This is a genomic window from Bacillus sp. Bvel1, from assembly GCF_014872755.1.
GTDB lineage: Bacteria > Bacillota > Bacilli > Bacillales > Bacillaceae > Bacillus > Bacillus velezensis.
This window is the reverse complement of record NZ_JAAOBZ010000006.1, coordinates 228519-284424: the sequence shown is the minus strand read 5'-3', so window position 1 is coordinate 284424 and position 55906 is coordinate 228519. Positions and strand designations below refer to the sequence as shown.

Genomic DNA, 55906 nt, shown 5'->3' with positions numbered 1-55906 from the left:
TGCGTACGGATGGCGCCATTTAGCTCGTCCACTGAACGGAACGACGCCATTTTAGAGGCTTCTTTCGTGTACATACGGCTTTCTCCTCGTTAAGAGACACCGTTCCGTCGGAAAATCAGGCGCGCTTAAATAAACGTAGACAAGTACGCTTTTTTTCGATAAGATAGACGTAGGTTAGGGCGTCCTATCTATCGGAATTTATTTCCGTTGGATGGCGTTCTTTTTTTTGTGTGTTTTTAGGATCTTTTTATTTTTCGGGGCATAGCTTGAGCTTTGATAATATAGTTCATCACTGTATGTTTGGCATGCGCCTTCGCTACGGATTTATCAGCCACGTGTGTATATCTCTGAATCATTCGTAAATCTAAATGACCGAGTAGCTTCTGAAGCATTCGGCTATCTCCTCCATTCTCCAAAAACATAGTAGCGGCTGTATGCCTAAATAAATGAGGGTGCACCTTCTTTTTCACGTTAGCTTTTGCCGCGAAATCAACTAATCTCTTTCTAAAATGATTTCTGTCAAGACGAGCTCCGTAGTTTGTCAGAAAAACATAATCACTTTTAAAATCCAATTCATTTTCTGCGATTAACTCTTGAACTAACCGACATGTAGTAGGTAGTAAAGGTATATATCTTGTCTTTCGATTTTTCGCAATAGATGATCGAATCGTTAGAATATAGGATTTAAAATCAAAATCTCGCTTTTCAACATGTGTTATTTCACCGATCCGCATCATTCCGTCTAACAATACGTTCATCAATACATAATCACGAAAATCTGCAAAGTTTTTCTTATCAGGCGTTTTTAAAAGGCGTTGTAGCTCATCTGGTTGCAAAATAATAATAGGCTCTTCTATTTCTTGTACGTTCTTAACTCTGTGCATTATATTATTATCAATAAGTCCTTCGCTTTCTAAGGTGTTATACATTACTCGCAGTGTTTTTAAGCGCGTATTTATCGTGCTATCTGATAGACCTCGCTTCTTTTCCTCATCCGATATATAAACGTTCCCCTTAAATTGCACCCAATCATTGCGCATATAGTTTATGTAGTCCCGTATTGTATCTCGATCAATAGCCGTAGGAGAACGAGGTATATCGAATTCCTCAAGAAACGTAGTAAAAGATTTATAATTATCGCGATACTGTTGTAACGTTCCTTTCGCTTTCCCTTCGGCCGTCTTTATCGTGATGAACGTCTGAAATAATCCGTCTAAGTCACCGAGATCACGGAGTTTACGCCTGCGTGTTCGCTTAATCGGTTTCCCTTTTCGAATATCATCCATAAAAAAAGAACGCCTCCTATTCCGGTTTAATAGAATAAGAAACGTTCAAACACGGTAACGGCCCGCCGCTACCCTGCGCCTTAATACGCCTAAGTCATCGACTAAGTCAACGCAATAAAAAACGGCTAGAAACGTTGATATAACGCCTCTAACCGCCGTGGATGATTCCGACTGGGCTCGAACCAGCGACCTCTACCCTGTCAAGGTAGCGCTCTCCCAGCTGAGCTACGGAATCATGATATGTATGTGTTGCTGGGTATGTTGTTGTCTCTCTGACATTTATAATTATATATCCTGATTTCTCATTCGTCAACACTTTTTTTATCTAAAATAAAAAAGGGCGCGTCGCAAAATTGACGGCGCCCTTTTCGTTTATGATCTCACTTGGGCGGGGGTTATTTTTTTCAATGCCTGTTCGAAGTCGCGTTCTAAATCTTCGGCGTTTTCGACTCCGACGCTCAGGCGCAGAAGGCCGTCTGTGATGCCGCGTTTTTCCCTCTCTGATTTCGGCATGGCGGCATGCGACATGGCTGCAGGGTATGAGAGAATGGACTCGACAGCGCCGAGGCTGACGGCAAATACCGGAAGCGATACGTTTTCGACCAGCTTTTTGACGGCTTCTTTGCTTTCCAATTCAAAGGACAGGACGGCGCCCGCTCCGCTCGCTTGACGTTTATGGGTATCGGCTCCCGGGTGTCCGGCAAGTCCGGGATAGTAAACGTTTTTGACGGCGGGATGCCCGTCAAAATAGGCAGCCAGCCGCTCAGCCGTCCGGCTCGCTTTTTCCAGTCTGACCTGCAATGTTTTTAAGCCTCTCAATACGAGCCAGCAGTCCTGAACACCGAGCACCGCTCCAAACGAGTTTTGCAGCTTATACAGCTGATTGCCGAGCTCTTCATCTTTTACGGCGGCAAGGCCTGACAGCACGTCACTGTGGCCGCTTAAAAATTTCGTCGCGCTGTGAAGCACGATATCTACACCGAGATCAAGCGGACGCTGCAGAGCAGGCGTCATGAATGTATTGTCAAGGTATGTCAGACAGCCGTGTTCCTTTGCCAGTTTGACGACGCCCTTAATATCCGTGATGCCGAGCGTCGGGTTTGACGGTGTTTCCATATAAATGGCTTTCGTGTTCGGCCGGATGGCGCGGGCGACCGCTTCTGTGTCCGTCATATCGACAAAGGTATGTTCGATTCCGAAACGGGACAGAACCTCAGTCACCATGCGGAATGTTCCGCCGTACACATCCTCCGTGACGAGAACATGGTCGCCTTGGGATAAGAGCAGAAACGCCGTCGAAATCGCCGCCATACCGGAGCTGAAAGCAAAACCTCTCGTTCCGCCTTCAAGACCTGCAATCGTTTCTTCAAGCGCTGTTCTTGTCGGTGTGCCTGAGCGGCTGTAGTCATATGTCCCGAATTCTTCAAATGAAGACTGATGGAATGTGGAAGCATGCTGGATCGGGACGCTGACGGCTCCGGTGGCTCCGTCTGTTTTAAATGGATTGTGCACGAGCTGGGTTTCCAGCGTCCAATTGTGATTACTCATATGACACGGCCCCCTCTTTTACTTGCTGTAATGCCTGCTTTACATCCCGCTTCAAATCTTCTGCATGTTCAATGCCCACTGAAAAACGCAGCAGGCGGTTGCAGACGCCGTTTGCGATACGGATATCTTCCGGAATGTCCATGTGCGTCTGTGTCGCAGGGTATGTAATAAAGCTTTCCACCCCGCCGAGACTTTCTGCGAAACAGATCGTTTTCAGCGCCTTTAAAAACGGATTGACCCATTCCTCTTTTTGCAGCCGGAAAGACAGCATCCCGCCTTTTCCGGGATATAACACGTCGGCGATTTCCTCTTCCTGTTCTAAAAATTCTGCAAGTTCACGGGCGTTTTCTTCATGACGGCGCATTCTGAGTCCGAGTGTTTTCATCCCTCTCATTAAAAGCCACGAATCAAACGGCGGGAGAACGGCGCCGATCGCATTTTGGTGATTAAACATGATGTCGCCGAGCTCTTCATCCTTAACGACAGCCAGACCGGCAAGGAGGTCATTGTGCCCCGCTAAATATTTTGTGGCGCTGTGAATGACGATGTCCGCTCCCAGTTCAAGCGGACGCTGGATGACCGGGGTATAAAACGTATTATCCACAATCAAAAGCAGGCCGGCTTCTTTCGTAATCCGGGCGATTTTTTCAATGTCCGCCTCCTGCATTAACGGGTTTGTCGGTGTTTCAACAAATAGCGCTTTCGTGTTTTCCGTTATTTTGGAGCGTAAACAGTCTTCATCGCTGAAATCATCGTAAATAAAGCTCAAGCCGTATTTTCTCCATTCGTTTTCAAACAAACGGTACGTGCCTCCGTATAAATCGGAGGATACAATCAATTCATCCCCGCTTTTAAATAAAGCCATAATGGTTTGAATGGCTGCCATTCCCGAGCTGAAAGCAAATCCTCTCGCACCGTTTTCCAACACGGCGATGGCGTCTTCGACGAGCTGGCGTGTCGGGTTTTTCGTGCGCACGTAATCAAAACCTGTAGATTCTCCTATTCCTCTATGGCGGTAAGCGGTGGACAGATAAATCGGCGGACTGACCGTTCCCGTTGCTTCTTCGCTTCTATTTCCGATTTGGGCTAATTTTGTTTCAACATGCTGCGTCATCAGTAAGCACCATCCTTTTTCAAAAATAAAAAAGCCCCCTCTTCATAAGAAGAAGGAGCTTTTCTCTTCCTCTTATCTTCCAAGCGTGAATCGCTTGCTGGATTTAGCACCTTGGCACTTTGCCTTCCCGCGGCAAAGCAAACCGGTTGCTGAGGTTTCAAAGGGCCAGTCCCTCCACCTCTCGTGATAAGAATATTGTTTTGTATTTTCTGATTGTTCTATATTAACGCACTATAAAATAGATTTCAACAACTTTTTATTTATCTGAACTCTCGCAAGAAGTGCATCTGAAGAAAGAAATTTCTAATAATTCATGGTACAATAGGAAAAAACCATCAAGACAAGAAGCGGCCTGGAGGAATGCGAAGTGGCATCAAAAAACGGAATCATTCATGAGAAAACACTTTTCTCCCATGAGCTTGAAGAGGAAATGACCGTTTTGGTCTACCTGCCCGCCACCTTCTCCCCTCTGTATAAATATCATACGGTCATCGCTCAGGACGGCCATGATTATTTCAGATTAGGGAGAATCGGGCGTCAGGCGGAAGAGCTTATGTCAAAAGGGGAAATTGACCGCTGCATCATTATCGGCGTCCCTTATAAAAATGTGCGGGAGCGAAGAAACACATACCATCCAGAAGGCTCTAAGTTCGCCTCATATAAGCGGTTTATCGCCAATGAGCTCGTTCCTTTTATCGACAAAGAATACCCGACTTATCAAGTCGGATACGGCCGCACCATGATCGGGGATTCCCTCGGCGGAACCGTTTCGCTCATGACGGCGATTGACTATCCGAATATGTTTGGAAACGTCATCATGCAGTCTCCGTATGTTGACGGGCACGTGCTGGATGCCGTCCGGCAGTCGGAGGATCTCAAACAGATTTCCGTTTATCATCAAATCGGAGAAAAGGAAACCGGCGTTCACACGACGGACGGCCAGGTTCTTGATTTCACCGCGCCGAACGAAGAGCTCAAACAGCTGCTGGAAAGCAAACAGTCTGAATACACGTATGAAACCTTCGACGGGGATCATAAATGGACCTACTGGCAGCCGCTCATCACGCCGGCGCTGAAAAAAATGCTGTAACCATTCATTTAAGGAGGGAACTTTCATGAAATACGGTATTGTTTTATTTCCATCAAAAAAATTACAGGATCTCGCAAATTCGTACCGGAAACGCTACGACCCGAGCTACGCGCTCATTCCGCCGCATCTGACGGTAAGAGATCCGTTTGAAGCGACAGAACAGGAAATCGAGCAGGTCGTATCACAGCTGAGACAGACGGCGAAAGAGTCGCATCCGCTCGTTCTGAAAATCACAAAATACAGCTCGTTTTCTCCTGTGAATAATGTGATATATATGAAAGCAGAGCCGACGGAGGAATTAAAATCTCTGAGTGAGAAATGCTACTCAGGAGCATTATCCGGCGAGCCGGAATACAGCTTTGTTCCGCATGTCACGGTCGGCCAGAAGCTGTCATCAGATGAACATTCCGACGTACTCGGACAGCTGAAAATGCAAGACATTTCCCACGAAGAAGTCATCGACCGTTTTCACCTGCTCTATCAGCTGGATAACGGCTCATGGACTGTGTACGAAACATTTTTATTAGGCGGAGGAGAATAACTGCTTGGAATCCATCATCGTAAAAACTGAAAAACAGCTGAACGACGCTTTTTTCGTCAGAAAAGAGGTCTTTGTTAAAGAACAGCACGTTCCGGAAGAAGAAGAGATTGATCAATTCGAAGACACGTCAGAGCATATAGTCATATATGACGGCGGCCAGCCGGTCGGAGCCGGCAGATGGCGCTTGAAAGACGGGCATGGAAAATTAGAGCGCATCTGCGTAATGAAAAGCCATCGTTCTTTAGGCGTCGGAGCCATCATAATGCAGGCGCTTGAAAAAGCGGCGGCAGCCAAGGGCGCCGGCAGCTTTATCTTACATGCGCAGACGCAGGCGGTCCCGTTTTACGAAAAACAAGGATACCGCGTCACATCCGGCGAAGAATTTCTCGATGCGGGCATCCCCCATCTGGAAATGATAAAGGAATACAAACAATAAAATCAAAAGCACTCCTGTTGATATAGCAGGAGTGCTTTTTTTATGAAAACAATCCCGTTTCATGAATTTTATTGCATTTTTTGGAAGGTTAATGTATGTTTAGTATACGTAGTATTACAATTCATACAAAAAATACAATTCATATTTCGGAGGGATAAACATGACGGCACCAAAAGGAAAACACATATTCGGGACTGTTAAAGTGGGCACAAAAGGACAGATTGTCATTCCTAAAGAAGCAAGAGATGTTTTCGATATAAATCCGGGGGATTCACTGCTTATGCTTGGGGATGACCAGCAAGGTATCGCACTTGTTAAACAAGAACTCTTTTTCGAGTTTGCAAAAGATATTTTAAACGCTAAGCAAATCGACGCAGATAGCGAGGATGAGTAAATGCACGCGATTGAGCTGAAGCAATTAACGAAACATTATAAAGAAACCGCCGCCGTTGACCGTCTTGAGTTCTCAGTTGAGAAAGGGGAATTTTTCGCTTTACTCGGTGAGAACGGAGCCGGAAAAACGACATTAATCAATATGCTTTGCGGACTTCTTTCTCCGGATGAAGGTGATGCATCAGTGCTTGGACACAGTATTTTGACTGATTTGGATAAAATAAAACCGAAATTGAATATGTCCCCGCAGGAAACAGCCATCGCTCCTCATCTAACCGTACGGGAAAACTTAGAGTTTATAGCCGGAGTCTACGGAATTCCGAAAAAAGAAGCAAAAAAAAGAACAGATGAGATGCTCGAATTGTTTCAATTAAAAGAGAAAGAAAGAGCAAAAACCAAAACATTATCAGGAGGAATGCAGCGCCGCCTCAGCATCGCAATGGGCATGATTACGAAACCGGATATTTATTTCTTAGATGAGCCGACATTAGGGCTGGACGTCCGTTCACGCCGCGAGTTGTGGAAAAATCTTGAGACATTAAAGGGAGACATGACGATTATTTTAACGACACACTATTTAGAAGAGGCTGAAGCACTGGCAGATCGTATTTGCATTTTAGAAAATGGGACATTAAAAGCACTGGGCACGGCGGAGGATCTGAAAAAACAAACTCATTCAGCCACATTTGAAGATGCCTTTTTAGCGATTTGTGACGGAGAGGCGGGTCTTTATGCTTGATTTCGCCATTCGCAACCGCAAAGAGATTTTTCGTGATCCCTTATCTATCATCCTTGGAATCGCACTGCCTGTTATTCTATTGTTTCTGTTTACGGCGATTGAAAAAAATGCGCCGCTTGATACCTTTAAAATTCAGCATTTAGCACCCGGACTCATTGTTTTCGGTTTCGCTTTCCTTACGATGTTCTCTGCATTGCTGATCGCAAAAGACAAACAGACCGCCCTTTTGACCCGTTTGTTTGCTTCCCCTTTAAAAACAGCCGATTATGTCATCGGTTACGCACTGCCGATGCTTCCGTTAGCCATTTTACAAATCGTCATTTGTTTTATCGCAGCAGCTGCTGCCGGTTTATCCGCCGAGTGGATGAATCTTCTCGCAGGTATCGCTGTCTTGCTGCCGATTGCGATGATGTCCGTTTTCTTCGGTTTATGTTTAGGGGCTGTGTTTACGGACAAACAAATTTCAGGTATCGGAACGATTTATATTACACTCGTGCAATTTCTGGGCGGGGCTTGGATGGAGGTGAGCCTGCTCGGTGACACATTCAAACATATCGCTTATGCCTTACCGTTTATCCACTCGATCGAGCTGGCTCAGGAAGTCATATCCGGAGATTATTCTTCCTTTCATCAACATATTTGGCCGATAGCGGGATATACCGTTTTGGCGCTTGCACTTGCTTTCCTCAGTTTTATAAAAATCAGGAAGAGTTAAAAAAGCCGGCACTCCGTAATGGGAGCGCCGGTCTTCTTTTTTACGTTTCTTTCAGAAGGCTTATCGTATGCGGCAGCAGACGGTCATCCCCCGGACTGCCATGGCCCGGAACGACAATGCTGATGTCCTGATATCTTTTCATGACTTTGCGGACGGCGCGCGGCCACTGATCCGGATAAAAGCCCGGAGTTGGTATGATTTCCTTTGTTTCTAAAGCCTTGATTAAGCAACCGCCGAATAAGAGCTTATCCTCAGGCAGCCAGACGGTAATATTGTCTTCCGTATGCCCTTTTCCCGGATAAAACGTTTCAATTTTCATATCGCCAAACTGCAGCTTTGTCACGTTTTTCAAATCTCCGAGCAGCCGGTCATATCCCTGCTGCCGGGCGAAGTCGGCGGTCAGCTTTGTGCTGTGCACCTTTACACCGTATTTGTACAGTGTGTTCAGCCCGCCGATGCGATCGTCATGGGCGTGTGTCACAATGGCATCGGTCATCCTTTTGCCGGGAAACCGCTGTTTTATTTGTGTCATTAATTGCTCTGTGAGACTGTCATTCCACGGAGTATCAATCAGTACGATTCCTTTGGAAGTTTCAAGAAGCAATCCGTTCGCAGGGACGGGACTTCCGTCTGCCGTAGCGATGCTTGTATGCATCCAGACATGCGGCGCCAGCTGTGTGAGAGTGACATCTTTTGCTGCGGAGCTCTCCGCCGCGTGTGCCGGTTTCATTCCGGCAGTAAAGAGGCCGAATAGAAATAACCCCGCAATTAATAATGAAAGCTTTCTCAAATTGAATCATTCCTTTCCGCATCTTTCATATATACGGCTCAAAAAAACCCGGAGATTTCCGGGCTTTTTCACACATATTGATTTATCAACCGGCCTTTTCCCATAATTTGCGGCAGACGGGAAAGAGAGCGCTTACGTTTTTCCTCATGCATTTTCTTTTCTGCGGCTGCGGTGTTTTCCTGGCGGCGCTCCACCTCTCTGTACACCCTGTCATTGGCGAGGGCGGCCGCTTTCGTAATGCCGGCGTAATCAGGCTTATAACCCGCTGCCCGGTTTGCGTATTGAGAATACTGCTGGTTTTGAATCCGTCCTGCATAAATCATATGTACCCCTCCCCTTCGCTTTTCATTTCCCTTAATCTTACTTTTTGAAACGCGGTTCTTTTGTTATGATATTCTTTGTCTATCAAATGGATGAACACCTTTTAATGGGAGGACCCCTTTTTGAAATGCGCCCGACTGAATAACCGAACGATACATTTACATACATATTCTAGAGAACATTACCAATTCCTTTTTGAAGAAGCTCAGAAAGGAAATATTTTTTGCGCACATTGTGACCAGCCTGTCTTGATGCGGCTTTCGATTTTAGAGCAGCCGGCATTTTATCACCGGCAAAAGGGAGACTTCACCGCCTGTGAAAAAGCATGCGCCGCCGAGGAACCACAAGCGGAGAAAGAAAAAGAAGAGTATAAGGAGGCAGGCATGTTCCGCCTGCCGAAAGGAAAAGCGATTTCAGAGAATCCGAAACCGATCGTCTCAGAATGGAAAAGCCCGAAAAAAGTGCCTGCGGCCGAACCGTTTTCACCAACATCCGAGGCAGCTGATACATCTTTGTTCCCCGGCATCGGCCTGAACCGCGAACAGATGCGGGCAGTCACGGAAACGGACGGCCCCCTGCTGGTGCTTGCCGGAGCGGGAAGCGGAAAAACAAGGGTGCTGACAGCCCGCGCCGCCCATATGATTGAACACCTCGGCATTTCACCTGAGAATATGCTGCTTGTGACCTTTACGACAAAAGCCGTCGCCGAAATGAAAGAGCGGATGGCGAATGAGTACGGGCTGGCAGCCGGAAAAGTCTCCCGTCTCGTGACCGGAACATTCCACAGTTTTTTCTATAAAATACTCTATCATTATGATTCTTCAAAATGGAACGGCAGCCAGCTTTTAAAAATGGAGTGGCAAAAAGAGCAATATGTGAAAAAGGCGCTCTATGAAGAAAATTTGGATGAAAAAGAGTTTCCCGTCGACCAGGCGCTGCAGCTTATCGGCTGCTGGAAAAACACGTATCTCCCCCATGAGACCATTCCGCTTGCGGACGACTGGGAGAAAAAAGTGTACCGGCTCTACGAACATTACGAACGGCAGAAGCGGGAAAAACGGCAATTTGATTTTGATGACATGGCCCAAGGCTGTTATGAACTGTTTCAAAGCCGGCCTGATATTCTCGCGCAGTACCAAAACAGATTTTCTCATATTTTGATTGATGAGTTTCAAGATATTAATCCTGTCCAGTACAACATTATGCAAATGATCGCAAGCCCGGAGAATAACCTGTGCTGCGTGGGTGATGACGACCAATCCATTTATGCGTTCCGCGGCAGCAGCCCGTCTTTCATTCTTGATTTTCAAAAGGATTATCCGGCAGCAAAGACCATTTACTTAACGGCAAATTACCGCTCGCCGCATCCGATCGTCTCAAGCGCTCATGCCGTCGTAAAGAAAAATAAAAAACGGTATGAAAAAACACTTTCTGCCGTCAAAGACGGCGTTCACAATCCCGTGATGTTTTATCCTTACGATGAAGAAGAAGAAGCGACCATGATCGTTTCGGATATGAAAGAGAAAATTCAAAACGGGGCGAGTCCTGATGATTTTGCCGTGCTTTACCGGACAAACAGCGCCGGACGGGCCATTTATGAAAGACTGCACCAATCATCGATTCCTTATCATGCCGACCGTGGCGTGCAGACGTTCTACAGCCGCAGAATCGTACGCCAGATCCTCGCCTACTTATATGCGAGTCAGAATGAAGATGATACGGATGCGGTGAAAGATCTGCTGCCCGCCTTATTTTTAAAGCAATCCGCCCTGCAAACGTTAAAGGCGCTGTCAATCACGGAAGATTGCACGATGATTAAGGCACTGACGAAACTGCCTGACCTGAAGCCTTTTCAAATAGGAAAGATCAAGCAGATCGTTCCGTTTTTCGCAAGCATCCGGACAATGAAGCCCGTTGAAGCCATCACCTTTGCAGAAAGCAAAATGGGTTTTTCCGAGTATTTAAAAAAACGGGGCAATGAGGGAAACAAACTGGAAAAAGGCTCTGATGATCTCAGGGATGTCAAAGTGGCCGCCAAAAAATTCAAAACCATTCCCGATTTTCTTGCGCATGTCGATCATATGCGCGCCGCTGAGAATCAGAAAACCGATGAAAACGGCGTCGAACTGCTGACCATTCACCGCTCTAAAGGTCTTGAATTCAATACAGTCTATATTTTAGGCGCGGCTGACGGCTCGATCCCCCATGACTTCGCGCTTGAGACAGCGAGACAGGGCGATCCCGCTCCGCTCGAAGAAGAAAGACGGCTCCTGTATGTCGCCATGACAAGGGCCATGCAGCATTTATATGTATCTTGTCCCGCGTACAGGCGGGGAAAAACAGCGCGCAGCTCAAGATTTCTCGAGCCCCTTCTTCGGACGGACAGACGGAGCGCACTCAGGATATAAAGAACCCGGCAGATCACTGCCGGGTTCTTCTCACATAAAAAGGCCTTTTTAGCAAGGCCGGCTGACGCCTATTTATTGTTCAACATTTTAGAAATGGTGCCAAAATCAAGTTTCTCTTTACCGCTTGTAATCGATTGAACGATTTTGTCTTCCAATTCTTTCGGAACACGCTTGTTAGCCAGCTGGGACACCTTCTGAATGACGCCTCTCACCGTGTTTTCATCTTTGAAATTGGCATTTTGCAATGATCCTGCAAGGTTCATGACATCCTTCATGCTGACGCCTGTTTTCTTCTCAATATTTTTGAAAAATTGATTATCCATGGTGTGCCTCCTTTTGTGGAGTAATACGATATTGTATGAATAAAGGGCGGAACGTGTGCCCGTAAGACAAGGAAAAAATTCCGCATCTCCTTCTCTATCCTTCATACATTAGGGAAGCACGGGACTGAACGGTCCCGCGCTTATCCAAAGTCTTGCTAAGGTTTAGCCAAAAAAGGATGCACCGACAATGATCAGAAGGATGAACAATACGACAACAAGAACAAATGTTGAGCCGTATCCGCCTCCGACATAGCCGCCTCCGTATCCGCAGCCGCCGCCGCAGCCGTAACCGCCGTAGCCGCCGCCGAATCCGCCATATCCGAATCCCATATTTAAGCACCTCCTTTACTCTCTATACTCTATGTGAGCCGACTTGTTTGGCTTGGATAAATGCATAGGGCCGGTGCGGATTTCATTTCATTTTATTGAGAATGCTCATTTTTCTTCAGTTTCGCTTCTGTTTCGGCGGCAAACACATCTATCCATTCCTCAAAGCGCGATCCCGCTTCATCAAACTCAGACAGCTGTTTTTCAATAGATAAGATATAGTTGTCATGCTCCCGCTGATTTTGATTGTGCCGGCGGTATTTACCGTTTATGAATGATTCAAATATATTCATAACATCCCCTCCTCCTATGATCTATGCCGGGCAGAGGCCGGCGTTCGGCAAAAAACAAAAAAACCGGAAGCTCCGGTTTTTTTGAAAACGGCTATTTCGGTTTTTTCTTTTGGCCGCAGCCGCAGCCTTTTTTCTTAATTTTTTTTTCGTAAGGCTGATGCACAGTTGATTTGTATGGAGAGTGTTGGGAAGGTTTGCTTGATTGATTCATGGTGATCCTTCCTTTCCTTATGTCATATATGCCAGTTTATGCCGAAAGTGACGGTAAGTTGCTGGTGGAACCGCCTTATTCCTGCAGAAGACGAGAAACCGCAGCTTCAATGATCCCGGCCGCGCCGGCTATGGCTAACAGCAAAATCAGCCATTGCGCGGCCTCGGGGATCACAATCTGCACCGCAATTAAAAAGGCGGCGCACCATACGCCCGTACACCAATAGCAGCTGAGAAGTTCACCGATAAATGCCCTGATGCCTTTTCCTTTTATGACAATGTAGGTTTCTGTCGTGCCGTCGGGTGCGGTTTCTGTTTTTTCCTCGTGAAAAAGGCTCCGAAGCGGCGCCATAATGGTGTCAAATACGAAAAGCCTGGCCAGCCGGAAAACGGCAAACGATAACAGAATAAATGAAAGCCAATTGATAACCACCTGTTCACTCCTTTTCAAAACTTGACCTCTTTATACATATGCGAAAACCCTGATCTTCATGAATCGCACCTTGTCCGGTAAAAAAATAGGTGCGGTTTAGTTGTTTTTCTTATTCCGCTCGGCGTTTCATTTGCATTATATAGAGTATGAATGAGAAAGGAGTGAAGGTTATGTCGTTTGAAGAAAAAGTCGAAACACTGCAACCGCAAATATACGAACAATTATCCAACGAATTCGAGCAGACGATCGAAGTGATTGATTGCGAAAATGTCACAATAGATACAACACATATAACGGCCGCTCTTTCTATACAAGCCTCAGTTACTACGGCGATTATCCTCGCGACACAGCTCGCGATCGCAGATGAAGACACAGCCGACCAAATCGCAACCGAACTGCTGATCCTGGATGATTGCCAAATAAAAAAGAGGACCGTCATTCAAGTCCTGAACAGCCGCAATATTAAAATCACACTGACAGCAGACGATATCATGGCCTTTGTACAAATTTTGTTTCAATTATTAAATATACTTTTTGCTGAACTAGACATCCTTTAACCTTTCTTTTCAAATATTTAAATAGAGGTGAGAACAAATGGCAGATAACGAAAAATTAAAAAAAGAACTCGAAAATCTACCAGAAGTGGATCCGCTTTTAAAGGTGCTTGTCAGCAATGTCTTCAAAAAACACGGCGTGACAAAGGATAAAATGCGGGAAATCCCTGATGAAGAAAAAGAAATGCTGATCGCATTAGTCAAAGACATGCAGGCGAAAACAGAAGCTTTTCTTGAAAGCCAGAAACAGAAAAAAGAGCAGGAAAAAGCGCAAGAACAGCAGACAAATCCGCAAACCCGCAGAGAACAATTAATCGAACAGCTCCGGCAAAGACGCCAAAATCCCGGTCAATAACTAAAAAATAGTGATTTTTATCAGGATAGATGCCTGAGTCAAAATAAGGGGCCGGCTCATTTAATAATAGTAAAAGAAAAGGAGGAATAGATATGGAAAGCAGACCATACTCTTGGGTTGCACTTGATCCTGAATGCGAACATCCGCGAGAAGAAAAAGAAGAAAAAGAAGGAAGAAGATGCAGTGTTTGCTGTAACGGACATGGATTTGGCGAAGATAATGCCTTCCTTGACCAAGACCTGGCTCAGGCGAATATCAACAAACAAGTTTCTGAAGAAGCGATTATTATCAGAGACTCTTGTGATATTAACGTAACGTCAACAGACGTTCAAGCAGTCGCTTCAGTCATGACAGCGATTAATGCAGCAGTCGTAACGGCCACTCTCACTTCAATTGCTGACGGAGTCATCGCTGAATTGGTCGCACAAGACTTATTGCAGCTAACAGCTAACAAACAAATCAACCGTCAAAAATTGCTCATCGAAAACTCCCGCGGCGTAAACGTGACAACAGTAGATGCCGATATCGCAGTGTTGATCTCAACAGCGACAAATTTACTGATTGCCGTCTTAGTCATCACCCTTGTCCTCTAAAAAGAAAAAGCAGAGCTAAAAATGCTCTGCTTTTTCTTATTTTCTCCGCATATGATGAATATATAGACGTTCACCCACACCAAGTGAGGCTCGCGTACATATGTTGTTAAAGACAAAAGTCAAATACCCTAAAAGAAGGAGCTGAAATCCATGAGCTGCGGAAAACACCATGGCCGAGATGAAAGTTGTGTATGCGATGCAGTCGAGAAGATTTTAGCAGAACAAGAGGCTGTTGAAGAACAATGCCCGACTGGATGCTATACCAATCTGTTAAGCCCGACGGTTTCCGGTAAAGATACCATCCCGTTTCTCTTGTTTGATAAAAAAGGCGGTTTGTTCTCCACATTCGGGAACGTCGGAGGATTTGCGGATGACAGCCAGTGCTTCGAGTCTATTTTCTTCCGGGCAGAAAGAGTTTGTGATTGCTGCGCAACGCTTTCAGTATTGCGCCCCGTAGATGTGCACGGCGACACCCTCAGCGTCTGCCATCCTTGTGACCCGGATTTCTTCGGTTTAGAAAAAACAGATTTTTGCATTGAAGTTGATCTGAGCTGCTTCAGCGCCATTCAATGCCTTTCACCGGAGCTTGTTGACCGGCCTGAGCCGCACAAAGAGAAAAAGCATCACGGATAGTCATTGATTCGCATCTTTCCTAAAGAAGAATCCCCTTCCAACCTTCTATTACAGATGCAATCATCAGCCCGCCCGGACTTCCGGGCGGCTGACTCTCCGATATCGTTTAATCCGGTATATAAAACGTGAAGTCAGGAGGGATATTATGAGCAAGCATACAACATACTGTGTGCGTGAAGCGGTAGAAAATATTGAAGACCTGCAAAATGCGGTCGAGGAAGATTGCCCGGCCGGATGCTATTCCAACCTTTTATCGCCGGGTTTTTCATTAGGCGATACAGTGCCGTTTGTACTTTTCACTTCTAAATCATCACCGTTTACCGCATTCGGAAATGTCGGCGAGCTGGATAACGGTCCGTGTTTTAACACCGTTTTTTTCAGAGTTGAAAGGGTCTGTGACGGCTGTGCCACATTAAGCCTGCTTATTGCTTTTGACGAGCATAAGCACATTCTTGATTTTACAGATAAAGACTCTCTCTGCGATGTATTCCGTTTAGAAAAAACGAACTATTGCGTTGAAGTCGATCTCCATAGCTTCTGCGCCATCAATTGCCTGAACCCGAGACTGATCAACCGCACACATTCTTAAATCAAAAAGCATAAAAATAAGCTGCCGGATTAAAGAATTCAGGCAGCTTTTTGTATGGTTAAAATCCAAGCGGATGCAGCGAGGTAATATCGTCTATTGCGAGTTCTGCCGGCGCTCCGTTGCTTGTCGTCCGCAGGAAGATCGCATTATTTTTTCTTCCGACGATTACGCCTCTGTAGGTTTTCCCGTTGGCTTCTATCAGACAAAGGGTCCGCGGCATATTATGCGGCAGCTTCGTTAAGAAATCAATTTTTTCAAGAATGGACATTCTGCTCATCGGCTTTTTCACGCGCTTTGGCGGGACCTTTTCCTCTGGGGCGGCATTGTGAACCGCTTCAGGCTCTTTTTCAGCGGCTTCAGGCTCTTTTTTAGCGGCTTCAGGCTTGGCAGTGTCCTGCTCCGCTTGCGCCGGAACTTCTTGAACGGCTTCTTCTGAGCGGCTGTGCTGTTCAGGTACTTGCTTTTCTGGTTCGACAGCCACTGCTCCTTCAGGCTGAGTTTTACATTCTTCCTCCCGCTTTCCATGCATCGGCTCTTCTTCCGGCGGCTGCGGCGCTTTCCTTTTTTTGATTAATATGTCCTGCATTGATGATTGCGTGTCTGAATAATCCGCCTGAACAATATACATGAGCGGTTTTTTTTCCGCGTTTCTGTTTTGTTTTGACATCTTCATCCCTCCGATTCTGTCATGTTTTATTTATATGACGGAATGATTAAAATCAGAAGAAAGAAAAAAGCAATCCCTGAAAGGGACTGCTTGTTATTTAACGTGCGGTAATATGGAATCCTGAATCCACGTGAAGATTTTCGCCCGTGATGCCTCTTGACAGGTCACTGAACAAGAATGCAGCCGTGTCGCCCACTTCTTCAGGTGTTGTCGTGCGGCGCAGCGGCGCGCGCTCTTCAATTTCTTTCAGGATAGAGTTGAAATCACTGATTCCTTTTGCAGACAGCGTACGGATCGGCCCTGCTGAAATGCTGTTGACGCGGATGTTTTCTTTTCCTAAGTCAGCGGCTAAATATCTCACGCTCGCATCAAGAGACGCTTTTGCCACACCCATTACGTTATAGTTTGAAACGACGCGCTCTCCGCCGAGGTAAGTGAGTGTAACGATGCTTCCGCCTTCAGTCATAATCGGGCGCGCCGCTTTTGCGACCGCTGTCAGAGAGTAAGAACTGATGTTATGCGCAAGCAGGAATCCTTCGCGGTTCGTATTTAAATATTCGCCGACAAGCTCTTCTTTGTTTGCGAACGCGATGCAGTGCGCGATGCCGTGAATCACGCCGACCTGCTCTTTAATGCTTGCAAAGCAAGTTTCGATCTCAGCGTCATTTGTCACATCACACGGAAGGATGATGGAATCATTTCTTTCTAATGTAGCCGCAAGGTCATGAACTGATTTTTCCAAGCGCTCTCCCGCGTAAGTGAAAATGAGGCGCGCTCCGGCTTCATGCAGCGAACGGGCGATTCCCCATGCGATACTGCGTTTATTGGCAACGCCCATCACAACGATGTTGCGGCCTTCAAGTGAGAAATTCATATGTATAAAGCCTCCTGTAATCGTCTTAAAGACATAGTTTTAGTACCTGATCTTAATTTTTATCATATCATAACCTTGTCCAGATTGAAAGCATGGGAAAAAGACCGCGGATGTTGAAGCGGTCTCTTTTTTATCTCGTCTGCAGACTGTTCCTTTTAAAGGCAAAATGATTGGTCGGGCCGTGTCCCGCTCCGATGCCGAGTGTATGTTCCACGGCTTCCCGCACAAAATTGACAGCTGTCTCAAACGCGGTCTGAATGTTTTTCCCCTTTGCCGTTTCTGCCGTCAGCGCGGCTGCGAACGTGCAGCCTGTTCCGTGGGTGTGTTTCGTGTCAATATAAGCGTGGCTGATTTGGGTAAAAGACGAACCGTCAAATAATAAATCAACGATTCTCCCCTGTTCAGGCTGATGTCCGCCTTTTATGATGACATGCTTTGCCCCAAGCTTGCAAAGGCGTTCGGCCGCTTTTTTCCGGTCCTCAAACGTGCGGATTTCCATCCCCGTCAATACCTCAGCTTCCGGAACATTCGGCGTCACCGCATAGCTGCGCGGAATTAACAGCTCTTTTAACGCGGCCTGAGATTCCTCACGCAGCAGGGAAGCGCCTCCTTTGGCAATCATGACGGGATCGGTGATGAGATGATCAAGCCCGTACTGATCCGTTTTTTCCGCAATTTCCGCAATCATTTCCGCGCTCCACAGCATTCCTGTTTTTACAGCATCAGGCCGCAAATCTTCCGCCACCGCGTCAATCTGGCTGCCCAGCGCCTCCCGGGTGAGCGGATAAATGCCGTGAACGCCCAACGTGTTCTGGGCGGTTACCGCTGTCAGGGCTGACATCCCGAAAACGCCGAGCTCCTGAAAGGTTTTGAGATCCGCCTGTATACCGGCGCCGCCTCCTGAGTCTGATCCGGCAATCGTCAATGCTTTGCATATGCTCATGATGTTTTTCGCTCCTTTCACATTATCCGATCCATTTATGATAAAAAGATTTCGCTCTGCTGATATCACTTGTGCCGTGTATTAATGCTCTGCCGTCACGAAACAGTACCATCTTGAAATTGTCTGTGCAAAACGAAATTAAATACGGGTTGGCTGAAACATCAAGCCCTGCCCGTCTGAGCTGCCCCGCAAGATTTTGCAGATCAAACTGTTCGGAAATCCCCGTTCTGATCTGCACCGTGTTCCGCCCGCACAGAACCGCCGCTTTTGTCTGATTTTCATAGGATAAAAACGGAAAATCGTTTGTGCCGCAGCTTGGGCAATCAGCCGACTTAAGACGGGCGACGTTTATTTCTGACCGTTCATTTTTCCATAAATCAAAGGAACGGAGAACATGCTCGATAGATCCGCCCGTTAACAGCTTCAGCGCATCTGCTGCCTGAAAAACGGCCGTCTGCAATACAGCCGGGCTGATGATTCCCGCCGTATCGCATGTCATACCGCCTAAAGGCAATGTCTCAAGCAGACAGTGAAGGCACGGCGTGACACCGGGAATGACGGTAAAAGAGAGCCCGTAGCTGGCGACACAGGCGCCGTACAGAAAGGGAATCCCTTTCTGCACAGCCGCATCATTCACAATCAGCCTCGTTTCAAAGTTGTCGGCGGCATCCACGATGAGGGAGGCATCACGAATCAATCCGGGTGCGTTTTCCGCAGTGACATCCATGACAAATCCCTCGACCTCTACATCGCTATTTATAGACCGAAGCCGTTTTTCAGCCGCCGCGGCTTTCGGCATTTCCTGTCTGACATCGTCTTCGGTATAAAGCTGCTGGCGCTGGAGATTACTCCACTCCACATAATCTCTGTCAGCGATCGTTACCTTCCCGACACCTGCTCTGACAAGCATCTCCGCACTTGCCGTCCCAAGCGCACCTGCGCCGATAATCACGGCATGAGATGACCGGAGCTTCTCTTGGCCGGAGGGACCGATCGGCTGAAACAGCTCCTGTCTGGAATATCTGTCCGTCATACCGGAAGACCGTCTCGCGGACTGCTTGCAGTTCCGTAATCTTTCACCGGAATTCTCCCGGCTTCATAAGAAAGACGGCCAGCTTCTACGGCAAGCTTCATCGCCCTGGCCATTTTGACCGGATCATCTGCGCCTGACACAGCGGTATTTAACAGCACGCCGTCAGCCCCGAGCTCCATCGCGTAGGCGGCGTCTTTTGAAGATCCGACGCCGGCATCGACAATGACCGGCACCTTCGCCTGTTCAATGATAAAGGAAAGATTCAGCGGATTTAAAATTCCCTGACCGGAACCGATCGGCGAAGCGCCCGGCATAATGGCATGCACTCCGAGCTCCTCAAGACGTCTTGCGAGCACGACATCGTCCGACGTATACGGAAGCACGATAAATCCCTCTTCGAGCAGCTGTTCTGATGCTTTCAGCGTTTCAACCGGATCAGGCAAAAGTGACCGGCTGCATCCGATGACTTCTACTTTTATCATGTCACAAAGCCCTGAAGCTTTGGCAAGCCTTGCGATTCGGACCGCCTCTTCAGCCGTTGCGGCGCCGGCCGTATTCGGCAGAAGCGTGTATTTAGACAAATCAAGCTGTTCGAGAAAGTTAGGCTGAGACTCTTCAAAGATGTTCATCCGCCGCACCGCAAAGGTTAAAATATCTGATTCCGAGACGGCCACCGCCTCTTTCTGAATCTCAAAACTCGGATATTTTCCCGTTCCTAACAGCAATCTTGACCGAAACTGTTTTCCGCCTATTGTTAACATCCTCATCCGCCTCCTACAAAATGGACAATTTCTATGACATCGCGGTCACACAAACTTGTATTTTCATAATTCTTTTTTTCAATGATTTCTTTATTTCTCTCCACAACTACGATTCTTTGGTCAAGCTGGTACGATTCAAGCAAATCCTGAACCGTCCCCTCTTTTCGATTCCAATCAATTTGTTTTCCGTTCAGCTGAAGGATCATATATGAACAGCCTCCTTGCGATCGATTCGAAACGCTTCTTCCCATTCCTGTTTAATCTGTCTTTCCATGATCATATCCCGCACCATTTCAGCCGTTGCCGGCGCCAACAGGATGCCGTTCCGAAAATGGCCGGCGGCGAAGATGATGCCGCTGTCTTCAGGGTGTTGCCCGATAAACGGCTTTCCGTCTCTTGTTCCCGGCCTGAGCCCCGCCCAAAACCGGTCTATTTTCATATGTTCGATGGCGGGAAGCATGGTTTTCGCTTTTGCAATGACGGCCTCAATTCCTCCGATGTCAGGCGTATCGCTCCAGTCGCCCTGTTTCATCGTGGCGCCGATGACAAGCCGGCCGCTTTTTCTCGGGACGACATAACAATGATCATGGTAAAGGGTTTTGGTCAGCGGGGTATCGTCATTCCACACGGAAAGGCATTCTCCTTTCACAGGAAAAAAAGGCTGTCCCAAGCCGAGCCGGCTGAAAAACCGGCCGCTCCATACACCGCTTGCAACTGCGACTTTGTCAGCATAAACATCCCCGCCGGACGTTGTGATGCAATATTTTCCGTTCACCCGTTTTACGGAAGTGACTTGTGTATGCTCACATATGTCAGCGCCATAGCGCCGCGCTCCTTTTGCATACGCTTTGCAAACATAGTACGGTTCGACATGGACATCGTCTTTTATAAAACTTGCGCCGAGAATGTCTTTTGAAGCGTAAGGCTCTTTTTCAAGGGCATCTTCCGCTGAAAGCCAAGTGACGGAAGGCAGATCATCCATCTTCCGTAAACGGGCCATATCTTCTTCGGTATACGCCAGTTTAAGCATTCCGCCGTTATGGCGCCTGATGTCAATGCCGCTAGCTTCCTCAAGCTCTTGCCCCGCCGCTTCATACAGCCTTTGACTGTGCATGGCAAAATTAAAAAACGCATCCCGGTTTTCACATTCCGCATGAGCGCCCAGCATTCCCGCGGCAGCGCTTGTCGTTTTTCGGCCGACTTCTCCAGCTTCAAACAAGACAACGTTCTGCTGCGTCTTCGCCAGCTCATAAGAAATGGCGCACCCGATAATTCCGCCGCCGATCACCGCCGTATCATAGTGCTTCTTCATAATCGGCCTCCCTTACCGCGCGTGCATACCGTTTTGCCGCCTCCTCGGGATTTTCAGCTGAGAAAATGCCTGACATGACGGCAATTCCGTCCGGCTTCGCCTGCTTTGTGTGTCCGATCGTCTGCAGTGTCATTCCGCCGATTGCGATAACGGGGATGGAAATCGTGCGTTTGATCTCTGAAAGCAGGCTGATGCCTCTTGCTTCAAGTCCTTGTTTACATTCGGTTTCAAATATATGGCCGAACACCACATAATCCGCATCTTCCTTTTCAGCTTGGATGGCTTCTTCCAGCGAATGAACCGAACGTCCGATATGAAGATGGGGAAATCTGCTTCGCACCTGCTTTACGGAAAAGCTGCGGGACGGAAGCTGAACACGGTGTATGTTGGCAAAAAGCGCGATATCCGCCCTGTCATTGATGATCAATTTGTCCTTATCCGCACCGCCCTTTTTCAAAATGGACAAAAGCTGCATGATCTCTCCCGCTGTTTTATCCCGCTCACGGATATGGATAAAGCTTACTTCGCGCTGAATCGATAGAATATCCTCGGCCAGCTCGGCAACGGGTTTGCGATTATCAGTTACCGCGTGCAGCTCCAAAGGATTCCACCTCTTTTCCGTCCTTCTCGGACCAGCCTTCTTTTTGATAAGCCATTCCCCAAAATTGATATTCATAATAGCTTGAAATCACAAAATTCTCTTTCATTTTCGCGCGGATTTCCTCTGTGCTGTTTTCAGCAATCTCGTCAAAACGGCTGATCTGTTCTTCGACCTGCTGTCTGAACCAGTCTCCGCCGTATGTACCGATCCATTTTTCATAAATCGGATGCTCCGGTTTGCACTCTTTTAGGTGTTCGCCGACTTCATAATAAAGCCAATAACAAGGCAGAAGCGCAGCTAATATTTCTCCAAAATTGCCGCTCATCACCGACCTGTACATATGAGACGTATAAGAATAGGCGGTCGGTGCCGGTTTAAATGCCGCACGCTCTTCTTCCGTAATTCCTAAAAGCTCCGTAAACTCGCGGTGCAGCGCCATTTCCGCTTCATATGTCCCTTGAGCGTGGCCCGCCATCCTGCCCGTCGTAAACAAGTCTTCGGCATATGCGGCGCCGAACGCCTGAACTTTTGCAAAATGCGTCAAATAGTAGGAATCTTGCAGCACGTAATAGCTGAAACGGTCAATCGGCAGGCTTCCGTCACCGATTCCCGTTACAAACGGATGAACAAAACTTCCGTCCCACCATTCGGCAGCCGCCTGTCTGCATTCTTCAGAAAATGTCATCATGTCTTCCCCCCTGATAAAATAAAAAAACCACCTTCCCGCATCGGAAAAGTGGTTTGGAATTTAAATGGATAAAAGGAACCCCAAAAAAATACCGCTCCACTTCCCTACGCAGGTCTGAACCTGTTCAAGTTATGAGGGTCTAAAAGTCTCACTTTTATCTCAGCCCTTATGAAGGACACCCCTAGTGGTCATACGATTAATGATTTATTTGTTATGCCTTCTATATTATCACGAATTGCAATTTGGTCAAGCTTCAAGGATTTTTCTCAGTTCCGACACGTAGTTGCGCGAGCCTGTGACGATGAGACGGTCTCCTGTTTTCAGCCGTGTGTCTCCGTGCGGAACGATGCTGTCCACACCTCTGAAAATCCGGACGAAAATCACATCGCCCATCAGCGGAAATTCCCGCAGAATGATGCCGTTATACGCCGGGTTTTCCAGATTGATCTGATATAACGAAGACTCCTCATTCGTCAGGAGGCTCATCACGCCCGGCGCCTCAATTAACGCGCGCAGCAGCGTTTTTGTAGACAGAAGGATAGAAAAAATACTGATGCCCTCTTCTTTCAGTTTTGTTTCATGCTCAACCGAGCCGACGCTTGCGATGATACGCTCAGTCCCTTTCTCTTTCGCCAGTAAGGCGATTTCAGCGTTCACATCTTCATTTCCCGTCGCCACGACAAGAATATCCGTTTTGAAAATACCGTGCGACTCAAGCGTGCCGGGCTCGTAATCAGAAATCGTGTCAACCGAAAAAACGGATTCCGCAAGCGTTTCCCCGGCATTTTCCTGATACACATGGACGACCCGTACTTCATATTCCTCCTCAGGCAATTCCAGCGTAACCGGGAGCGTCATTTGGTTGGCGCCGATAAATGTAATGCGCTTTTTTTCCTGCGGCGCGCTTTGCCGTTTGAATAATTTCTTAAAGCCGATCGGCGTGATGATGCTGGCAATAACCGCAACTAAAGTCAGCGCGCCGGACATATTGGCGCTGATAATGTGGAGCCTTTCTCCGATGGTAGCCGCCGCGATAACAAGCGACAGCGTGGACGTCAGCAAAAAGCCCGAAGCAAACACGGTTCTTTTGTCGTACCATTTCTTTAAATAAAACACCGGGAACATTTTGCTGATAAACAGCGCAAGCAGAAGCAGCGGAATCATCGTTAATGTTTTCGGATCTTGGAAAAGCGTCCAAATATCCAATTTCACCCCGACCATGACGAAAAAGATCGGAATTAAAAACCCGTAGCCGAAGGAATCCAGCTGTTCCACCATTTCTTTATTCGGAGACAGAAGCGATACCAGAACGCCTGCCAAAAACGCGCCGAGAATATTTTCCGCCCCGAGAGATTCCGATAAAGCGACAAGCACGATAATCAGTGTGAAAATGGCTCTCGTGCCGATCTGCACAGTGCCTTTAGACATCGACTGCACAAATGAACGGTGTTTAAAGATCCTGCCGAAGAAATACAGCACGACCCCCGCGGCAAAGAGAATCAACAGAAGCCACATATTTCCGCTGTCTTCTCCGTAAAGAGAAGAGAAGAAAGCGAGCAGAATCATTGTAGCCAAGTCTGCGATAACGGCGACAAGCAGGATGATCTGGCCGATATTGGAGTTCATGATCCGTTCTTCCTTTAAAGTCGGGACCACCACACCGAGTGATATTGTTGAAATAATAAGCGTCATTAAAAATGCGTTTTGAATAAAACCGGCTAATACAAAGGCATAGGACAGCAGCAATGATAAAATAAAGATGCCGAAAAAGATAATCAGCGCGGCAGAAAACGTGTTGGGCGCTTCCTTGCCGTTCGGAAGGAATTGTTTTTTCTTCCCTTTCTCAAATGAAGAAAAATCAATTTCCAAGCCGCTTAAAAACATTAAAAAGATAAAGCCGAGAACAGACAGCGTCTCCAGCCACGTGTCTCCCTGAACGACAAGATTCAGGCCGCTTTTTCCGATAATAAGCCCCATGATGATCTCCGCGACGACGACGGGGATGCTGAGCTTAAACCGATGTAAAAGGAGCGGCGTCAAAAAAGCGACGATCAGAACGACGACTAAAGATGCGACTGATGTGTGTTCCATTTGTAAATACCTCCTTAAAACAAGGGTTATAAAAGCCCGCTTTAAGCGGACGAAACCTTACTTTTTTTAAAAACATAACGCATATTCTAACAAGGCTGAACGCGAAAAAAAAGTGATAAGGCTTTATTTCTTCAATTCTTTTTTTAATTTGTACCAAAACAGCGTAATTAGGTATAGGAATTAGCCCCATAATAAATAAAAAACCGTTAATAAGGAGGCTGAAACGAATGGCTTATGACATCATCAGCGATATACACGGATGTTATGACGAAATGATCGCCTTAATGCAAAAGCTCGGATATGAAGTGAAAGACGGAACGCCCGTCCATTCTGAAGGCAGAACGCTTGTCTTTGCGGGGGATTTAACGGACAGAGGCCCAAAATCCGTAGAAGTGATGCGTTTTGTGGCAAAAGCATATGAAAAAGGAACCGTCCGTTATGTCCCGGGAAATCATTGCAACAAACTGTATCGTTACTTAAAAGGAAACCCCGTAAAAGTGATGCACGGACTGGAAACGACGGCAGCCGAACTGAAAGAGCTGTCTCCTGCCGACAGAACGGAAGTCTCCGGACAATTTATCCGATTATATGAGTCAGCGCCGCTTTATGACATTTTACATAATGGCGATCTCGTTGTCGCCCACGCCGGCATAAAAGCTGACGATATCGGTAAATACTCGCGTAAGGTAAAAGAATTTGTTCTGTACGGCGATATTACGGGTGAAACGCATCCCGACGGCAGACCCGTCAGAAGAGACTGGGCTGCCGACTATGAAGGCAAGGCGTGGGTTGTGTACGGCCATACCCCGGTAAAACGCCCCCGGATCGTCAACCGTACGGTCAACATTGATACAGGCTGTGTCTTCGGCAATCAGCTGACAGGCTTTCGTTTTCCCGAGCATGAAACCGTCTCTGTGGAAAGCTCTATGCCGTATGATGCTTCACGATTTCGCGAGGATCACGGCAGGCAGGCATGAAATAAAGCCCGAAACCGGCAAACGGTTCGGGCTTTACATGTGTTCAATTAATGTTTTCATATCGTCAGGCACCGGAGCGTGAAAAACGAGCGTTTCTCCGGTCATGGGGTGTACGAATGAAAGCCGCTCACTGTGAAGAGCCTGCCGGGCAATTCCCTCATTTTTTCCGCCGTACAATGTATCACCGACTAACGGATGGCCGAGGTAGCTCATGTGCACCCGGATTTGATGCGTCCGCCCCGTTTCCAGCCGCAGGGCTGCAAGCGTAAACGCATGTCCCGCTTTTTCCGTTTGAAAATGCGTCACCGCTCGTTGTCCCTCCGGCGTTACCATCCGCTCAATAATACTGTCGTGTTTTCTTCCGATGGGCGCGTCCACCGTTCCTTCCTTCTGCAGCATGATCCCGTGTACGACAGCGAGATATCGCCTGCTGACAAGCCCCTTTTTCTGTGCTGCCGACAAAAGAGAATGGGAAAGCCGATGTTTGGCGATGAGCATCGCCCCCGATGTGTCCCTGTCAAGGCGGGTGACAAGATGAACCGTTGATTGCACGCCGCTTTTTCGGTAGTGGCTGATCACTCCGTTAGCGATGCTTTCCGACGGGTGTTCTCTTGATGGAATTGAGGAGACATACGGCTGTTTATTGACCACAAGCACATGGTCATCTTCATAAAGAATATCAAGCGGAACCGGCTCAGGCAAAAGCGTTTCACTCACATGCTCCTTCGGAAATTCAATCTTAAGCACGTCTCCCTCCGCTAACACGGTGCGGACGGTTACATGCTCTCCGTTCACAAGCAGGTCTCCCCCGCCGAATTTAATGTCAGCGAGAAGCCGTTTTGAAATGCCGAGCTGCGCCGTATATTCTTTTACCGTCATGCCGGCTTCCCGGGCAGTCATGTTCTTTTGGATAAAAAAGTTGTCCAATCCGTTTCCTCTTTCTATTCGCCTTTTCCGATAAAGGAATCCTGCACCCTTTTCCAAAACGGAAAAGGGCGGAATCTTGCAAATCTGACTTTTTCATTTGCCACACGGCATAGAATGGACTTGACATCCTTATGCAGCAAGGTTAAATGATCAATTGTGACTTGAAAGTCGACGTCGTTCCTCGGTTTGATGACACAGTTATGATGATCGGGAAGCAAAAGCGGCGAACCGACAGTCCTGAACACTCTGTTGTTGATAGATGCCATTTCGGCAAGCTGAATCGCCCTGATGGAAGGATGGATGATTGCGCCGCCTAACGCCTTATTATAAGCCGTGCTTCCGGAAGGCGTGGACAGACATAAACCGTCTCCCCTGAACGTTTCAAACAGCTGGCCTTTAATTTCCACGTCAGCGACGAGACTGCCTTCTATGCTTTTGATCGTACATTCGTTCAAAGCCAGATACCGCTCCTCACGCTCTTCATCATGATATGTGACAATCACCTCAAGAAGGGGATACTCCACGGTATGATACGGCGTTTTGGCAATGGCCAGAACGAGCTTTTCTATCTCCTGCGGAACCCAATCGGCATAAAAACCCAAATGCCCCGTGTGAACTCCGACAAAAGCCGTTTTATCAAGACGGTCGCTGTACCTGTGAAATGCGTAAAGAAGCGTTCCGTCACCGCCGACGGAAATAACGATTTCCGGCTCTTTTTCATCCAAGGTCATATCAAAATCGAGTAAATACGCCTGTATTTTGCTTTTCAGTGTATCTGAAACCTCGTCTCCTTTTGAAGAAACGGCAAATTTCATGCCATTCCCCTCCTTTCCTTCCTACTGGCGGTCTCCCGCTTTTTTCTTTCGCGAGAACGCGGCTTGGGCTTCCTGGATTTCTCCGCGGATTTCTGACATTTCTTCATCGAGCCGGGATGCGGCTTCTGAGGCCCGCTGCAGCCTCAGCTTTACTTTTTCGGGAATGTTCCCGCTGTATTTGTAATTCAGTGAATGCTCAATGGTTGCCCAAAAGTTCATGGCAAGCGTCCGAATCTGTATCTCCACAAGAACGTGCTTTTCACCGGACGTTGTTTGTAAAGGATATAAAACGACAAGGTGGTAAGACCGATATCCGCTTTCCTTATGCTCTGCTATGTAATCCCGCTTATCGACAACGGTAAAATCTTTTCTGGCAAACAGCATATTTTTGACGATCTGGATATCATCGACAAATTGGCACATAATACGCAGCCCCGCGATATCCTGCATCGTTTCAATCTGATGAAGCGGTATGCTTTTTCGTCTCGCTTTTTCAAGTATGCTCGCCACCGGCTTCACGCGGCCTGTCACAAACTCAATCGGTGAGTGGTCATCTTCATACTCATAAAGGGTTCTGACGCCTTTCAGCTTCACCTTTAATTCTTCAACAGCCTGGCGGTATGGCGCTAGAAATTGCTCCCATTGTTTGTCATCCATCGTACATCCCCCAATTCCGAACCTGTTCTAAAGAAATACGCTTTTCACTTTTTCTTCCATATCTCCGTAGTTTGCATTATCTTTAATATTTTCAAGAAGATAATCGAGTTCTTCATGCAGCCCTGAAAGTTCAACCGTTTTTCCGCCGGCCTCAAGGACCGCCGGTTTTCTTTGGTCTAAGGCTTCTTTCAGATCCGGCCAGATATGTTCTTTTATAATGACATATTCAAAAGAGTCAGCTGATTCAAGTATGTATACAAAAGCAAAGTGATCGGAATCAACAAGCATTTGACCTGAGGCTTTGCGTTCCGCTCCGCTTAAGTCTTCTCCGCACTTCAAGCGGAGCGCGTCTTCTGTTAATGATGCATTCTGGATTTCAATTCTCTTTTGCATAATGTTCTCCTTTTTTAACAAAGTACAGCATTTATTTTATCATATCAAGGTCGATATTGATAAACGTAACCTCTAAAGAGATAATGGGAATTATACAATTTTTCGTCCTGAAAGGAAGACTGTCATGACCCAAGAAATAGAAATTGAATTCAAAAACCTGCTGACAAAATCAGAATTTCTGAAGCTGAGTGAAGCACTCTGCATGAAAGAATATGATTTTAAACAGCAGGTCAATCATTATTTCGACACGAAAGATTTTTCCCTGAAACAAAAAAAATCAGCACTTCGCATCCGAGAAAAAGACGGCTCGTTCGTTCTGACTTTAAAAGAACCTGCCGCGGTCGGTCTGCTGGAAACGCACCAACAGCTTGCGGCGGCACCGGATCTTGACGTCTTCAAGATTCCGGATGGCCCCGTCAAACGGCAGCTGGACGGTCTAGGTATCCGTTCAGAACACATTTGCTGCTTCGGAACACTGTCGACCGCACGCGCGGAAAAAGAATCAGAAAAAGGCTTAATCATTTTAGATCACAGCCGATATTTAGAGAAAGAAGACTTTGAATTGGAATTCGAGGCTGCTGACTGGGATGAAGGAAAACGGGCGTTTGAACAATTGCTCAAGCAATTCGGCATCCCAGAGCGGATCACGAAAAATAAAATCCAGCGTTTTTATGAACAGAAACAAAAAAAGGTGGAATGACACAGTGAATATAACGAATTGGGCGGCCCTTCTCCAGCTGCAGTCAATGGCGCTGCAATCAATCTCTCATACAAGCACGGATTCAGGCGGACAATCTTCAGAAAGCCCGCTTGCCAATTTCAGCGCGCTGCTCAGCCAGTATACGGACACAGCCATCCGGCAGCAGCCAGAATCAGGGATTTTAAACGGTGTGCGGACCGCTCACGCTTCATATTCACCGAGAATTCCGGTTTCATCCGGTTCCACGGCAGCTTCACAGACCGTTTCCCCGAGCATAAAGTCTCCGAATGCGGCTTCTGACATCAGCACCGGAAACTTTTCAATAGACAGCGCCATTCAGAAAGCAGCCGAAAAATACGGAGTGGACGAAAAACTGATCCGCGCGGTTATTAAACAGGAATCAGGCTTTAATCCGAAAGCGGTCAGCGGTGCGGGGGCAATGGGGCTGATGCAGCTCATGCCTTCCACGGCAGAATCACTCGGGGTGTCAAACCCGCTTGATCCCGTCCAGAACGCTGAGGGCGGCACAAAGTACTTAAAGCAGATGCTCACGAAATACGACGGAAATGTATCTCTCGCGTTAGCCGCCTACAACGCAGGCCCCGGCAACGTAGATCGGTACGGAGGCATTCCGCCGTTTAAGGAAACACAGCAATATGTCAAAAACATAACCCGGCAGTATTACGCGTAAACCAGAGAGGCTTCCTTCGCCCTCTGGTTTTTTTGCGGAGTGAAATCTTACACATGAATGAAGGCGATGTGATATGATATGAAATACAAGCGCCTGACAGAAAGGCACTTTGTTTGTAGAAATAAAATGTTATTGCTAAAATATACAGTAACTGAAGATAGTAAAACTGAAAGATAAATTCGCAATGGGAATTATGATTCCTATTAGCCATATAAAGGAGTAGTCAACATGGGACAATCGTTTAACGCACCATATGAAGCGATTGGAGAGGAACTTCTATCGCAACTTGTTGATACTTTTTATGAGCGTGTCTCGTCTCATCCCTTGCTGAAGCCGATATTTCCAAGTGATTTGACTGAAACGGCCAGAAAACAAAAGCAATTTTTAACCCAGTATTTGGGCGGACCTCCTCTTTATACTGAAGAGCACGGACATCCCATGCTCAGGGCAAGGCATCTCCCCTTTCCGATTACGGATGAGAGGGCTGATGCGTGGCTAAGCTGTATGAGCAAAGCGATGGATCAGGTCGGGCTGGAGGGCGATATTCGTGAATTTCTGTACGGGCGTCTGGAACTGACGGCCAGGCATATGGTAAACCAGTCAGAAGCGGAGGATCGATCATATTGACGAATTATCAGCATGAGCAATACTTCGCCCATTGCCACGGACATCCAAAAAAACCGCTCGAAATTTACATGTTTGTCGACCCTTTATGTCCTGAATGCTGGTCGCTGGAGCCCGCCATAAAAAAATTAAAAATCAAATACGGACGTTTTTTCACCCTGCGGATCATTGTTTCCGCGAGCATTACATCGCTGAATAAGCAAAAGCGGAAAAAACACCTTCTTGCCGAAGCTTGGGAAAAAATTGCGAACCGTTCCGGGATGCCCTGTGACGGAAGCCTTTGGCTTGAGCAGGATCAGCCTCTTGCATCGCCCTACCTTGCCGCACTCGCTTTAAAAGCGGCCGAACTGCAGGGAAGAAAAGCGGGCATTCTGTTTCTCCGCAGCATGCAGGAAAGCCTGTTTGTCTCCAAGCAGAATATTACGGATGAAGACGTTCTTTTAGAAATTGCTGAAAAGACGAAATTGGATGTTGAAGAATTCAAGCGCGACCTCCATTCGCAAAGCGCGGTAAAAGCGCTTCAGTGCGATATGAAAATCGCGGCGGAAATGGACGTCACCGTCAATCCGACATTGACGTTCTTTAACAGCCTGCATGATGATGAAGGGCTGAAGGTTCCCGGCAACTATTCTTATGACGTATACGAAGAGATCTTATTCGAAATGCTCGGGGATGAACCGAAGCCTTCTGAAACGCCGCCTTTGGAATGTTTCATTGAATATTTCCGGTTTGTCGCATCGAAAGAAATCGCACTCGTTTATGATTTGAGTCTAGAAGAAGTTGAAAAAGAAATGAAAAAACTGGCATTCGCCAAAAAGGTCGCCAGAGTGGAAGCAAAGCACGGTCTGTTTTGGAAATCTCTGGCCGGCACCCAGGAGGATGTCACCTGTTGTGACCATTAAAAAAAGCTGATTCCTTACGGAGCCGGCTTTTTTTGTGCAAATAAAGAAACCGCGCCGGGATAAGCGCGGTTTCATATGTCTTAACGACAACAAAGGGGATGGGAGAAATTTTTCACGGTCAAACAAAGGGGTAATGTTTGTTTGTGATCAATTTCACATCCTTATCATATCAAATCTTGTCGAGTTTTGACAAGCCATAAGATTAATGTTCATATTTTTGTCACAAAGCATAACTGACTGCTTGTTTTCATAGAATATATCAATCATAAACAAGGAGGGAAATCAATGCTCCGCACCGTATTGATCATCGGAATGATTGTGTTTTTCTTCTTTTTAAACCTGCTGGCCATGATGCACATGCTGCCGATTTACATTACATCTCCACTGCTGTTTCTGTCCATATTGTTTGCCCTGTACCGGCTGAATCACCGAAAAACGTTTAAGGGGTTTTAGAAAAAGCCTGCGCATTTAATGCACAGGCTTTTTTGAATTACGAAGGGTTCACTTTCGAAAGAAGCTCTTCCATTTCATTCAGTTTCTCTTCAAACATTTTGCAGGCCGCCTCGATCGGTTCAGGCGATGTCATATCGACCCCCGCTTTTTTCAGTATGTCGATCGGATATTCCGAGCTTCCCGCTTTTAAGAATTCGGTATAGCGCTCCACCGCAGGCTTGCCTTCTTTTAAGATCTGGCTGCTCAGCGCTTGGGCCGCACTGTAGCCCGTCGCATATTGATACACATAATAATTGTAATAGAAATGCGGAATTCTTGACCATTCCAGACTGATTTCTTTATCAATCACCATGTTGTCACCGAAATACTTTTTATTCAGATCATAATAAAGTTCGTTCAGCAGTTCAGGCGTTAGCGGCTCGCCTTCCTGCGCTTTCGTATGAATCAGATGCTCAAATTCAGCGAACATCGTCTGTCTGAACACTGTGCCTCTGAATCCTTCAAGCATGTGGTTGAGCAGGTACAGACGCTGTTTTTCATCCTTTAAGCTGTTCAGCATATATTCACCGAGCAGCGCTTCATTAGTCGTTGAAGCGACTTCAGCGACAAAAATGCTGTAGTTACCGTACGGATACGGCTGATATTTTCTCGTATAGTAGCTGTGCACGGAATGGCCGAACTCGTGAACGAGCGTAAACAGATTATTGACATTATCATGCCAGTTCATTAAGATGTACGGATTCGTGCCGTATGTACCGGACGAATAAGCACCGCTGCGTTTTCCTTTGTTTTCGTATACATCGACCCAGCGGTTTTCAAGTCCTTCTTTTAAAATAGACGCGTATTCCTCGCCCAGCGGAGCAAGTCCTTTGAGCATATAATCTTTCGCTTCCTCATATGTGACCTTCATTCCCGAATCTTTTACAAGCGGTGTGTACAGGTCATAAATATGGACTTCATCAAGGCCGAGCACCTTTTTCCGCAGGTCAATGTAACGGTGTAATAACGGAAGATGTTTATTGATCGTTTTGATAAGGTTATCGTAAACTTCTTCAGGAATGCTGTTATTGGATAAAGCCGCTTCCCGTGCTGATTTATAGTTTTTCACACGGGCGTAAAAATTATCTTTTTTTACAGTGCCGCTGAGTGTAGTCGCCATCGTGTTTTTATACTGTCCGTATGTTTTATATACGGCTTCAAATGCGTTTTTGCGGACTTCACGATTGCTGCTTTCCAGGAAATTAATAAAGTTGCCGTGTGTGATTTGAGTTTCCTTGCCGTTTTCATCCTTAATCGACGGAAACGTAATATCGGCGTTATTTAAAACACTGAATGTATTGGAAGGTGACGACAGCGCTTCAGAGGCTTCCGCAAGCAGGGCCTCTTCTTGTTCGCTCAGCACGTGCGGACGCTGTTTTGTAATTTCTTCAATTGCATGGGAGTAAAGCTTAAGCTCCTCTTTTTCCAGAATAAACTGGTGCAGCTTGTCCTCCTGAATCGCCAGAATTTCCGGTTCAATGTAAGCAGTCGCGCTGGCAGCCTGAGAATACAGGCTTGCGGCTTTGTCGTTCAGCCCTTGGTAGAAAGAATTTCCCGTATCCTGGTCTGAGCGCATATGTGCGTATGCATAAAGTTTCCCAAGGCGGTTCGTCACTTCATCCTGTGCCGTAAGCGCCGCGTATAAATTATCAGCCGAATGAGCAAGCGTGCCTTTAAATGAAGATAAATTCGGAATTAATTCTTTAACTGCTTGAAATTCTTTATTCCAGGCCTCATCACTAGGAAAAATATCCTCTAGTCTCCATGTATGCTCTGCCTTTACTTCACTTCTGTCAGGCAGCTGTGCTGCTTTATTTTCCTCAGTCATGGTGATCCCCCTCGTTTTCTTTACTTCAAGCCAATTGAAAAAACGATTGTTTCTCCAAAAACTTGTGTTGTGATTATCTTCCGGCTTTTCACTGCCTTTTGTCAAATCATATGCGGCATATAAGACCGAGCATACCAATAATACAGTGAAAAAACGAAAACAAAATGCTTGTACGCCCCTCACATTCGCCACCACCTTGACGTTAGGGTGAACGAAATGAAGCATTCTCATTCCCCAAAAAAGAGCAGGTCCCGCCGGCGCAGCTCTTCTGCCGTTTGAGGGCGCTTCTGTTGAGATGAGGGCATATATACTTCATTCTCAATTTCCCTTAAAAAATCCTGCAAGCATAAGAAATCAGCATATTGTTTTACCGCCATTCCGATAAGGCTGTCTTGTGAACCATACCGCATCCGGATCTCCTTATGCCTGATTTTTTGCCGTAAATCATGAACCATGCCGGATAATCGGATCGGCGCGCCTTTTTTAGAAAGTTCCGCAAGCCGCAAGTATAAATGGCCCTGCCACACAAAAACGGGACTTGCAAACACAAAGCCTGCTGAAACGGGAATAAACACTTCAGAGGGGAGAAATGGAAATGCAACCTGATGTCTTTCGTAAAAAAGACGCCGGATAAGACCGGCATCTTCAGATAAAAACCGCCCGCCTTTGTTGCGGAAGCCGGCAACGGCACGCCCCCACGAGGAAAGTCTGACGCTGTGCCGCCCTTCCGGATGACAAATGTCTTTCAGGTTTGCTTTGTGAAGAGGAATTGCGGTTAAGCCGGCATAAGAATAGCCGGTGTAAAACGGAGTGATGGAATGCAGCCTGTAAAAGGAGCGGACGTCGGGGCAGTAAAACATTAAGGAGGAAAATGAATTGACTTCAAAGAACTGCCAGTGAAAAGCAGAAAGCCGGAAAAATTGCGCGGCCATCCGTTTTAACCGTTTTGCCCCAATGATCCAGACCGGCCGGTACCCGGCGTTTTTCAGGCCTGCCGTCCGGCTCTTTAAAGAGTCCGCCGAAAGGTTCGCACATTGAAATTCAAAAGCCAGCCTTTCTTCTCCGCTTTCTGCCGTCAAGTCAGGCCGCTGTCCAGCGGAAGTCAGATACGGTTCCAGGCTGACACTGCACCCTTGTGTCTTCAGCCAGAGAAAAAGCTGTCTTTTTCCTTCCAGATGGTATTCGCTTTCAGGTTCGGATTCCCCGGGACACAGCCTGCTTTTTTTATGAGCGAAGTGCGGCAGTTTTTCGCGTCCCAGTTTGATATCAAGCTCACTTTTGCAAACGGGGCAGAACCAGCGTTTCTTTCTCAGCTCCGCCGCTTTTTCCTTTGAATAGCTTCCGGCCAGCTGAATGAGCCGTCCGCCGGCAGTCACTGCACTGAACATGTTGCATCTTCTCCTTTCCTGAATCTTGTTGTATTCAGCAGGAAGAAGGCATAATCCTGTTTGCGGATGAGAGCCGTTATACGGTTTTCAGCCGTTCATACTGTCATTCAGAACAAAAAAAACCGATTTCTGCTGAGAGAAATCGGTTTGTTATGATGCAAAGTGCTTTTTTATTGTATATAACGCATGATCAGCGATCACTAATTTGCCGTATTCTTCAAGACGGTGAATGCTGACTGATGATTCGTGCGCGTACTCCAACAGGATGCTTAGCTGATTTTCAACCTCTTCATCAGTTTGCTCATAAAAATCTGCATATAAATAATATCGGTCTTCAAACGAATACAGGGTCGTTTTGATTCCGTTAAGATTCAATTTTGATAGCGAGATGAGATCCTCAAAATCATCGAACCGCAAAGTGAACTGAAGCTTTTGCTCCTTATCTTCCCGGCTCTCGGCCTGCTCTTCTTTCTGGAAATCATCAAGTAAAGCATCGAGATTTTCATCTGCCGGCTCTTGTTTTTTATCTTCCGGGATCGGCAGTTCGAGTTTTTGTCCGTCCTTGGAAAGCTGGGCTTTTGTTACGATTATTTCCAGTCCTTTGTCCAATGCCTGAACCTGAATCCAAAGAGGACCCTCGACAGCGAATTCCTCTTCATCATGCACTTCATCCATGACTTCCCAGAACAGTTCTTCACTGCGCTCGCGATTGTACCAGATTTCTTCTCTGTCAAAACCGCGATCTTCAATATCACCATAAGACATATAAAATTTTACAGTATGCTCATTAATTCTTTCTATTTCCATTTTGCCAACCTTCCCTTCTTTATAAGATGTTGAAGGGACATCTAAGCTCCCGATGAATAGTACTTTACTACACTTTACCCATTCCGTCCACATCTTAACCTTATAGAAGACAGCGCAAATTCTTTATATTTCTATTTTATGATAAAACAGTTATAAAAGAAATAAAAAAGCATTTTCACACCGAAAAACAGGCTTTCTCCCGGTTCCCATCATAAATAGCGCACTGCTTCATATATTAGCTGTACAAGCAATCGATCTATAAGCGAGGTGTTACCATGCCGCACGATTACCTGCTGTCCCTTCTGCTTATTATCGGGATTGACCTTATTCTCGGCGGTGACAATGCCGTCGTCATCGCGATGGCCAGCCGGAATCTGGCCCATAAACAAAGACAGCAAGCGATCATCTTCGGAACATTTATCGCAGTCGTCTTGAGAATCGTTCTGACGAGCGCTGCGGTCTATTTATTGAATGTTCCTTTTTTACAATGCGCAGGCGGGGTATTTTTATTGTATCTCGGCTATCAGCTTCTGATTGAGAAGAAAGATGCGCAGCATGTGAAAAGCAGTTCTTCTCTTTGGAAAGCCATCCGCACAATCGTTCTGGCTGATATCTTTATGTCGCTTGACAATGTCATCGCAGTAGCCGGCGCTTCTCACGGTGAGCTGACACTAGTAGTGATCGGTCTCTTCATCTCGGTGCCGATTATTATTTGGGGCAGCAAGCTCGTTCATGCCGCCATGGAAAAAATGCCTTTATTGATGTATGCCGGGAGCGGTCTTCTCGCATTTACCGGCGGTGAAATGATTGCCGGAGACAGCAAGCTGTCATTTTTCATGGCAGAACACGGCATGATACAGATGATGCTGCCGATTTTGACCGTTGTTTTTGTTATCCTCGCCAGTATGATTTACCAGCAGACTGAAAAATAACAAAAAGCCCAAACCGCGATGGTTTTGGGCTTTTTCCATGCTTATCGTAAGCTTATATCAGTTGGCAAGACGCTGTGCTTCTCTTAATTGGAAAGAACGCACTTTTCTTGGCAGGAATCGTCTGATTTCATCTTCGTTATAGCCGACTTGCAGACGTTTTTCATCAATGATGATCGGACGGCGGAGCAGTCCCGGATGCTCATTGATCAAAGTATATAAGTCTTGAAGCGGCATAGATTCAACATTTACGTTCAGTTTCTGGAATACTTTAGAACGGGTAGAGATAATTTCATCCGTACCGTCTTCAGTCATACGCAGAATCTGCTTGATCTCATCAATTGATAACGGCTCGGAGAAAATGTTTCTTTCTACAAACGGAATCTCGTGCTCTTCAAGCCAAGCTCTTGCTTTTCTGCATGACGTACAGCTAGGTGATGTGTATAATGTAACCATTAATCTTCACTCCTCTAATTAGTAGGATGAACATGTTTGTATTCTCAAATTGAAATGACTTTAAAAAAGGAATCTTTATAGGTATTATACTATAAAAAAGTAAGTGTGAACAGTCTCCTGAGAAAAAAATGTGTCAATCCGGCAAATTTACGGCTGGAGGATTTTTCCCCATTCTCAATTAGCTCAGCTGATCGAAAATGTTTTTTTGTTTTTTCTCATCAATGACTTTGAGAACTTCATCCGTTTTTTCGTATGATTCTCCGTACCATTTTTCATCTTTATAAGTGTGAATGTTTTCATATGTCTGTTTCATCGCTTCAAATATTTCTTCTTCTGATTCCGTCTTAGGTGACCAGTACAGAATCTCCATTTCGTTCACTTCATTCGTAGCCAATGACCGGCGCCGATACCCGATTGACTGCGCGTGCTTGAAATGCTCTCTTTGATAAAAACGCAAGCGTTTCTGTGTATCCGTGTCATCCTCGTCAACAGGCTCCACCTCAAGCAGAATCGGCTTGTTCTTCTTTTTCAGTCTGCCGATCAGCTTGCTTCCGAGGCCTTGTCCTCTGGATTTCTTTGACACAAACAGGTAATCAATAAAGATGAAAGAGTCAAATTCCGCATACATCAGCACGTGGTACTGCCCCTCTTCTTTATGATAAACATCGCTTTGCTCCTTTAACAGAGCTTCCATATGCGCTTTTGATTTCATTTCTTCAAAATGAAGGAACAGCCCACAGAATGTCGGCGATGCGCATCATCACTTCATCTGTGCGTCCGCCGCGGAATCCGGAAATGCTGCCCCAGATTACGCCGATCAATAAATCAAGCACGGCAGCTGCGACACCGATAAAGATGGAAATCCGCGCGCCCACCCATGTCCGGACGAATATATCCCTTCCAAGGTCATCCGTGCCGAACCAATGATCTTTCGACGGCGCTTTATCCGCATTTAATAGATTGGTAGTGGCATAATCATACCTTGAAAAGATAGGCGCAAAAATCGCCATCAGAATAATAAGAACGATCAGTACGAACCCGACCATCGCAAGCTTATTGCTGCGGAAGCGGAGCATGGCGTCTTTCCAGAGGGAAAGGCTTTTTTTATTTATTTTTTCGGCATCGCCGGCATTAGCTGAAGCTGGTTCAAACATATTTTTAGGAATGTTCTGCATGGTCTAGGCTCCTTTCTTTGCTTTGGAAAGCTTGATTCTCGGATCGATTAATCCGTACAGCACATCTACAATTAATACGCATAGAAGCAGGAGCACGCTGAAGAACACGGTAACTCCCATAATGACCGTATAATCACGGTTTGTAATGCTGTTTACAAAATGCGCGCCTAAACCGGGAATTCCGAAAATGGATTCAATGATGAAACTTCCCGTTAAAATGGATGCCGCCATCGGCCCCATATATGTCACGACCGGTAAAAGCGCGTTTCGCAGCGCATGGCGCACGGTGACTGACGGACGGGAAAGTCCTTTAGCTTTTGCAGTCCGTATGTAATCGCTGTTTAACACTTCAATCATGCTTGAACGGGAGAGTCTGGCAATGAACGCCATCGGCATGGAAGCGAGCGCAATGGAGGGCAGAAAGGTGTATGCCCAGGATTCCCACCCTGCGACCGGGAACAGTTCTAATTTAATTGAGAAAATATATTGCAAAATCGTCGCCAATATAAAGCTCGGAACTGAGATCCCAAAGATCGTTAAAATCGCAATGGTATAATCCTGCCATTTATTATGGTACAGGGCAGCAAGCACCCCGAAAAGCACACCGAACGCTAAAGCGAGGAGAATAGCTTCTGCACCGAGAGTGAATGAGACGGGGAAGCCTGAATTGATTAAATCATTAACACTTTGGCCTTTATATTTAAAAGAAGGCCCGAAGTCCCACATCGCCACAGATTTTAAGTAGCTGACATATTGAACGAAAAGAGGCTTGTCCAAACCATAGTGTTCGTTTAAGTTTGCCTCAATTTCAGGCGGCAGCTTTCTTTCGCCGGAAAATGGTCCGCCCGGCGCTGCCTGCATTAAGAAGAACGTGGCGGTCACAATCACAAACAATGTGATGATCATGTAAATGAATCGTTTACCGATATATTTCAGCAAGGTGAACACCTCCATGTTTTTTACAATTTTATACGTAATCAGTAAGAAAGGTATATGGGGACATCCTCCCCATATACCTTGGGTCTTTTGTTTTCAGAACCGGCTTTTATTCAAAAGAAGCGTTTCTGAAGTAAACTTCGCCTGTTCCTGTCAAGATCACATTTTTGAGGTTTTTATCCTGCACCCAAGGATCCGTATAGAAATAAACTGGCGCGACCGGCATTGCGTCGATAAAGATCTTTTCTGCTTTTTTCAGCTCTTCGATACGTTTATCCGGATCCGTTTCAAGCTGAGATTGGTTCAGCAGCTTTTTAAACTCAGGATCTTCCCACCCGGTATCATTGTTTCCGCCTTCTTTATCACGGAACAATTCAAGGAAGTTGATCGGATCGTTGAAATCGCCGAGCCAGCCCATACGCCCGATTTGGTAGTTTTGGCTGTGCAGCTTGTCGATGTAAACATTCCATTCGGAGTTATCAAGTTCAACTTTGACGCCCAAGTTCTTTTTCCACATTTCCTGTACGGCCTGCGCGATTTTCGCATGTGCGTCATCCGTATTGTAGGACAGCTTGATCGCCGGAAGGTCAGAGGCATTCTTGACGCCTAATTCCTTCAGTCCTTTATTTAAGAATTCTTTAGCTGATTTGACGTCATTGTCTTTGAAGTAACCTTTTGTGTTATCCTTGAATCCCTTCATTGACGGCGGCACCGCAGCCATGGCCGGGATTTGTTCGCCCTGCGTTACATTTTTCACGATGGACGAGCGGTCGATCGCATAAGCAAGGGCTTTACGGATGTTAACATTGTTCAGCGGTTTCGCTTCTGTGTTGAATTTGTACCAATACACGCCTGCGATCGGTTCAACGTGAAGAGATCCGTCTTTTTTCAATGTCGGCAGAGATTCAGTCGGAAGCTGGCCGAGCGGCATTCCTGCCCAGTCAAGCTCACCGGCCTGGAATTTTTTCAGTTCGGTGTTGTTATTGTTAATCATCACCATGTTGATTTTCTTCAATTTCACAGCGTCTTTATCCCAATATTGATCGTTCTTTTCGAGCGTGATGGAACCGCTGTGTTTCCAGGCCGTCATTTTGAACGGGCCGTTTGACACATAATTTTCGCCCGCGTTTGTGTTCCAGTTTTTATGTTTTTCGGCGATTTTCTTGTTGATCGGCATATACGTATAGAATGAAGTTAATTGCGTGAAATAAGGTGTCGGGTTATTCAGTTCAACCTTTAATGTTTTGTCATTTACGGCTTTTACGCCTACATCATCAATCTTGCCTTTTCCTGTATTGGCAGCTTCAGCGCCTTTGATGTAGTAGAGCTGATAAGCGTATTGTGATTCGTTGTTCGGGTCAAGCGCCCATTTCCATGCATATTCAAAATCCTGCGCCGTCACAGGGTCGCCGTTAGACCATTTCGCACCGTCACGAATCGTAAATGTATAGGTCTTTCCGTCTTTGCTTGTTTCAATTTTAGATGCCATTCCTTCTTCAGGCTCACCTTTGGAGTTTACGCGTGTCAATCCTTCAAAAGTCTGTCGGATTACGCCTCCTGAAACGGAATCATTCGCTAAACCCGGATGCAATGAGAACGGCTCGGTTTTAATATTGATATTAAGTGAAGTCTGTCCTTTGGTGTCTTTTTTGCCGCCGCCTGATCCGCCGCTGAATCCGCCGCACGCACTTAATACAAGCGAGAAGATAAGCATCAAACCTACAATAGACCAACGCTTTTTCATGCACTAACCCCCTAATCAAATTTTTCAGCCTTTACTACTAAATACTCAGAAATATCAGACAAAATAACTTAATATTTTTCTAAACTTTAATTGTGTTCCGTCTTTTCTGATTATTTTATGTAAAGAAGCTGTAACAATAGAGTGAACAAGTTCATTATAATGAAATGAATAATTTATTGCAATACTATTTTCTCAATTTAAAATATTTAAATTTGGTCAGTTTTTCTGTCAAAAAGGTGATACACTTCTATAGTTTAAAGCATGACCTAACTAAATTTTTTTAATGTAATTTCCAGTTCATATTGCTTTTTACATATAATATTCGTTATACGAAATGTTGATATACGTTATCATTTAAGCATTTTCAGTTCTTTTTGAGGATTTCCACCCCTAAAGTAAACTGGAAATAAGCTTGTATTCCTCTGATGACATTTGGCTATAATTGATTTATAATAGATCAATCAAATACATTTGTTGTGATTGCGATGATGAAGAGTAGTACACATTTTCATCCGTTTGAAGAGAGTCTGCGGTGCTGGGAGCAGGTAACGGGCGATGTGGAATGGACTTCTGAGCAGCTGACCGAACGTTAGTAGGCCCAGCCGGAGCAGCCTCCGTTACCAACGTCTCGAGCGATTCCATTGTAATGGAATAATCAGGGTGGCACCACGGTTCATTCGTCCCTTTTTTCTACGGGAAGAATGGGCTTTTTTTATTATGTTTTAAGAAATGAGGTAAGAACTATGAAGAAAACGATTTTTTCAGGCATTCAGCCGAGCGGTTCCGTTACCCTCGGCAACTACATCGGCGCAATGAAGCAATTTGTTGATTTGCAGCATGACTACAACGGCTACTTCTGTATTGTCGATCAGCATGCGATTACGGTTCCGCAGGATCGGCTTGAGCTGCGGAAGAACATCCGCAATCTCGCGGCTCTTTATCTGGCCGTCGGACTTGATCCCGAGAAAGCGACCCTCTTTATCCAGTCGGAGGTTCCCGCTCATGCCCAGGCGGGGTGGATGCTCCAATGCGTCGCATATATCGGCGAGCTTGAGCGGATGACGCAATTTAAGGATAAGTCAAAGGGCAAAGAAGCCGTCGTGTCCGGACTGTTAACCTATCCGCCGCTGATGGCCGGCGATATTTTACTGTACGGAACGGATCTTGTTCCGGTCGGAGAAGACCAAAAACAGCATCTTGAACTGACCCGCAACCTGGCGGAACGCTTTAATAAAAAATACAATGACATCTTCACGATTCCTGAGGTGAAAATTCCTGAATCAGGCGCGCGCATCATGTCACTGGCTGATCCGCTCAAAAAAATGAGCAAATCAGATCCGAACCAAAAGGCATTCATCACGCTGCTTGATGAGCCGAAGCAGCTCGAGAAGAAAATCAAGAGCGCCGTGACTGATTCTGAAGGCATTGTAAAGTATGATAAAGAAAACAAACCGGGCGTTTCTAATCTTTTGACAATCTATTCCATTTTAGGAAACACATCAATTGAAGAATTAGAAGCTAAATATGGAGGCAAAGGGTACGGTGAATTCAAAAGCGATTTAGCCGAAGTCGTTATCGGCGCATTGACACCGATCCAAGAGCGCTACCGTGAATTAATTGAGAGCGACGAGCTTGACCGCATTCTCGACGAAGGGGCGGCGCGCGCAAACAAAACGGCCGGCAAAATGGTGAAGAAAATGGAAAACGCCATGGGTCTCGGACGGAAAAGAAGATAAAAAAAAGAGGCGGGAGAATCCCCGCCTCTTTTTTTAGTTCACTTTTGATTCCTGTTCCATTTCCCAAAGCTTTTCGAAAAACGGCTGCCCTTTAATCAAATTTTCACAGAACGCAAGATGTTTATCCGACCAGCCTTCAATTGTTTCATTGTAAAGCATGTCCCAGATCTCTTCAAAACTCATCCGTTTGATCTGCTCATACATATGCGGATTCCATTCCGTGTACCAATACACAATTTCCGCACGGTTTTTCAGCCCTTTCAGCTGGTCGAGCGCCATAAACATCAGCTGCTTGATCTGCCGCTCTTTTCTCGTCAGACCTCTGACATGCTCCGGCGCCAATGACAAAATGTGATATTCCTTTGAAGACTCCAATTGCGACGGCTCAAATTGAAACAATTCCGGTTCTACATCCTTTACCATTTCATAAACAAGCTGCTCCTGTCTCGGAATCAGGCGGCTCTTTCTGACCGGAATGGTATACCCGATCGTATCCACGGCAATGATGCCGATCCCGTCTGTCACGACAAAACAGTACTCCAGCTTTGTCCGCTCATGATTTTTTCGCACGTATGACTTCTGGTGGACTTGGTCAAGCAGCTCTTTCGGAAGCTCTGATAAGTCGTTTTCTATGTAATGAAATAATACTGACGGCACTCTGAGCAGCGGCGTCTGATCCAAAAGCTCAACCGTGTCTTCCTTCCGCCATTCGTGAAAATGGCATACATTGTAGCCGTTTTCTTCCCCTTCAAACCAATTGACCCATACATCATGAAGAAATAACATATTCGACCCCTCACTTTATAAAAACTGTTGTCCACAGTATAGGCAAGGGATAGATAAATTATTCCATTTCAATATGAGATTTCCGTTTTACGGAGCTGGATTTCCGACTGCATTGCAACAAAAAAATCTCCCGTTCGTCCGGGAGATCATTTCACATTTTTCGGATCAAGCGCATCACGCAGCCCGTCTCCGACAAAGTTGAAGCACAATACGGTAAGAAGGATCAACAAACCCGGGAATAACGGGTACCACCAAGCCTGAATCATAAGCGTAAAGTTCTGTGCATCCTGAAGCATATTGCCCCAGCTTGCGATCGGCGGCTGAATCCCGAAACCGAGATAACTTAATGTAGATTCCGCCAAAATAACCGTTCCCACCTTTAATGTGGCTGAGACGATAATCGGTCCGAGCGCATTCGGCAGTATATGAGAAAAGATGATGTGATGGTTTTTTGTACCGATCGTCTTTGCAGCTAATACAAACTCTCTGGAACGAAGCGATAAAAACTCTCCTCGGACAAGGCGTGCCGTTGTTGTCCAGCCTGTAAGGGAGAAAATTAAAATTAATTTATCCATTCCGGGCTGAAAAATCGTAACAAGTGTAATAAGCAAAAATATATCAGGTATGGATAATACGATATCAACGGTTCTCATAAGAACCGCATCGACAAACCCTTTAAAATATCCGGCAACGGCTCCGACAACTGTCCCGATTGTAATCGCGCCGATCACAGAAGCGAATCCGACAAGCAAGGAGACGCGCGCCCCGTACAGAACCCTCGTAAAGATGTCTCTTCCGAATTTATCAGTTCCCATTAGATGTTTTAAGCTCGGCGGCTTCAAACGATTGATGAGAGATTGACTCTCCGGAGAGTAAGGAGCGATTACCGAAGCGAATAAAGCTGACAAGATAATGATGGTTAATATAACGGCTCCGATTACAGCTAGTTTATTTTGAAAGAACTTTTCGAAAAAAATCTTCGTCATTGTTTCCGGTTTGGATTGAATATTTTCCTTTAATTTCACTTCGCTGGGGGGTGTGCCGGTATTTGGCTGTAACATTTGACCTCTCACCTCTCTTTGTTAATATTCAATGCGGGGATCAACCAGCGCATATAAGATGTCCGCAATTAAATTCCCCACTACAACCAAAACTGCTGAAATGACCGTCATGGCCATGATAACCGGATAATCCCGCGAAAAGGCTGAATCAATAAACAATTTGCCGAGACCCGGCCAAGTAAAAATCTGTTCTACCACTACCGCTCCCCCGATAAATGACGGTATCATCAAACCAAAAATAGTGATGACAGGAAGAAGCCCGTTTCTCAAACCGTGTTTAAAAATCACTTTATTATCTCGGAATCCTTTCGCACGCGCCGTTCGTATATAATCCTGTTTTAACACATCAAGCATACTGGATCTTGTGTATCTCGTTATCCCTGCCATGTCTGCCGTGGCGAGCACAAAAGCAGGCAGAATCAAGTGATGCAATCGGTCAAATATGTTAAAGTCAGCATTCAAAGTGCTTACTCCGCCAGTGGGAAACCACCCCAGATTTACAGATAAAACCATGATTAAAATCAAACCGAACCAAAAATTCGGAATGGCAAGCCCTAAAAATGAAGTAACAGTTATCCCGTAATCCAATTTTGAATAAGGACGTTTCGCTGACAGAACACCAAATGGAATAGAAATCAGAAGAGCGACAAGGGTTGAGAAAAGCATAAGCACAATCGTATTCGGTAAGCGGGATAAGATAAGTTCAGAAACCGGAGTGCCTTTCTTGACGATAGAAGTCCCAAAATCCCCTTGCAGCATATTCCCCAGCCATTTCACATATTGAACAGGTTCCGGATCATTCAACCCGTATTTTTCAATGAATTTCGCCCTGTCCGCTTGACTGATTGTAGGGTCCATCATAAGTGACATCGGGTCTCCCGGCGCTGCTTTCATGATGGCAAACGACAAAATTGTAATGCCTAAGAGAATCGGCAAGGACATTAATGTTCGCCGTAAAATATATGTAACCATATTCTTGTCCCCTTTTTAAATAGGATAAGAGAGGAAAGGAACCTCCTTCCCTCTCCAGGGCTTTTGCTATTTTTGATCCAGCCACCATTTTTCAATATTGTACAAGTCATTTTTAGGGTGGAATACATAGCCTTGTAAATTATTCGGCATCGCTCTGTGGTAATTGTAATAGAATAAGAAGCTGTACGGCTGATCTTCAGCAATCAATTTGTATATCTCTTCATACTTCTTTTGGTATTCTTTTCTGTCTGTAATTGTCTTCGCTTCTTCAAGCAGCTTATCGACTTTCGGGTTTTTATACCAGATATTATTCAGCCCGTTTTTCGATTGGCTTGAATGGAAGATAGAGAATTGATCCGGGAACGTTGCAAGACTCCATCCGAGAAGAAGAGCGTCATAATCCCAATTAGGGGCACTTGTCTGTTCGATTAACGCACTGAATTCAACAATTCGCGGTTTAGCCTCGATTCCCACTTCTTTTAATTGCTGCTGAACGACAACAGCTAAATCTTCACGAATTTTATTGCCTTGATTCGTTTTAATTTCAAATGAGAATTTTTTTCCGTCTTTATCAAGGTAGCCGTCACCGTCATGGTCTTCCCATCCGGCTTCTTTTAGCAGCTGCTTTGCTTTTTTCGGATTATAATCAAATGTCGGCACTTTAGACTTCGGATAATTCCATGACAGCGGACTCTCAGGAACATCCGCTACCTTACCGTCTCCGTTCAGCACTTGATCCACCATTGCCTGCCTGTCAAGAGCGTAAGTCAATGCCTGACGCACTTTTTTGTCCTTAAAAAGCTCTTTTTTCTCATTCCAGCCGATATAGCTGTAGTTTAAGCCAAGATCAGATTTGACCTTCACGTTTCCAAACGTTTTAACCGTATCAAAATCTGTGCCCGGAACAGCGAAGAAATCAATATCTCCCGCTTTTAACTGGGCCACGGCCGCGTTAGAATCAGGAATTGTTTTGACTGTCACTGTATCAAGGTAAGGTCTGCCGCCAAAGTAATCATCATTTGCTTCCAGTTTGACATACTCGCCTTTTTTCCACTCAACAAACTTAAACGGACCGGAGCCGATTGGATTTTTACGGTTAAATTCATTCTCTCCCAGATCTGCAACCGGCACCTTACCCAATATATGTTTTGGCAAAATGCCGTAACTGTCGAGAACGACATTATAGAAATAGGCATCTTTTTTCTTCATTTTAAACTGAATTTCATATTTTCCTTTTTTCGTTACGGATTTAAGGGACTCAAAACCCGAGCCACGCTCACCGTTGTAATCCTTGTTAAGAGGGATGCTGTAAGTGAAAACAACATCATCGGCCGTCAGCTCTTTTCCATCATGGAATTTAACGCCTTTTTTCAGTTTTACATCATACGTTAATCCCCCGTCAGCTTCTGTTACTTTTTCAGCCAGCGACGGCTTGACGTTTAATTTTTCATCCGTTTTTAATAATGTGCTGTAAAGCATTCCTTCAATATCAGAACTTGCAACATCGGTAGAATAAAGTGGATTAAAAAGTGTGGGTTCCCCGGTTGACCCGACAACCAAATCTCCGCCTTTTTGCGGTTTTCCTGCCGGTTTGGATTCGGTGCTTGTGGATTTTGAGCCGGAGCAGGCTGACAGGAAGATGGCGAGCGCCATAAAAACACTTAGCATCATCAGTGCGCTTTTACGTAATTTCATATCAATTCCCCCTTTGTGATATATATGCAGCAAACTGGTTATGTAATCCGGCATACCCCCTCTCGATGCTTGTCATTTCAGGCATATAAATGGCAGGCGACGTAATGGCCGGGAGCGGCTTCTTCAAATGCCGGGATTTGTTCCTTGCAGATCGGTTTGGCCATCGGGCACCGCGTGTGGAACACGCAGCCTTTCGGCGGGTTTGCCGGGCTTGGCAGTTCTCCTTTCAGGATGATTCGTTCCCGCTTGACGGCGTCTTTTTTTCTCGTGACGGGCACTGAAGACAAAAGCGCTTGCGTATAAGGGTGAAGCGGATTGCCGTACAGCTCGTGTTTATCGGTCAGCTCCATCATTTTTCCCAGATACATGACGCCGACTCTGTCGCTGATATGGCGGACAACACTCAAATCATGAGAAATAAACAAATAGGTCAGGTTGAATTCATCCTGCAGTTCTTCCATCAGATTGATGACTTGGGCCTGAATGGAGACATCGAGTGCGGAAACGGGTTCATCCGCAATAATCAGCTCGGGATTCAACGTCAGAGCCCGCGCAATCCCGATCCGCTGGCGCTGCCCCCCGGAAAATTCGTGCGGATAGCGGTTTGCAAAGCTCGGGTGAAGGCCGACTTTCGCCAGCAGCTCCTCCACTCGCTCGTTCCGCTCGCTCATGCTGTACATATGGTGAGTCTGGAACGGCTCTTTAATAATGGAACGCAGCGTTTTCCTCGGGTTAAGGGATGCGAAGGGATCTTGGAATACCATCTGGATGTTTTTGCGGACGCTTTTTCTCAGCTTTTCTTCAGATAAGCCGGAGATATCCTGCCCCTTAAAGAGAATCCGGCCGTCTGTCGGCTTGTATAAACGGATCATCGTCCTTCCCGCCGTTGATTTGCCGCATCCTGATTCACCGACGATGCCGAGCGTCTCCCCGCGCTTCAGTGAAAAAGAAACGCCGTCAACAGCCTTTATATCACCGACTTTCCTTTGAAAAAAACCGGAGCGGATCGGGAAATATTTTTTTACGTCTTTCAGCTCTAAAATCGTTTCTTGGCCTGCAGCTGTCATTTTGATTGGGCACCCTCTTCCTCATATAAAAAACATCTTACAGAACGGCCGCTTTCATGCGTTATCAGCTCCGGCTGCCCTGTTTTGCATTTGTCCATCGCTTTTGAACACCTCGGGGCGAATCGGCAGCCTTCCGGAAGATTATCCGGTGTCGGGACACTGCCTTTGATCGCTTTTAATGTATCAATCTCTCCATCTATCACCGGTATGGAGTTTAACAGCCCTTCGGTATACGGATGAAGAGGGTTTAAAAATAAGTCCTCCACACCCGCACTCTCTACGACTTGTCCGCAATACATAACGATCACCCTGTCGGCGGCTTCGGAAACCACACCTAAATCGTGAGTGATCAGCAGAATAGAAGTATCGAATTTTTTGCAGAGGTCTTTCATCAGCTCCAATACTTGGGCTTGTATCGTCACATCAAGCGCCGTCGTCGGCTCATCAGCGATCAGAAGCTTCGGATTGCAGCTGAGCGCAATGGCGATCATCACCCTCTGTCTCATCCCTCCGGAAAGACGGTGCGGATATTCTTTCATCACTTGTTCCGCTCTGGAGAATCCGACGAGTTCCAGAAGCTCAACGGCTTTTTTAGCCGCTTCTTTTTTATTCATTTTTTTATGGTATTCAAGCACTTCGGTAATTTGTTCGCCGATGGTCAGCACCGGATTCAGGGAAGTCATGGGCTCCTGAAAGATCATAGAGACGTCATTTCCGCGGATTTTGCAATATTCGTTTTCGGTGAAGGAGGCCAGGTCCCTGCCTTCCAGCTTAATCGAGCCGTCCATAATTTTTCCGCCCGAGCTTTGGACAAGTCCCATAATAGAAAGCGAGGTGATGCTTTTGCCCGAGCCGGATTCTCCTACAAGAGCGACGGTTTCGCCTTTGTTAATGTGAAAATCAACCCCGTCGACTGCAGGGATCGGCTGTTTCTTTCTGAAAAAATAGGTCTTTAAATTATTCACTTCTAATAGTGTGCTCATGATACGCCCCTTTCTCATTCCGCTGAAGCAGAGGGAAACATACGTTTCGCTATCACAAAATATAGAATAGTCGAAAAATTTTATAGTTGTATATTATTACATCATTATTACAAAAGCAAGAATTTTTTAGGATAAATGTAATATCCTTAAATAATTTCCATTCTTTTAATCTATTAAAGCGTTGCTTCCAGAAAGGTTTTTGAAGGGATGGCCAATGCTTCTTTTACTGTTTTTTGATGGTCGGTTAAATATTTTTTTACTATATTGAATCCGACGGCATAGCCAAGCATTGAGGGGAAGTATCCTTTTCCGTATAACAGCTGGGAAAACATTCTGCTGTCTCTCGTTAAGCGGAGGTTCGGCTTGACTCTTTTTTCAAACAAAAAATCAAGCTGCTCAGGCGTATAGTAGGACGTCCATTCCGCCGTAAGACTTGAGCCGAACCGCTCATATACAGCATATTCTGCCAGCCCCTCCATCATGATTGTATCAAGAAATGTCTCATCTTTTTCGTCCTTTGTCACATGTTCTAACCGGCAGACGTGATTATATTCATGTGTCATAAGGGCGGATACAGCTGAATTGGAACTATCCGACGATAGAAAGAGGAACATTTTGTCCCGAAAGGCCAGACCGGATTTTGATCCGAATTCCTGACGGATTTTCCGGTTTCGTTCATCAACGGGCAAAACTACGATCGGCACGTCCGGCCCGTTCCACTTCTCCTTTAAATAGGCTTCCTCTTTTTGTATATGGCTGTAGCATCCTTTTTCTTTCAGCCGTTTACTGGTCCTAACGCCGTCCTTCAGATGGCGGAACATGCCGTGGTTTTGCAGCATCCCGAGTATCGGCTTCCACTCTTTCTTATCGGCCCCTGAAAAAAGCGGCAAAAGATGCGGGGCCAGGTCATTTACGGATGCCGCCTTTTCCATCCATTGATATGTCTGCTTGACGCTCATACCGGTTCGCCTCCTCTTGTTGTTATCATATGCACGCACAAAAAAACCGGCCACCTTTTTCAGGCAGCCGGTCAAAAACTGTATTATTGATATTTTTTAAAGATCAAAGTGGCATTATGTCCGCCGAAGCCGAGCGAGTTGCTGAGAACGATGTTGACATCCTGCTCGCGCGCTTTATCCGGTACATAATCTAAATCACACTCTTCATCAGGTGTTTCGATGTTAATCGTCGGCGGGATAATGCCGTCTTTAATTGCCATGACGGAGAAGATTGCTTCAATTCCTCCGGCAGCGCCTAACAAATGACCCGTCATTGATTTTGTCGAACTGACGGCAAGCTTGTACGCATGATCACCGAAAACGGTCTTAATGGCTTTTGTCTCGTATTTATCATTGTAGTACGTGCTTGTGCCGTGAGCGTTGATGTAATCAATTTCTTCAGGCTTGATGCCCGCATCTTTGATTGCTTCCTGCATCGCTCTCGCACCGCCTTCCCCGTCTTGGGCAGGCGCGGTAATGTGGTAGGCGTCACCCGTTGAGCCGTAGCCGACAATTTCCCCGTAGATTTTCGCACCGCGGGCAAGGGCATGCTCAAGCTCTTCAAGCACGACGATCCCCGCGCCTTCTCCCATGACAAAGCCGTCACGGTTTTTATCAAACGGGCGGCTTGCCGTTTTCGGATCAGGATTTGTAGAAAGGGCTTTGTTTGCGCTGAAGCCCGCAAATGACATTCTTGTCAGCGGCGCTTCCGTTCCGCCCGTAATCATCGCATCGGCATCGCCGCGCTGAATGACTTTAAACGCGTCACCGATAGAGTTCGTTCCCGTCGCACATGCCGTCACCGTACAGGAGTTGACTCCTTTTGCTCCGAGAGCGATTGAGATTTGGCCTGTCGCCATATCCGGAATCATCATCGGAACAAAGAACGGGCTGACCCTTCTCGGCCCTTTTGTCAGGAAGATTTCGAATTGGGATTCAAGCGTTTCAAGACCGCCGATTCCGGACCCGACCCAAACGCCGACTCTCGGAGCGATCTCGTCTGTGATGTTCAGACCGGCATCTTGAACGGCCATTTTCGCGGCTACGACAGCGTATTGCGTGAAGCGGTCCATTTTTCGCGCTTCTTTTTTATCCATGTGATTTTCAATATTGAAATCTTTCAATTCAGCAGCTACTTTCGCCGGATACTCGTCCGATTCCACACGTGTGATCGGTCCGATTCCGGATACGCCGCCGATTGCATTTTTCCAGCTTGTTTCGGCGTCGTTGCCAAGCGGAGACAAGGCTCCAAGCCCTGTAACGACTACTCTTTTTTTACTCATCTTGTGTGCACCTCACCTTTTTTTATCGTCCCCAGCGTAATGCTATGGCGCCCCATGTCAATCCTCCGCCGAAACCGACCATGACGATGACGTCGCCGTCTTTAATTTTGCCTGCTTCCAGTTCCTCTACTAATGAAATCGGAATGGATGCTGCGGATGTGTTTCCATATTTATGGACTGTTTTAGACATCTTTTCAACCGGAAGCTCCAAACGTTCCCGTGCCGCTTCCATGATGCGGATGTTTGCCTGATGCGGAATCAAAAAGTCTACGTCCTCTTTGGAGAGGCCGGCTTTTTCAATAACATTTACACTCGATTCACCCATTTGCCGGACGGCGAATTTGAATACTTCTCTTCCATGCATGATTGTATGCCCTTTTTCATCTAAGTACAAGTGCTGACCGCCTGTACCGTCTGCTCCGAGCTCAAATGAAAGTATGCCTCTGTCGTCGCTGACCGGTCCGATGACCGCCGCTCCGGCTCCGTCTCCGAACAGCACAGCCGTATTACGGTCGTCCCAGTCGGTAATGCTTGAGAGCTTTTCCACGCCGACCACGAGGACATGTTTGTATGTTTGCGATTCAATGAATTGTTTGGCGGTTACAATACCGTACATAAAACCCGCACATGCGGCGCTGATATCCATCGCGCACGCTTTTTTGGCCCCGAGCTTCTCTTGTATCATACAGGAAACGGTCGGGAAAGACTGGTCAGGAGTAACCGTCGCCACAAGGATCATATCAAGCTCCTCAGCGGAAATGCCGGCCTGATCAAGCGCTTTTTGCGCAGCCTCAGCGGCCATGCCGGATGAATACATATCTTCAGCGGCGATTCTTCTTTCTTCTATACCTGTTCTCGTACGAATCCACTCGTCCGATGTATCTACCATTTGTTCAAGATCATGATTTGTCAGCACTTTTTCCGGGATGTAACGGCCGACGCCAAGAATTCCAGCTTTCATTGGAAAAGACTCCTTTTTTATAATGAATTTAAAACTAATTAGTTATGATCAATTATTAGTATCAGGTACTAATTCTACCCTATTTTTTTTCTGTTGGCAATATATTCGTCTAAACTATCGGACGCTGCTCCTCATAGAATAAAAGGAAGACGAAAGGAGGCTTCACTATGGATATTTTCTCCAAAATGATGTTCGGCGATTCCAGAGACCGGGATAAAGAACCGGAAGAAAACCCGGAGCAGCCTCAGGCTGAAAACGAAGAAGAGATCGATTACAACCACGTGTTGAATCAGCTGGGGTCCATCATGAACTCCCTGGATCAATTAAAGCCCGTATTTAAAGACTTTGCGCCGATGGTGTCCGCCATAAAGAAAAAAATCATGTGAAAAGCCACTTCATGAAAAAGTGGCTCTCTTTATTTATTCAGCTCCCCGGCATCAGATCTGCCAAGCTCATACGCTTCCGCCATGACCGATGTAAACAGGTCCATAAACGGCTGAATCATTTCCATAGACAGATCTATGCCGGATTTCTCAAGCTCCGCCTTTGCTTCCGGCAAGTATTTCATCGCGATCTGCATAAATTCAAGAGACTTTTCATGCTGCATGTGTATCCACCTCTATTCATTTGACGGCAGTTCATTTGTTTGATTATACGTTTTGACAAGGTCTGAGATTTTGTCTTGAAACGCTTTGTCCACCAGCGGGCTGAACGTCCCCATTTCAACGACTCCTTCCCTGAAATCAAAGTCGTGATCTCCGCTCTTGAGCGTACCTTTATTATATTGCTCGGCAATTAATGTATAGGCTTTATCTACGTTTTGCACCGTGCTTGTCAGCACCGTGTTTTTGCCGAGATTCGATTGCTCGGCGACATAGCCGATGGCGTAAAGCCCGTCTTTTTTGATTTGCTGAATGACAGGAACATTATACCCGTCTCCGGCCGGATATACAACATCCGTGCCCTCCGCTTTTAACTTCTCGTAAAGATGCAGCGCTTCATTGCCGTTATCCCAGTGGTCCGTAAATTCAGTATTGACGGTGATATCAGGCTTTTCATATTTCGCCCCTTTGATAAAGCCGTCTACTTCAGGCTGCCACAGAAAAGAGGCGATGACACCGACCTCATTGGTTTTTGACATATGGGCGGCCGTCATTCCCCCGAAAAAACCCATTGCTTCTCCCATAAGGTGAACGCTTGTGACATTATCGCTTTTCGCCGTTCCGTTTGCGACGACGAATTCCATGTCGGGATAATCCTTGCTGATCATATTGAAGATTTCCTCGTATTCATTTCCGTGCCCGTATAAAAGATTGACTCCTTTTTTATGAAAATCATCTATCGCTTTTAAAATATCTTCATCGGATCTGATATTTTCTTTATAATAAACGTCAACGTTAAATTCAGATTGTATCGCTAATAAACCTTTGTAACCTTTTGTGCCCCATACCAAGTCACTGATGGTATCGGGGAAAAGCATTCCGACCTTCTCAATTTTTCCTTTAAACGGAGTTTGTGTGCATCCGCTCAATAAAAGGAGGACAGAAAAGATCATGACAAGCCTGGTGATCAAGCCATGTTCAACCCCTTTTCAAACTCATAACATGTATAATTGATATACGTTTATTGTAGCGGTAATGCACATAACATGGAAGGTATTTCTTAAAAAATGTCGAATATTGATGAAAATTGTCTTTTCCATTCTTTAATTTTTTCTTCCGCTTCCGTTTTTTGCGTTTTTTCTTTTATTTCCAGGGTAATAATCTGATTTTCGTCTTCTGTGCCGTCAGCCTCAAGCTTATTCATCAGCCCGCAGACCGCGTCTTCTAAAAAGATCCTGCTTTCGCCATCTTCTTTTGCTTCCGTCCACGGACCGTAAAGGGGAGGAAGGATAATCGCTTTTGCAGTATCCCGCTGACCGTTTTTTTCCCAGTCTCCGTGATCCTCACTGTAAACAATCCAATATAAAGGCTCAGCCCTTTTTTCAGGCAGACACCCGCTCCCGTATTGAACGCAGATACGATCGTATTCCTTTTCACCGATTTCCTCTATTATTTGAAAAAGCCCGTTTCTCGCGAGCCACATTAAACGTTCTTCTAAATACAGCTGCCTCGTTTTGTCCTCCGGTTCTGCCAAAATGACATCAACGTGCACACCTTCATCCATCAACCGTTCGCACAATGAAAGGCCGAGAAATTCATCTGCTCCAATGATCAGCGCTGTTTTCATCACATCTGCCGCCTTTCCGGTTTTTCATACACACACAAGCCAAACAGCCCTCTGAAAAGAGATGGCTGTTGTATTCTATTCATTACAGGTCTTTTTCATGACTGCGGAAAAACCGGCAGATGGCTCTGTACATACGAGCAGGGTTCTCAAGCAGGTGATACGTGATATCAATCTTGCTTCCGGTCTTTTCCCGGGCTTCTTTATACGCGTTCGCGTGCAGGGTGTACGGGTACGGCGCTCCGGTCGTTCTTTGCCATATATGTACCGGCGCGCGGGTGCGGCAGCCGGTAATGGTCTGATAGCTCAGTGAGCTTGCCTCTTTTTCAGAAACACCGAAGCTTTGTGCCGTTTCCCTCAGAAACTGCTTATAAAAAAACTTATTTTCTTTCTCTGATTCAAAATGGGCTTGAAGGTCCAGACAAGGATCTAACATTGCGGCTGAACGGATATGCTCCGGTGAAGACTGCAGCAATTGATCGGCGATGAGGGCGCCCATGCCTTCTGCGAGCAAGTGTATTTTCGGATTGAGGGTTTCTTGTTTCAGCACATAATGAATCAGCTGTCTGGCGTAAAGGGCGGCTTTTTCCGAACCCCAATGCCGTCCGTATAAATTGCTGTTGAAAATGGTGTATCCTTTGTCAAGCAGCGTATTTAACAGCTGGTTTCTCCCTTCATGTTCGAGCCAAAAGCTTGAGTCCCGGCTGACAAAGTGAGTTCTGTCCCCCAGAATAAAGATACAGAAGCCGTTCGGCCGATACGGCAGATGGATGACGTTCAGCTCAGATCCGAATTGGAAAAATCTTACCGTTATCCCCATGCCTGCCCGCCTCCTTTTACTCCTAATCTCTCTATTGGCTATCATATGTAAGAAGAATGAAAACGGATCGGATAAACTCCTATTTGCTGCTATGTTTTGGCTATTATCCCAAGCACGGGAACCGAATTTTCCGTCAGACGGCAAGACAGGCGGGCACATGTCAGTTTCAGGCGCGCTTTTTGATGAGAAAATGACCTTCCGCCCGCGCTTTATGTA

65 protein-coding genes, 1 tRNA gene, 1 pseudogene, 2 riboswitches and 1 other annotated feature (1 of these 70 running past the window's edge) are annotated in these 55906 nt (G+C 46.1%); of the genes and pseudogenes, 21 read left to right on the top strand and 46 right to left on the bottom strand.

The features are described 5' to 3' along the window. The 5 genes from HAP68_RS05570 to HAP68_RS05550 form a co-directional block, all read right to left on the bottom strand. A protein-coding gene (locus HAP68_RS05570) for a helix-turn-helix domain-containing protein (protein WP_024085138.1) crosses the window boundary here: on the bottom strand, positions 1-74 show its beginning. Its footprint begins 655 nt before the window's first position; 74 of the gene's 729 nt are visible here — the first part of the coding sequence; the start codon lies at positions 72-74; its stop codon lies beyond the left edge, outside the window. Positions 75-236: 162 nt separating this feature from the next. Beyond that, positions 237-1286 (bottom strand): tyrosine-type recombinase/integrase, encoded by a 1050-nt coding sequence (locus tag HAP68_RS05565; RefSeq protein ID WP_024085137.1) that lies wholly within the window; start codon positions 1284-1286, stop codon positions 237-239. A 162-nt stretch (positions 1287-1448) separates the two neighbouring features. Next, positions 1449-1521 (bottom strand) — tRNA-Val (locus tag HAP68_RS05560). Positions 1522-1658: 137 nt separating this feature from the next. Beyond that, positions 1659-2834: a cystathionine beta-lyase gene (gene metC, locus HAP68_RS05555; protein ID WP_003154961.1), complete on the bottom strand. Its 1176-nt coding sequence runs from the start codon at positions 2832-2834 to the stop codon at positions 1659-1661. Further along, a complete protein-coding gene (locus HAP68_RS05550; RefSeq protein ID WP_024085136.1) occupies positions 2827-3948 on the bottom strand; it encodes a methionine biosynthesis PLP-dependent protein in 1122 nt (373 codons plus the stop codon). Before HAP68_RS05550 ends, metC begins: the two co-directional genes overlap by 8 nt. 69 nt (positions 3949-4017) lie before the next feature. Then, positions 4018-4141: riboswitch (SAM riboswitch) on the bottom strand. 174 nt (positions 4142-4315) lie between these two features. On the opposite strand from HAP68_RS05550, the gene HAP68_RS05545 reads away from it, so the two are divergent. The 6 genes from HAP68_RS05545 (at position 4316) to HAP68_RS05520 (ending at position 7862) form a co-directional block, all read left to right on the top strand. Then, positions 4316-5038: an esterase family protein gene (locus HAP68_RS05545; RefSeq protein WP_003154967.1), complete on the top strand. Its 723-nt coding sequence runs from the start codon at positions 4316-4318 to the stop codon at positions 5036-5038. A 25-nt stretch (positions 5039-5063) separates the two neighbouring features. Next, positions 5064-5579: a YjcG family protein gene (locus tag HAP68_RS05540; RefSeq protein WP_003154969.1), complete on the top strand. Its 516-nt coding sequence runs from the start codon at positions 5064-5066 to the stop codon at positions 5577-5579. 4 nt (positions 5580-5583) lie between these two features. After that, positions 5584-6015, top strand: coding sequence for a GNAT family N-acetyltransferase (locus HAP68_RS05535; protein ID WP_003154971.1), 432 nt, complete (start codon positions 5584-5586; stop codon positions 6013-6015). Between the two features lie 160 nt (positions 6016-6175). Beyond that, positions 6176-6409 (top strand): AbrB/MazE/SpoVT family DNA-binding domain-containing protein, encoded by a 234-nt coding sequence (locus HAP68_RS05530; protein WP_003154973.1) that lies wholly within the window; start codon positions 6176-6178, stop codon positions 6407-6409. Further along, positions 6410-7147 (top strand): ABC transporter ATP-binding protein, encoded by a 738-nt coding sequence (locus HAP68_RS05525; protein ID WP_003154975.1) that lies wholly within the window; start codon positions 6410-6412, stop codon positions 7145-7147. It abuts the gene before it with no gap. After that, a complete protein-coding gene (locus HAP68_RS05520) occupies positions 7140-7862 on the top strand; it encodes an ABC transporter permease (protein ID WP_003154977.1) in 723 nt (240 codons plus the stop codon). Before HAP68_RS05525 ends, HAP68_RS05520 begins: the two co-directional genes overlap by 8 nt. A gap of 40 nt (positions 7863-7902) precedes the next feature. On the opposite strand, the gene bla is transcribed toward HAP68_RS05520, so the two are convergent. Both bla and HAP68_RS05510 read right to left on the bottom strand, forming a co-directional pair. Continuing rightward, on the bottom strand, positions 7903-8652 hold the full coding sequence (gene bla, locus HAP68_RS05515) for a subclass B1 metallo-beta-lactamase (RefSeq protein ID WP_015388438.1): 750 nt from the start codon (positions 8650-8652) through the stop codon (positions 7903-7905). 68 nt (positions 8653-8720) lie between these two features. Further along, positions 8721-8975 carry a hypothetical protein gene (locus HAP68_RS05510; RefSeq protein WP_003154980.1) on the bottom strand — a complete coding sequence of 85 codons (255 nt, stop codon included), beginning with the start codon at positions 8973-8975 and terminating at the stop codon, positions 8721-8723. Between the two features lie 120 nt (positions 8976-9095). On the opposite strand from HAP68_RS05510, the gene HAP68_RS05505 reads away from it, so the two are divergent. Beyond that, positions 9096-11381: an ATP-dependent helicase gene (locus HAP68_RS05505; RefSeq protein ID WP_015388439.1), complete on the top strand. Its 2286-nt coding sequence runs from the start codon at positions 9096-9098 to the stop codon at positions 11379-11381. 68 nt (positions 11382-11449) lie between these two features. On the opposite strand, the gene spoVIF is transcribed toward HAP68_RS05505, so the two are convergent. The 4 genes from spoVIF to HAP68_RS05485 form a co-directional block, all read right to left on the bottom strand. After that, entirely contained in the window at positions 11450-11704 is a 255-nt protein-coding gene (gene spoVIF / locus HAP68_RS05500) for a sporulation-specific transcription regulator SpoVIF (RefSeq protein ID WP_003154986.1), read from the bottom strand. Positions 11705-11866: 162 nt separating this feature from the next. Then, positions 11867-12034, bottom strand: coding sequence for a YjcZ family sporulation protein (locus HAP68_RS19770; protein ID WP_003154988.1), 168 nt, complete (start codon positions 12032-12034; stop codon positions 11867-11869). Positions 12035-12126: 92 nt separating this feature from the next. After that, complete coding sequence (locus HAP68_RS05490; RefSeq protein ID WP_003154990.1) at positions 12127-12324, bottom strand: hypothetical protein; 198 nt, start codon at positions 12322-12324, stop codon at positions 12127-12129. A gap of 286 nt (positions 12325-12610) precedes the next feature. After that, positions 12611-12967: a DUF1360 domain-containing protein gene (locus HAP68_RS05485; protein ID WP_014304801.1), complete on the bottom strand. Its 357-nt coding sequence runs from the start codon at positions 12965-12967 to the stop codon at positions 12611-12613. 170 nt (positions 12968-13137) lie between these two features. On the opposite strand from HAP68_RS05485, the gene HAP68_RS05480 reads away from it, so the two are divergent. The 5 genes from HAP68_RS05480 to cotZ all read left to right on the top strand — a co-directional run bounded on the left by HAP68_RS05480 (position 13138) and on the right by cotZ (position 15691). Then, positions 13138-13524: a spore coat protein gene (locus HAP68_RS05480; RefSeq protein WP_003154992.1), complete on the top strand. Its 387-nt coding sequence runs from the start codon at positions 13138-13140 to the stop codon at positions 13522-13524. Positions 13525-13561: 37 nt separating this feature from the next. After that, positions 13562-13876, top strand: a complete 315-nt coding sequence (locus HAP68_RS05475; protein ID WP_003154993.1) for a hypothetical protein — start codon at positions 13562-13564, stop codon at positions 13874-13876. A 92-nt stretch (positions 13877-13968) separates the two neighbouring features. After that, complete coding sequence (locus tag HAP68_RS05470) at positions 13969-14469, top strand: spore coat protein (protein ID WP_003154994.1); 501 nt, start codon at positions 13969-13971, stop codon at positions 14467-14469. Between the two features lie 150 nt (positions 14470-14619). Continuing rightward, positions 14620-15102 (top strand): CotY/CotZ family spore coat protein, encoded by a 483-nt coding sequence (locus tag HAP68_RS05465; RefSeq protein ID WP_024085134.1) that lies wholly within the window; start codon positions 14620-14622, stop codon positions 15100-15102. A gap of 145 nt (positions 15103-15247) precedes the next feature. Further along, positions 15248-15691, top strand: coding sequence for a spore coat protein CotZ (gene cotZ, locus HAP68_RS05460; RefSeq protein ID WP_003154997.1), 444 nt, complete (start codon positions 15248-15250; stop codon positions 15689-15691). Between the two features lie 58 nt (positions 15692-15749). Here the strand turns inward: cotZ and HAP68_RS05455 are convergent, their stop codons facing one another. From HAP68_RS05455 to HAP68_RS05410, 10 genes are all read right to left on the bottom strand, one after another. Next, positions 15750-16358 (bottom strand): CotO family spore coat protein, encoded by a 609-nt coding sequence (locus HAP68_RS05455; RefSeq protein WP_024085133.1) that lies wholly within the window; start codon positions 16356-16358, stop codon positions 15750-15752. 97 nt (positions 16359-16455) lie between these two features. Then, on the bottom strand, positions 16456-17232 hold the full coding sequence (fabI, locus tag HAP68_RS05450; protein WP_003155001.1) for an enoyl-ACP reductase FabI: 777 nt from the start codon (positions 17230-17232) through the stop codon (positions 16456-16458). Positions 17233-17362: 130 nt separating this feature from the next. Then, positions 17363-18175, bottom strand: coding sequence for a bifunctional hydroxymethylpyrimidine kinase/phosphomethylpyrimidine kinase (gene thiD, locus HAP68_RS05445; RefSeq protein ID WP_003155003.1), 813 nt, complete (start codon positions 18173-18175; stop codon positions 17363-17365). A 22-nt stretch (positions 18176-18197) separates the two neighbouring features. Continuing rightward, the gene (thiF, locus tag HAP68_RS05440) at positions 18198-19208 is read right to left on the bottom strand and encodes a thiazole biosynthesis adenylyltransferase ThiF (protein ID WP_024085131.1); all 1011 of its coding nucleotides are present in this window, start codon (positions 19206-19208) and stop codon (positions 18198-18200) included. Further along, the gene (thiG, locus tag HAP68_RS05435; protein ID WP_088005363.1) at positions 19205-19975 is read right to left on the bottom strand and encodes a thiazole synthase; all 771 of its coding nucleotides are present in this window, start codon (positions 19973-19975) and stop codon (positions 19205-19207) included. Before thiG ends, thiF begins: the two co-directional genes overlap by 4 nt. Next, the gene (gene thiS, locus HAP68_RS05430) at positions 19972-20175 is read right to left on the bottom strand and encodes a sulfur carrier protein ThiS (protein WP_003155008.1); all 204 of its coding nucleotides are present in this window, start codon (positions 20173-20175) and stop codon (positions 19972-19974) included. Before thiS ends, thiG begins: the two co-directional genes overlap by 4 nt. Further along, positions 20172-21281 carry a glycine oxidase ThiO gene (gene thiO, locus HAP68_RS05425; protein ID WP_024085130.1) on the bottom strand — a complete coding sequence of 370 codons (1110 nt, stop codon included), beginning with the start codon at positions 21279-21281 and terminating at the stop codon, positions 20172-20174. The genes thiS and thiO overlap by 4 nt, the downstream gene beginning before the upstream one ends. After that, positions 21265-21882, bottom strand: coding sequence for a thiazole tautomerase TenI (gene tenI, locus HAP68_RS05420; RefSeq protein ID WP_024085129.1), 618 nt, complete (start codon positions 21880-21882; stop codon positions 21265-21267). Before tenI ends, thiO begins: the two co-directional genes overlap by 17 nt. After that, on the bottom strand, positions 21860-22567 hold the full coding sequence (tenA, locus tag HAP68_RS05415) for a thiaminase II (RefSeq protein WP_003155011.1): 708 nt from the start codon (positions 22565-22567) through the stop codon (positions 21860-21862). Before tenA ends, tenI begins: the two co-directional genes overlap by 23 nt. An 87-nt stretch (positions 22568-22654) precedes the next feature. Beyond that, positions 22655-22763: riboswitch (TPP riboswitch) on the bottom strand. A gap of 53 nt (positions 22764-22816) precedes the next feature. Continuing rightward, positions 22817-24661, bottom strand: coding sequence for a monovalent cation:proton antiporter family protein (locus HAP68_RS05410; RefSeq protein ID WP_003155014.1), 1845 nt, complete (start codon positions 24659-24661; stop codon positions 22817-22819). 227 nt (positions 24662-24888) lie between these two features. Between HAP68_RS05410 and prpE the strand changes: the two genes are divergently transcribed. Then, a complete protein-coding gene (gene prpE, locus HAP68_RS05405; RefSeq protein ID WP_003155015.1) occupies positions 24889-25638 on the top strand; it encodes a bis(5'-nucleosyl)-tetraphosphatase PrpE in 750 nt (249 codons plus the stop codon). Between the two features lie 33 nt (positions 25639-25671). Here prpE and HAP68_RS05400 read toward each other — a convergent pair whose 3' ends face one another. Genes HAP68_RS05400 through HAP68_RS05385 form a run of 4 tightly spaced genes read right to left on the bottom strand, consistent with a single transcriptional unit; the run spans position 25672 to position 28430 of the window. After that, a complete protein-coding gene (locus HAP68_RS05400) occupies positions 25672-26565 on the bottom strand; it encodes an RluA family pseudouridine synthase (protein ID WP_024085128.1) in 894 nt (297 codons plus the stop codon). A gap of 14 nt (positions 26566-26579) precedes the next feature. Further along, positions 26580-27380, bottom strand: a complete 801-nt coding sequence (locus tag HAP68_RS05395; RefSeq protein WP_003155018.1) for an NAD kinase — start codon at positions 27378-27380, stop codon at positions 26580-26582. Positions 27381-27401: 21 nt separating this feature from the next. Further along, positions 27402-28037: a GTP diphosphokinase gene (gene yjbM, locus HAP68_RS05390; protein ID WP_003155019.1), complete on the bottom strand. Its 636-nt coding sequence runs from the start codon at positions 28035-28037 to the stop codon at positions 27402-27404. A 27-nt stretch (positions 28038-28064) separates the two neighbouring features. Further along, a complete protein-coding gene (locus HAP68_RS05385; RefSeq protein ID WP_003155020.1) occupies positions 28065-28430 on the bottom strand; it encodes a UPF0738 family protein in 366 nt (121 codons plus the stop codon). Positions 28431-28554: 124 nt separating this feature from the next. On the opposite strand from HAP68_RS05385, the gene HAP68_RS05380 reads away from it, so the two are divergent. The 5 genes from HAP68_RS05380 (at position 28555) to HAP68_RS05360 (ending at position 31800) form a co-directional block, all read left to right on the top strand. Further along, the gene (locus HAP68_RS05380) at positions 28555-29130 is read left to right on the top strand and encodes a CYTH domain-containing protein (protein ID WP_015388447.1); all 576 of its coding nucleotides are present in this window, start codon (positions 28555-28557) and stop codon (positions 29128-29130) included. Between the two features lie 4 nt (positions 29131-29134). Further along, the gene (locus tag HAP68_RS05375) at positions 29135-29821 is read left to right on the top strand and encodes a lytic transglycosylase domain-containing protein (protein ID WP_024085127.1); all 687 of its coding nucleotides are present in this window, start codon (positions 29135-29137) and stop codon (positions 29819-29821) included. Between the two features lie 228 nt (positions 29822-30049). Continuing rightward, positions 30050-30448 (top strand): globin domain-containing protein, encoded by a 399-nt coding sequence (locus tag HAP68_RS05370; RefSeq protein WP_003155023.1) that lies wholly within the window; start codon positions 30050-30052, stop codon positions 30446-30448. Continuing rightward, the gene (gene spxH, locus HAP68_RS05365; protein ID WP_024085126.1) at positions 30445-31347 is read left to right on the top strand and encodes a protease adaptor protein SpxH; all 903 of its coding nucleotides are present in this window, start codon (positions 30445-30447) and stop codon (positions 31345-31347) included. Before HAP68_RS05370 ends, spxH begins: the two co-directional genes overlap by 4 nt. 285 nt (positions 31348-31632) lie before the next feature. Beyond that, positions 31633-31800 (top strand): hypothetical protein, encoded by a 168-nt coding sequence (locus HAP68_RS05360; RefSeq protein ID WP_003155026.1) that lies wholly within the window; start codon positions 31633-31635, stop codon positions 31798-31800. A 37-nt stretch (positions 31801-31837) separates the two neighbouring features. Here the strand turns inward: HAP68_RS05360 and pepF are convergent, their stop codons facing one another. The 3 genes from pepF to mecA all read right to left on the bottom strand — a co-directional run bounded on the left by pepF (position 31838) and on the right by mecA (position 35862). Beyond that, positions 31838-33667: an oligoendopeptidase F gene (gene pepF, locus HAP68_RS05355; RefSeq protein ID WP_024085125.1), complete on the bottom strand. Its 1830-nt coding sequence runs from the start codon at positions 33665-33667 to the stop codon at positions 31838-31840. A gap of 227 nt (positions 33668-33894) precedes the next feature. After that, the gene (locus HAP68_RS05350) at positions 33895-35055 is read right to left on the bottom strand and encodes a competence protein CoiA family protein (RefSeq protein ID WP_024085124.1); all 1161 of its coding nucleotides are present in this window, start codon (positions 35053-35055) and stop codon (positions 33895-33897) included. Between the two features lie 150 nt (positions 35056-35205). Next, a complete protein-coding gene (gene mecA, locus HAP68_RS05345) occupies positions 35206-35862 on the bottom strand; it encodes an adaptor protein MecA (RefSeq protein ID WP_003155032.1) in 657 nt (218 codons plus the stop codon). A gap of 275 nt (positions 35863-36137) precedes the next feature. On the opposite strand from mecA, the gene HAP68_RS05335 reads away from it, so the two are divergent. Then, positions 36138-36794, top strand: a complete 657-nt coding sequence (locus tag HAP68_RS05335) for a TerC family protein (RefSeq protein ID WP_003155033.1) — start codon at positions 36138-36140, stop codon at positions 36792-36794. Between the two features lie 57 nt (positions 36795-36851). On the opposite strand, the gene spx is transcribed toward HAP68_RS05335, so the two are convergent. The 5 genes and pseudogenes from spx to HAP68_RS05310 form a co-directional block, all read right to left on the bottom strand. Next, positions 36852-37247: a transcriptional regulator Spx gene (spx, locus tag HAP68_RS05330; RefSeq protein ID WP_003155034.1), complete on the bottom strand. Its 396-nt coding sequence runs from the start codon at positions 37245-37247 to the stop codon at positions 36852-36854. 178 nt (positions 37248-37425) lie between these two features. Then, on the bottom strand, positions 37426-37959 hold the full coding sequence (locus HAP68_RS05325; RefSeq protein WP_184123308.1) for a GNAT family N-acetyltransferase: 534 nt from the start codon (positions 37957-37959) through the stop codon (positions 37426-37428). 10 nt (positions 37960-37969) lie between these two features. Further along, positions 37970-38422, bottom strand: a pseudogene (locus tag HAP68_RS05320) (ABC transporter permease); the annotation flags it as partial. Positions 38423-38425: 3 nt separating this feature from the next. Further along, positions 38426-39361 (bottom strand): ABC transporter permease, encoded by a 936-nt coding sequence (locus HAP68_RS05315; RefSeq protein ID WP_003155043.1) that lies wholly within the window; start codon positions 39359-39361, stop codon positions 38426-38428. 106 nt (positions 39362-39467) lie between these two features. Next, a complete protein-coding gene (locus HAP68_RS05310) occupies positions 39468-41102 on the bottom strand; it encodes a peptide ABC transporter substrate-binding protein (RefSeq protein ID WP_012117282.1) in 1635 nt (544 codons plus the stop codon). Positions 41103-41578: 476 nt separating this feature from the next. Continuing rightward, positions 41579-41790: a binding site (T-box leader), on the top strand. A 55-nt stretch (positions 41791-41845) separates the two neighbouring features. Between HAP68_RS05310 and trpS the strand changes: the two genes are divergently transcribed. Further along, positions 41846-42838 carry a tryptophan--tRNA ligase gene (trpS, locus tag HAP68_RS05305; RefSeq protein WP_024085121.1) on the top strand — a complete coding sequence of 331 codons (993 nt, stop codon included), beginning with the start codon at positions 41846-41848 and terminating at the stop codon, positions 42836-42838. A 33-nt stretch (positions 42839-42871) separates the two neighbouring features. Here the strand turns inward: trpS and HAP68_RS05300 are convergent, their stop codons facing one another. The 9 genes from HAP68_RS05300 to HAP68_RS05260 all read right to left on the bottom strand — a co-directional run bounded on the left by HAP68_RS05300 (position 42872) and on the right by HAP68_RS05260 (position 52644). Beyond that, positions 42872-43624 (bottom strand): YjbA family protein, encoded by a 753-nt coding sequence (locus tag HAP68_RS05300; protein WP_003155047.1) that lies wholly within the window; start codon positions 43622-43624, stop codon positions 42872-42874. Positions 43625-43770: 146 nt separating this feature from the next. Then, positions 43771-44685: an oligopeptide ABC transporter permease gene (opp4C, locus tag HAP68_RS05295; RefSeq protein ID WP_003155049.1), complete on the bottom strand. Its 915-nt coding sequence runs from the start codon at positions 44683-44685 to the stop codon at positions 43771-43773. 21 nt (positions 44686-44706) lie between these two features. Then, positions 44707-45657, bottom strand: coding sequence for an ABC transporter permease (locus HAP68_RS05290; protein ID WP_003155051.1), 951 nt, complete (start codon positions 45655-45657; stop codon positions 44707-44709). Positions 45658-45723: 66 nt separating this feature from the next. Further along, positions 45724-47352: a peptide-binding protein gene (locus HAP68_RS05285; RefSeq protein WP_024085120.1), complete on the bottom strand. Its 1629-nt coding sequence runs from the start codon at positions 47350-47352 to the stop codon at positions 45724-45726. A gap of 77 nt (positions 47353-47429) precedes the next feature. Then, on the bottom strand, positions 47430-48419 hold the full coding sequence (locus HAP68_RS05280; RefSeq protein WP_003155053.1) for an ABC transporter ATP-binding protein: 990 nt from the start codon (positions 48417-48419) through the stop codon (positions 47430-47432). Continuing rightward, positions 48416-49402, bottom strand: coding sequence for an ABC transporter ATP-binding protein (locus tag HAP68_RS05275; protein ID WP_003155054.1), 987 nt, complete (start codon positions 49400-49402; stop codon positions 48416-48418). Before HAP68_RS05275 ends, HAP68_RS05280 begins: the two co-directional genes overlap by 4 nt. A 173-nt stretch (positions 49403-49575) precedes the next feature. Further along, positions 49576-50361 (bottom strand): DUF2268 domain-containing putative Zn-dependent protease, encoded by a 786-nt coding sequence (locus HAP68_RS05270; RefSeq protein ID WP_012117278.1) that lies wholly within the window; start codon positions 50359-50361, stop codon positions 49576-49578. 83 nt (positions 50362-50444) lie between these two features. After that, complete coding sequence (gene fabF / locus HAP68_RS05265) at positions 50445-51683, bottom strand: beta-ketoacyl-ACP synthase II (protein WP_003155056.1); 1239 nt, start codon at positions 51681-51683, stop codon at positions 50445-50447. Positions 51684-51705: 22 nt separating this feature from the next. Beyond that, positions 51706-52644: a beta-ketoacyl-ACP synthase III gene (locus HAP68_RS05260; RefSeq protein WP_003155057.1), complete on the bottom strand. Its 939-nt coding sequence runs from the start codon at positions 52642-52644 to the stop codon at positions 51706-51708. Positions 52645-52811: 167 nt separating this feature from the next. On the opposite strand from HAP68_RS05260, the gene HAP68_RS05255 reads away from it, so the two are divergent. After that, positions 52812-53030, top strand: a complete 219-nt coding sequence (locus HAP68_RS05255; RefSeq protein ID WP_003155059.1) for a hypothetical protein — start codon at positions 52812-52814, stop codon at positions 53028-53030. A gap of 29 nt (positions 53031-53059) precedes the next feature. Here HAP68_RS05255 and HAP68_RS05250 read toward each other — a convergent pair whose 3' ends face one another. From HAP68_RS05250 to HAP68_RS05235, 4 genes are all read right to left on the bottom strand, one after another. Then, positions 53060-53251, bottom strand: a complete 192-nt coding sequence (locus HAP68_RS05250) for a ComZ family protein (RefSeq protein ID WP_003155061.1) — start codon at positions 53249-53251, stop codon at positions 53060-53062. A 12-nt stretch (positions 53252-53263) separates the two neighbouring features. Beyond that, complete coding sequence (locus HAP68_RS05245; RefSeq protein ID WP_003155063.1) at positions 53264-54217, bottom strand: BMP family ABC transporter substrate-binding protein; 954 nt, start codon at positions 54215-54217, stop codon at positions 53264-53266. A gap of 89 nt (positions 54218-54306) precedes the next feature. Then, complete coding sequence (locus HAP68_RS05240) at positions 54307-54873, bottom strand: Rossmann-fold NAD(P)-binding domain-containing protein (RefSeq protein ID WP_003155065.1); 567 nt, start codon at positions 54871-54873, stop codon at positions 54307-54309. An 82-nt stretch (positions 54874-54955) separates the two neighbouring features. After that, on the bottom strand, positions 54956-55690 hold the full coding sequence (locus HAP68_RS05235; protein WP_015388450.1) for a lipase family protein: 735 nt from the start codon (positions 55688-55690) through the stop codon (positions 54956-54958). Positions 55691-55906 lie beyond the last annotated feature (216 nt).

Excerpts from the sequence above, each read along its gene's own strand:
- HAP68_RS05275 (WP_003155054.1), bottom strand. The coding sequence starts at position 49,402 with ATGAGCACACTATTAGAAGTGAATAATTTAAAGACCTATTTTTTCAGA.
- HAP68_RS05280 (WP_003155053.1), bottom strand. The coding sequence starts at position 48,419 with ATGACAGCTGCAGGCCAAGAAACGATTTTAGAGCTGAAAGACGTAAAA.
- HAP68_RS05565 (WP_024085137.1), bottom strand. The coding sequence starts at position 1,286 with ATGGATGATATTCGAAAAGGGAAACCGATTAAGCGAACACGCAGGCGT.
- HAP68_RS05250 (WP_003155061.1), bottom strand. The coding sequence starts at position 53,251 with ATGCAGCATGAAAAGTCTCTTGAATTTATGCAGATCGCGATGAAATAC.
- spoVIF (WP_003154986.1), bottom strand. The coding sequence starts at position 11,704 with ATGGATAATCAATTTTTCAAAAATATTGAGAAGAAAACAGGCGTCAGC.
- HAP68_RS05290 (WP_003155051.1), bottom strand. The coding sequence starts at position 45,657 with ATGGTTACATATATTTTACGGCGAACATTAATGTCCTTGCCGATTCTC.
- HAP68_RS05235 (WP_015388450.1), bottom strand. The coding sequence starts at position 55,690 with ATGGGGATAACGGTAAGATTTTTCCAATTCGGATCTGAGCTGAACGTC.
- HAP68_RS05475 (WP_003154993.1), top strand. The coding sequence starts at position 13,562 with ATGGCAGATAACGAAAAATTAAAAAAAGAACTCGAAAATCTACCAGAA.
- HAP68_RS05540 (WP_003154969.1), top strand. The coding sequence starts at position 5,064 with ATGAAATACGGTATTGTTTTATTTCCATCAAAAAAATTACAGGATCTC.
- HAP68_RS05300 (WP_003155047.1), bottom strand. The coding sequence starts at position 43,624 with ATGTTATTTCTTCATGATGTATGGGTCAATTGGTTTGAAGGGGAAGAA.
- pepF (WP_024085125.1), bottom strand. The coding sequence starts at position 33,667 with ATGACTGAGGAAAATAAAGCAGCACAGCTGCCTGACAGAAGTGAAGTA.
- opp4C (WP_003155049.1), bottom strand. The coding sequence starts at position 44,685 with ATGTTACAGCCAAATACCGGCACACCCCCCAGCGAAGTGAAATTAAAG.
- HAP68_RS05260 (WP_003155057.1), bottom strand. The coding sequence starts at position 52,644 with ATGAAAGCTGGAATTCTTGGCGTCGGCCGTTACATCCCGGAAAAAGTG.
- mecA (WP_003155032.1), bottom strand. The coding sequence starts at position 35,862 with ATGGAAATAGAAAGAATTAATGAGCATACTGTAAAATTTTATATGTCT.
- HAP68_RS05490 (WP_003154990.1), bottom strand. The coding sequence starts at position 12,324 with ATGAATATATTTGAATCATTCATAAACGGTAAATACCGCCGGCACAAT.
- HAP68_RS05480 (WP_003154992.1), top strand. The coding sequence starts at position 13,138 with ATGTCGTTTGAAGAAAAAGTCGAAACACTGCAACCGCAAATATACGAA.
- HAP68_RS05370 (WP_003155023.1), top strand. The coding sequence starts at position 30,050 with ATGGGACAATCGTTTAACGCACCATATGAAGCGATTGGAGAGGAACTT.
- metC (WP_003154961.1), bottom strand. The coding sequence starts at position 2,834 with ATGAGTAATCACAATTGGACGCTGGAAACCCAGCTCGTGCACAATCCA.
- HAP68_RS05525 (WP_003154975.1), top strand. The coding sequence starts at position 6,410 with ATGCACGCGATTGAGCTGAAGCAATTAACGAAACATTATAAAGAAACC.
- HAP68_RS05360 (WP_003155026.1), top strand. The coding sequence starts at position 31,633 with ATGCTCCGCACCGTATTGATCATCGGAATGATTGTGTTTTTCTTCTTT.
- HAP68_RS05255 (WP_003155059.1), top strand. The coding sequence starts at position 52,812 with ATGGATATTTTCTCCAAAATGATGTTCGGCGATTCCAGAGACCGGGAT.
- fabF (WP_003155056.1), bottom strand. The coding sequence starts at position 51,683 with ATGAGTAAAAAAAGAGTAGTCGTTACAGGGCTTGGAGCCTTGTCTCCG.
- thiD (WP_003155003.1), bottom strand. The coding sequence starts at position 18,175 with ATGAGCATATGCAAAGCATTGACGATTGCCGGATCAGACTCAGGAGGC.
- cotZ (WP_003154997.1), top strand. The coding sequence starts at position 15,248 with ATGAGCAAGCATACAACATACTGTGTGCGTGAAGCGGTAGAAAATATT.
- tenA (WP_003155011.1), bottom strand. The coding sequence starts at position 22,567 with ATGACATTTTCTGAAGAATGCAGACAGGCGGCTGCCGAATGGTGGGAC.
- HAP68_RS05520 (WP_003154977.1), top strand. The coding sequence starts at position 7,140 with ATGCTTGATTTCGCCATTCGCAACCGCAAAGAGATTTTTCGTGATCCC.
- thiG (WP_088005363.1), bottom strand. The coding sequence starts at position 19,975 with ATGAGGATGTTAACAATAGGCGGAAAACAGTTTCGGTCAAGATTGCTG.
- HAP68_RS05240 (WP_003155065.1), bottom strand. The coding sequence starts at position 54,873 with ATGAAAACAGCGCTGATCATTGGAGCAGATGAATTTCTCGGCCTTTCA.
- thiS (WP_003155008.1), bottom strand. The coding sequence starts at position 20,175 with ATGATCCTTCAGCTGAACGGAAAACAAATTGATTGGAATCGAAAAGAG.
- HAP68_RS05380 (WP_015388447.1), top strand. The coding sequence starts at position 28,555 with ATGACCCAAGAAATAGAAATTGAATTCAAAAACCTGCTGACAAAATCA.
- HAP68_RS05395 (WP_003155018.1), bottom strand. The coding sequence starts at position 27,380 with ATGAAATTTGCCGTTTCTTCAAAAGGAGACGAGGTTTCAGATACACTG.
- fabI (WP_003155001.1), bottom strand. The coding sequence starts at position 17,232 with ATGAATTTCTCACTTGAAGGCCGCAACATCGTTGTGATGGGCGTTGCC.
- HAP68_RS05530 (WP_003154973.1), top strand. The coding sequence starts at position 6,176 with ATGACGGCACCAAAAGGAAAACACATATTCGGGACTGTTAAAGTGGGC.
- HAP68_RS05510 (WP_003154980.1), bottom strand. The coding sequence starts at position 8,975 with ATGATTTATGCAGGACGGATTCAAAACCAGCAGTATTCTCAATACGCA.
- prpE (WP_003155015.1), top strand. The coding sequence starts at position 24,889 with ATGGCTTATGACATCATCAGCGATATACACGGATGTTATGACGAAATG.
- HAP68_RS05325 (WP_184123308.1), bottom strand. The coding sequence starts at position 37,959 with ATGAAATCAAAAGCGCATATGGAAGCTCTGTTAAAGGAGCAAAGCGAT.
- HAP68_RS19770 (WP_003154988.1), bottom strand. The coding sequence starts at position 12,034 with ATGGGATTCGGATATGGCGGATTCGGCGGCGGCTACGGCGGTTACGGC.
- HAP68_RS05270 (WP_012117278.1), bottom strand. The coding sequence starts at position 50,361 with ATGAGCGTCAAGCAGACATATCAATGGATGGAAAAGGCGGCATCCGTA.
- spx (WP_003155034.1), bottom strand. The coding sequence starts at position 37,247 with ATGGTTACATTATACACATCACCTAGCTGTACGTCATGCAGAAAAGCA.
- HAP68_RS05455 (WP_024085133.1), bottom strand. The coding sequence starts at position 16,358 with ATGTCAAAACAAAACAGAAACGCGGAAAAAAAACCGCTCATGTATATT.
- HAP68_RS05285 (WP_024085120.1), bottom strand. The coding sequence starts at position 47,352 with ATGAAATTACGTAAAAGCGCACTGATGATGCTAAGTGTTTTTATGGCG.
- HAP68_RS05310 (WP_012117282.1), bottom strand. The coding sequence starts at position 41,102 with ATGAAAAAGCGTTGGTCTATTGTAGGTTTGATGCTTATCTTCTCGCTT.
- thiF (WP_024085131.1), bottom strand. The coding sequence starts at position 19,208 with ATGACGGACAGATATTCCAGACAGGAGCTGTTTCAGCCGATCGGTCCC.
- yjbM (WP_003155019.1), bottom strand. The coding sequence starts at position 28,037 with ATGGATGACAAACAATGGGAGCAATTTCTAGCGCCATACCGCCAGGCT.
- HAP68_RS05550 (WP_024085136.1), bottom strand. The coding sequence starts at position 3,948 with ATGACGCAGCATGTTGAAACAAAATTAGCCCAAATCGGAAATAGAAGC.
- HAP68_RS05335 (WP_003155033.1), top strand. The coding sequence starts at position 36,138 with ATGCCGCACGATTACCTGCTGTCCCTTCTGCTTATTATCGGGATTGAC.
- HAP68_RS05470 (WP_003154994.1), top strand. The coding sequence starts at position 13,969 with ATGGAAAGCAGACCATACTCTTGGGTTGCACTTGATCCTGAATGCGAA.
- HAP68_RS05350 (WP_024085124.1), bottom strand. The coding sequence starts at position 35,055 with ATGTTCAGTGCAGTGACTGCCGGCGGACGGCTCATTCAGCTGGCCGGA.
- thiO (WP_024085130.1), bottom strand. The coding sequence starts at position 21,281 with ATGAAGAAGCACTATGATACGGCGGTGATCGGCGGCGGAATTATCGGG.
- HAP68_RS05410 (WP_003155014.1), bottom strand. The coding sequence starts at position 24,661 with ATGGAACACACATCAGTCGCATCTTTAGTCGTCGTTCTGATCGTCGCT.
- trpS (WP_024085121.1), top strand. The coding sequence starts at position 41,846 with ATGAAGAAAACGATTTTTTCAGGCATTCAGCCGAGCGGTTCCGTTACC.
- HAP68_RS05385 (WP_003155020.1), bottom strand. The coding sequence starts at position 28,430 with ATGCAAAAGAGAATTGAAATCCAGAATGCATCATTAACAGAAGACGCG.
- HAP68_RS05465 (WP_024085134.1), top strand. The coding sequence starts at position 14,620 with ATGAGCTGCGGAAAACACCATGGCCGAGATGAAAGTTGTGTATGCGAT.